53 protein-coding genes and 3 tRNA genes (2 of these 56 only partly in view) are annotated in these 55,110 nt (G+C 71.3%); 27 read left to right on the forward strand and 29 right to left on the reverse strand.

Translation table 11 applies throughout. The features are described from left to right. Positions 1–190, reverse strand: partial view of a LacI family DNA-binding transcriptional regulator gene (locus ACIQ8J_RS05010; protein ID WP_403264937.1) — the start only. 842 nt of this gene lie to the left of the window's left edge; only the first 190 of its 1,032 coding nucleotides appear in the window; its start codon is at positions 188–190; its stop codon lies off the left edge, out of view. Between the two features lie 233 nt (positions 191–423). Here ACIQ8J_RS05010 and ACIQ8J_RS05015 point away from each other — a divergent pair, with 233 nt between their 5' ends. From ACIQ8J_RS05015 to ACIQ8J_RS05040, 6 genes are read left to right on the forward strand one after another with little or no spacing between them, the layout of a single operon-like run. Beyond that, positions 424–1,761: an extracellular solute-binding protein gene (locus tag ACIQ8J_RS05015; protein ID WP_403264940.1), complete on the forward strand. Its 1,338-nt coding sequence runs from the start codon at positions 424–426 to the stop codon at positions 1,759–1,761. A 2-nt stretch (positions 1,762–1,763) separates the two neighbouring features. Next, positions 1,764–2,759, forward strand: coding sequence for a carbohydrate ABC transporter permease (locus ACIQ8J_RS05020; RefSeq protein WP_403264943.1), 996 nt, complete (start codon positions 1,764–1,766; stop codon positions 2,757–2,759). After that, positions 2,717–3,598 (forward strand): carbohydrate ABC transporter permease, encoded by an 882-nt coding sequence (locus tag ACIQ8J_RS05025; RefSeq protein WP_403265260.1) that lies wholly within the window; start codon positions 2,717–2,719, stop codon positions 3,596–3,598. Before ACIQ8J_RS05020 ends, ACIQ8J_RS05025 begins: the two co-directional genes overlap by 43 nt. A 39-nt stretch (positions 3,599–3,637) precedes the next feature. Beyond that, on the forward strand, positions 3,638–5,050 hold the full coding sequence (locus ACIQ8J_RS05030) for a GH1 family beta-glucosidase (RefSeq protein ID WP_403264946.1): 1,413 nt from the start codon (positions 3,638–3,640) through the stop codon (positions 5,048–5,050). A gap of 40 nt (positions 5,051–5,090) precedes the next feature. Next, positions 5,091–6,740: a bifunctional aspartate transaminase/aspartate 4-decarboxylase gene (locus tag ACIQ8J_RS05035; protein WP_403264949.1), complete on the forward strand. Its 1,650-nt coding sequence runs from the start codon at positions 5,091–5,093 to the stop codon at positions 6,738–6,740. Positions 6,741–6,792: 52 nt separating this feature from the next. Then, complete coding sequence (locus ACIQ8J_RS05040; RefSeq protein WP_403264952.1) at positions 6,793–7,560, forward strand: MerR family transcriptional regulator; 768 nt, start codon at positions 6,793–6,795, stop codon at positions 7,558–7,560. A 222-nt stretch (positions 7,561–7,782) separates the two neighbouring features. Here ACIQ8J_RS05040 and ACIQ8J_RS05045 read toward each other — a convergent pair whose 3' ends face one another. The 3 genes from ACIQ8J_RS05045 to ACIQ8J_RS05055 all read right to left on the reverse strand — a co-directional run bounded on the left by ACIQ8J_RS05045 (position 7,783) and on the right by ACIQ8J_RS05055 (position 11,748). Then, positions 7,783–9,276 (reverse strand): cellulose binding domain-containing protein, encoded by a 1,494-nt coding sequence (locus ACIQ8J_RS05045; RefSeq protein ID WP_403264954.1) that lies wholly within the window; start codon positions 9,274–9,276, stop codon positions 7,783–7,785. A gap of 406 nt (positions 9,277–9,682) precedes the next feature. Then, complete coding sequence (locus ACIQ8J_RS05050; RefSeq protein ID WP_403264956.1) at positions 9,683–11,062, reverse strand: sensor histidine kinase; 1,380 nt, start codon at positions 11,060–11,062, stop codon at positions 9,683–9,685. Then, a complete protein-coding gene (locus tag ACIQ8J_RS05055) occupies positions 11,059–11,748 on the reverse strand; it encodes a response regulator transcription factor (RefSeq protein WP_403264958.1) in 690 nt (229 codons plus the stop codon). Before ACIQ8J_RS05055 ends, ACIQ8J_RS05050 begins: the two co-directional genes overlap by 4 nt. A gap of 99 nt (positions 11,749–11,847) precedes the next feature. Here ACIQ8J_RS05055 and ACIQ8J_RS05060 point away from each other — a divergent pair, with 99 nt between their 5' ends. After that, entirely contained in the window at positions 11,848–12,405 is a 558-nt protein-coding gene (locus ACIQ8J_RS05060; protein ID WP_403264961.1) for a hypothetical protein, read from the forward strand. 9 nt (positions 12,406–12,414) lie between these two features. Here ACIQ8J_RS05060 and ACIQ8J_RS05065 read toward each other — a convergent pair whose 3' ends face one another. Continuing rightward, positions 12,415–13,272: a spermidine synthase gene (locus tag ACIQ8J_RS05065; RefSeq protein WP_403264963.1), complete on the reverse strand. Its 858-nt coding sequence runs from the start codon at positions 13,270–13,272 to the stop codon at positions 12,415–12,417. A gap of 60 nt (positions 13,273–13,332) precedes the next feature. Then, complete coding sequence (locus tag ACIQ8J_RS05070) at positions 13,333–13,812, reverse strand: hypothetical protein (protein ID WP_403264966.1); 480 nt, start codon at positions 13,810–13,812, stop codon at positions 13,333–13,335. A gap of 231 nt (positions 13,813–14,043) precedes the next feature. Between ACIQ8J_RS05070 and ACIQ8J_RS05075 the strand changes: the two genes are divergently transcribed. Further along, positions 14,044–15,468 carry a tetratricopeptide repeat protein gene (locus ACIQ8J_RS05075; RefSeq protein ID WP_403264969.1) on the forward strand — a complete coding sequence of 475 codons (1,425 nt, stop codon included), beginning with the start codon at positions 14,044–14,046 and terminating at the stop codon, positions 15,466–15,468. 105 nt (positions 15,469–15,573) lie between these two features. Here ACIQ8J_RS05075 and ACIQ8J_RS05080 read toward each other — a convergent pair whose 3' ends face one another. After that, positions 15,574–16,179: a histidine phosphatase family protein gene (locus ACIQ8J_RS05080; protein WP_403264972.1), complete on the reverse strand. Its 606-nt coding sequence runs from the start codon at positions 16,177–16,179 to the stop codon at positions 15,574–15,576. A gap of 204 nt (positions 16,180–16,383) precedes the next feature. Between ACIQ8J_RS05080 and ACIQ8J_RS05085 the strand changes: the two genes are divergently transcribed. From ACIQ8J_RS05085 to ACIQ8J_RS05100, 4 genes are read left to right on the forward strand one after another with little or no spacing between them, the layout of a single operon-like run. Continuing rightward, the gene (locus ACIQ8J_RS05085; protein WP_403264975.1) at positions 16,384–17,271 is read left to right on the forward strand and encodes a phosphatase PAP2 family protein; all 888 of its coding nucleotides are present in this window, start codon (positions 16,384–16,386) and stop codon (positions 17,269–17,271) included. Beyond that, the gene (locus tag ACIQ8J_RS05090; RefSeq protein ID WP_403264978.1) at positions 17,192–18,340 is read left to right on the forward strand and encodes a hypothetical protein; all 1,149 of its coding nucleotides are present in this window, start codon (positions 17,192–17,194) and stop codon (positions 18,338–18,340) included. The genes ACIQ8J_RS05085 and ACIQ8J_RS05090 overlap by 80 nt, the downstream gene beginning before the upstream one ends. A 28-nt stretch (positions 18,341–18,368) precedes the next feature. Continuing rightward, the gene (locus tag ACIQ8J_RS05095) at positions 18,369–19,955 is read left to right on the forward strand and encodes a hypothetical protein (RefSeq protein ID WP_403264981.1); all 1,587 of its coding nucleotides are present in this window, start codon (positions 18,369–18,371) and stop codon (positions 19,953–19,955) included. Beyond that, positions 19,952–21,283, forward strand: coding sequence for an AAA domain-containing protein (locus tag ACIQ8J_RS05100; protein ID WP_403264983.1), 1,332 nt, complete (start codon positions 19,952–19,954; stop codon positions 21,281–21,283). The genes ACIQ8J_RS05095 and ACIQ8J_RS05100 overlap by 4 nt, the downstream gene beginning before the upstream one ends. 589 nt (positions 21,284–21,872) lie before the next feature. Here ACIQ8J_RS05100 and ACIQ8J_RS05105 read toward each other — a convergent pair. Next, the gene (locus ACIQ8J_RS05105) at positions 21,873–22,667 is read right to left on the reverse strand and encodes a histone-like nucleoid-structuring protein Lsr2 (protein WP_403264986.1); all 795 of its coding nucleotides are present in this window, start codon (positions 22,665–22,667) and stop codon (positions 21,873–21,875) included. A gap of 825 nt (positions 22,668–23,492) precedes the next feature. Here ACIQ8J_RS05105 and ACIQ8J_RS05110 point away from each other — a divergent pair. Continuing rightward, positions 23,493–23,798 (forward strand): hypothetical protein, encoded by a 306-nt coding sequence (locus ACIQ8J_RS05110; RefSeq protein ID WP_403264989.1) that lies wholly within the window; start codon positions 23,493–23,495, stop codon positions 23,796–23,798. Positions 23,799–24,205: 407 nt separating this feature from the next. Here ACIQ8J_RS05110 and ACIQ8J_RS05115 read toward each other — a convergent pair whose 3' ends face one another. The 4 genes from ACIQ8J_RS05115 to ACIQ8J_RS05130 all read right to left on the reverse strand — a co-directional run bounded on the left by ACIQ8J_RS05115 (position 24,206) and on the right by ACIQ8J_RS05130 (position 26,405). Continuing rightward, positions 24,206–24,844, reverse strand: coding sequence for a hypothetical protein (locus ACIQ8J_RS05115; protein ID WP_403264992.1), 639 nt, complete (start codon positions 24,842–24,844; stop codon positions 24,206–24,208). 143 nt (positions 24,845–24,987) lie between these two features. Next, a complete protein-coding gene (locus ACIQ8J_RS05120; protein ID WP_403264995.1) occupies positions 24,988–25,791 on the reverse strand; it encodes a hypothetical protein in 804 nt (267 codons plus the stop codon). Positions 25,792–25,848: 57 nt separating this feature from the next. Continuing rightward, the gene (locus tag ACIQ8J_RS05125; protein ID WP_403264997.1) at positions 25,849–26,199 is read right to left on the reverse strand and encodes a recombinase family protein; all 351 of its coding nucleotides are present in this window, start codon (positions 26,197–26,199) and stop codon (positions 25,849–25,851) included. Positions 26,200–26,207: 8 nt separating this feature from the next. Continuing rightward, positions 26,208–26,405 (reverse strand): antitoxin, encoded by a 198-nt coding sequence (locus ACIQ8J_RS05130; RefSeq protein WP_403265000.1) that lies wholly within the window; start codon positions 26,403–26,405, stop codon positions 26,208–26,210. A 196-nt stretch (positions 26,406–26,601) separates the two neighbouring features. Between ACIQ8J_RS05130 and ACIQ8J_RS05135 the strand changes: the two genes are divergently transcribed. The 3 genes from ACIQ8J_RS05135 to ACIQ8J_RS05145 all read left to right on the forward strand — a co-directional run bounded on the left by ACIQ8J_RS05135 (position 26,602) and on the right by ACIQ8J_RS05145 (position 27,880). Next, a complete protein-coding gene (locus ACIQ8J_RS05135) occupies positions 26,602–26,952 on the forward strand; it encodes a hypothetical protein (protein ID WP_403265003.1) in 351 nt (116 codons plus the stop codon). Between the two features lie 168 nt (positions 26,953–27,120). After that, positions 27,121–27,816 carry a bifunctional DNA primase/polymerase gene (locus ACIQ8J_RS05140; protein WP_403265005.1) on the forward strand — a complete coding sequence of 232 codons (696 nt, stop codon included), beginning with the start codon at positions 27,121–27,123 and terminating at the stop codon, positions 27,814–27,816. Beyond that, positions 27,807–27,880: transfer RNA gene (locus ACIQ8J_RS05145), tRNA-Lys, on the forward strand. Before ACIQ8J_RS05140 ends, ACIQ8J_RS05145 begins: the two co-directional genes overlap by 10 nt. An 87-nt stretch (positions 27,881–27,967) precedes the next feature. Here ACIQ8J_RS05145 and ACIQ8J_RS05150 read toward each other — a convergent pair. Next, positions 27,968–29,239 carry a M6 family metalloprotease domain-containing protein gene (locus tag ACIQ8J_RS05150; protein ID WP_403265007.1) on the reverse strand — a complete coding sequence of 424 codons (1,272 nt, stop codon included), beginning with the start codon at positions 29,237–29,239 and terminating at the stop codon, positions 27,968–27,970. Positions 29,240–29,579: 340 nt separating this feature from the next. On the opposite strand from ACIQ8J_RS05150, the gene ACIQ8J_RS05155 reads away from it, so the two are divergent. Continuing rightward, complete coding sequence (locus tag ACIQ8J_RS05155; RefSeq protein WP_403265263.1) at positions 29,580–31,586, forward strand: putative bifunctional diguanylate cyclase/phosphodiesterase; 2,007 nt, start codon at positions 29,580–29,582, stop codon at positions 31,584–31,586. A gap of 67 nt (positions 31,587–31,653) precedes the next feature. Here the strand turns inward: ACIQ8J_RS05155 and ACIQ8J_RS05160 are convergent, their stop codons facing one another. Beyond that, entirely contained in the window at positions 31,654–33,363 is a 1,710-nt protein-coding gene (locus ACIQ8J_RS05160; protein WP_403265010.1) for a glycosyl hydrolase family 18 protein, read from the reverse strand. A 268-nt stretch (positions 33,364–33,631) separates the two neighbouring features. Here ACIQ8J_RS05160 and ACIQ8J_RS05165 point away from each other — a divergent pair, with 268 nt between their 5' ends. Next, complete coding sequence (locus tag ACIQ8J_RS05165) at positions 33,632–34,189, forward strand: NADPH-dependent FMN reductase (protein WP_403265012.1); 558 nt, start codon at positions 33,632–33,634, stop codon at positions 34,187–34,189. Between the two features lie 235 nt (positions 34,190–34,424). Here the strand turns inward: ACIQ8J_RS05165 and ACIQ8J_RS05170 are convergent, their stop codons facing one another. After that, positions 34,425–35,519: an LLM class flavin-dependent oxidoreductase gene (locus tag ACIQ8J_RS05170; RefSeq protein ID WP_403265015.1), complete on the reverse strand. Its 1,095-nt coding sequence runs from the start codon at positions 35,517–35,519 to the stop codon at positions 34,425–34,427. Positions 35,520–35,636: 117 nt separating this feature from the next. Here ACIQ8J_RS05170 and ACIQ8J_RS05175 point away from each other — a divergent pair, with 117 nt between their 5' ends. The 8 genes from ACIQ8J_RS05175 to ACIQ8J_RS05210 all read left to right on the forward strand — a co-directional run bounded on the left by ACIQ8J_RS05175 (position 35,637) and on the right by ACIQ8J_RS05210 (position 41,828). Then, positions 35,637–37,028, forward strand: a complete 1,392-nt coding sequence (locus tag ACIQ8J_RS05175; RefSeq protein WP_403265018.1) for an amidase — start codon at positions 35,637–35,639, stop codon at positions 37,026–37,028. A 61-nt stretch (positions 37,029–37,089) separates the two neighbouring features. After that, positions 37,090–37,974 (forward strand): ectoine/hydroxyectoine ABC transporter substrate-binding protein EhuB, encoded by an 885-nt coding sequence (gene ehuB, locus ACIQ8J_RS05180; protein WP_403265021.1) that lies wholly within the window; start codon positions 37,090–37,092, stop codon positions 37,972–37,974. Continuing rightward, the gene (gene ehuC / locus ACIQ8J_RS05185) at positions 37,971–38,723 is read left to right on the forward strand and encodes an ectoine/hydroxyectoine ABC transporter permease subunit EhuC (RefSeq protein ID WP_403265024.1); all 753 of its coding nucleotides are present in this window, start codon (positions 37,971–37,973) and stop codon (positions 38,721–38,723) included. The genes ehuB and ehuC overlap by 4 nt, the downstream gene beginning before the upstream one ends. Beyond that, positions 38,720–39,370: an ectoine/hydroxyectoine ABC transporter permease subunit EhuD gene (gene ehuD, locus ACIQ8J_RS05190; RefSeq protein WP_403265026.1), complete on the forward strand. Its 651-nt coding sequence runs from the start codon at positions 38,720–38,722 to the stop codon at positions 39,368–39,370. The genes ehuC and ehuD overlap by 4 nt, the downstream gene beginning before the upstream one ends. Beyond that, positions 39,360–40,139, forward strand: coding sequence for an amino acid ABC transporter ATP-binding protein (locus tag ACIQ8J_RS05195; protein WP_403265029.1), 780 nt, complete (start codon positions 39,360–39,362; stop codon positions 40,137–40,139). The genes ehuD and ACIQ8J_RS05195 overlap by 11 nt, the downstream gene beginning before the upstream one ends. A 210-nt stretch (positions 40,140–40,349) precedes the next feature. Then, the gene (locus ACIQ8J_RS05200; protein WP_403265032.1) at positions 40,350–41,108 is read left to right on the forward strand and encodes an IclR family transcriptional regulator; all 759 of its coding nucleotides are present in this window, start codon (positions 40,350–40,352) and stop codon (positions 41,106–41,108) included. A gap of 75 nt (positions 41,109–41,183) precedes the next feature. After that, positions 41,184–41,257: transfer RNA gene (locus tag ACIQ8J_RS05205), tRNA-Lys, on the forward strand. 109 nt (positions 41,258–41,366) lie between these two features. Next, positions 41,367–41,828, forward strand: a complete 462-nt coding sequence (locus ACIQ8J_RS05210) for a group II truncated hemoglobin (protein WP_403265034.1) — start codon at positions 41,367–41,369, stop codon at positions 41,826–41,828. A gap of 91 nt (positions 41,829–41,919) precedes the next feature. Here ACIQ8J_RS05210 and ACIQ8J_RS05215 read toward each other — a convergent pair whose 3' ends face one another. From ACIQ8J_RS05215 to ACIQ8J_RS05230, 4 genes are all read right to left on the reverse strand, one after another. Then, positions 41,920–42,825: an SGNH/GDSL hydrolase family protein gene (locus ACIQ8J_RS05215; protein WP_403265037.1), complete on the reverse strand. Its 906-nt coding sequence runs from the start codon at positions 42,823–42,825 to the stop codon at positions 41,920–41,922. A gap of 141 nt (positions 42,826–42,966) precedes the next feature. After that, positions 42,967–43,566: a lytic polysaccharide monooxygenase gene (locus ACIQ8J_RS05220; RefSeq protein ID WP_403265040.1), complete on the reverse strand. Its 600-nt coding sequence runs from the start codon at positions 43,564–43,566 to the stop codon at positions 42,967–42,969. A gap of 145 nt (positions 43,567–43,711) precedes the next feature. Next, on the reverse strand, positions 43,712–44,935 hold the full coding sequence (locus tag ACIQ8J_RS05225; protein ID WP_403265043.1) for an SPFH domain-containing protein: 1,224 nt from the start codon (positions 44,933–44,935) through the stop codon (positions 43,712–43,714). A gap of 17 nt (positions 44,936–44,952) precedes the next feature. Then, on the reverse strand, positions 44,953–46,278 hold the full coding sequence (locus ACIQ8J_RS05230) for a peptidoglycan-binding protein (RefSeq protein WP_403265045.1): 1,326 nt from the start codon (positions 46,276–46,278) through the stop codon (positions 44,953–44,955). Positions 46,279–46,471: 193 nt separating this feature from the next. Here ACIQ8J_RS05230 and ACIQ8J_RS05235 point away from each other — a divergent pair. Further along, positions 46,472–46,545 (forward strand) — tRNA-Lys (locus ACIQ8J_RS05235). A 64-nt stretch (positions 46,546–46,609) separates the two neighbouring features. Here the strand turns inward: ACIQ8J_RS05235 and ACIQ8J_RS05240 are convergent. The 10 genes from ACIQ8J_RS05240 to ACIQ8J_RS05285 all read right to left on the reverse strand — a co-directional run. Then, entirely contained in the window at positions 46,610–47,641 is a 1,032-nt protein-coding gene (locus tag ACIQ8J_RS05240) for a glycoside hydrolase family 6 protein (RefSeq protein ID WP_403265265.1), read from the reverse strand. 341 nt (positions 47,642–47,982) lie between these two features. Further along, complete coding sequence (locus ACIQ8J_RS05245; protein ID WP_403265048.1) at positions 47,983–48,666, reverse strand: class F sortase; 684 nt, start codon at positions 48,664–48,666, stop codon at positions 47,983–47,985. A 1-nt stretch (position 48,667) separates the two neighbouring features. Next, positions 48,668–49,237, reverse strand: a complete 570-nt coding sequence (locus ACIQ8J_RS05250; protein WP_403265051.1) for a hypothetical protein — start codon at positions 49,235–49,237, stop codon at positions 48,668–48,670. Between the two features lie 100 nt (positions 49,238–49,337). Continuing rightward, positions 49,338–50,117: an HAD-IIA family hydrolase gene (locus ACIQ8J_RS05255; protein WP_403265053.1), complete on the reverse strand. Its 780-nt coding sequence runs from the start codon at positions 50,115–50,117 to the stop codon at positions 49,338–49,340. A gap of 135 nt (positions 50,118–50,252) precedes the next feature. After that, on the reverse strand, positions 50,253–51,329 hold the full coding sequence (locus ACIQ8J_RS05260; RefSeq protein ID WP_403265056.1) for a 2-aminoethylphosphonate ABC transporter substrate-binding protein: 1,077 nt from the start codon (positions 51,327–51,329) through the stop codon (positions 50,253–50,255). 28 nt (positions 51,330–51,357) lie between these two features. Beyond that, the gene (locus tag ACIQ8J_RS05265) at positions 51,358–52,155 is read right to left on the reverse strand and encodes an ABC transporter permease (protein ID WP_403265059.1); all 798 of its coding nucleotides are present in this window, start codon (positions 52,153–52,155) and stop codon (positions 51,358–51,360) included. After that, positions 52,142–53,095, reverse strand: coding sequence for a 2-aminoethylphosphonate ABC transporter permease subunit (locus ACIQ8J_RS05270; protein WP_403265062.1), 954 nt, complete (start codon positions 53,093–53,095; stop codon positions 52,142–52,144). The genes ACIQ8J_RS05265 and ACIQ8J_RS05270 overlap by 14 nt, the downstream gene beginning before the upstream one ends. Beyond that, positions 53,088–54,140, reverse strand: coding sequence for an ABC transporter ATP-binding protein (locus ACIQ8J_RS05275; protein ID WP_403265268.1), 1,053 nt, complete (start codon positions 54,138–54,140; stop codon positions 53,088–53,090). The genes ACIQ8J_RS05270 and ACIQ8J_RS05275 overlap by 8 nt, the downstream gene beginning before the upstream one ends. 23 nt (positions 54,141–54,163) lie before the next feature. Continuing rightward, entirely contained in the window at positions 54,164–54,859 is a 696-nt protein-coding gene (locus ACIQ8J_RS05280) for an HAD family hydrolase (RefSeq protein WP_403265064.1), read from the reverse strand. 14 nt (positions 54,860–54,873) lie between these two features. Then, on the reverse strand, positions 54,874–55,110 hold the final stretch of the coding sequence (locus ACIQ8J_RS05285) for a TIGR03364 family FAD-dependent oxidoreductase (protein WP_403265067.1). The gene runs 900 nt beyond the window's last position; only the last 237 of its 1,137 coding nucleotides appear in the window; its start codon lies beyond the right edge, outside the window; the stop codon is at positions 54,874–54,876.

Genomic DNA, 55,110 nt, shown 5'->3' on the forward strand with positions numbered 1-55,110 from the left:
CCGCGCGGTTGGGTACGTAGCCGAGTTCGGCGACGGCCGCCTCCACCGCGGCGCGGGTCTCGTCGCTGACCCGCGGCGAACCGTTGATCACCCGGGACACGGTGCCCCGGCCGACCCCGGCCCTGGCCGCCACTTCCTCAAGGGTGGGCCGTCCCGCGCCCCGGCCCCGGACCGTGCGAACTGCCGCCATGTCTGCCTCCCCAACGCGCCAATCTCCGGTGAACGTAACAGCACGAGGTGATCGGAGAGCGCCAACAACTGTCATCGCGCGGTCCCTTGACACCCCGACAAGTAGCCGCAACCCTTCAACACATCACGGCTGGGAGCGCTCCCACACTAGAGGACCCCTACACCTTTCGCATACCTTCCGCCCGCGGCGACGCGCCTCAATCGGCTTGGCCCGGACGACAGTTGGAGGAAGCAATGCGCACGCGTACACACATCGGCAGACGACTGGCGGCCTTCGCGGCCGTGGCCGCGGTCGGCACCGGGCTGCTCGCCGGCTGTGCCCATGACGGCAAGGAGCAGGCGGGCGCGACGGCGGGAGGCGGCGAAGGCGGGGGCGGGGCGAAGACCACCCTCACCGTCGGTGTCTTCGGCGCCTTCGGTCTGAAGGAGGCCGGGCTCTACGACGCGTACACGAAGCTCCACCCGGACATCGAGATCAAGCAGACCTCGATCGAGCGGAACGAGAACTACTACTCGCAGCTGCTGACCCATCTCGGCTCCGGCAGCGGGCTCGCCGACATCCAGGCCGTCGAGGTCGACAACATCGCGGAGGTCACCGCGACCCAGGGCGCCAAGCTGGAGGACCTGTCCAAGGCGCCGGGCGTCGCCAAGGACGCCTTCCTGCCGTGGAAGTGGGCGCAGGCCACCACCAAGGACGACAAGACGGTCGGTCTCGGCACCGACATCGGGCCGCAGGGCATCTGCTACCGCAAGGACCTGTTCGCCAAGGCCTCTCTGCCCACCGACCGCGAGGCCGTGGGCAGGCTGTGGGCGGGCGACTGGAGCAAGTACCTGGAGGTCGGCAAGCGGTACAAGGCCAAGGCCCCGGCGGGCAGCGCCTTCGTGGACTCCGCCTCGGGGGTGCTGGCCTCGGTCACCGGGTCGAGCGCCACCCGGTTCTACGGCGCCGACGGCAAGGTCGTCTACAAGACCAACCCCGCCGTGAAGCAGGCCTGGGACACCGCGGCCGCGTTCGCGACCAACGGGCTGACCGCCAGGCTCCAGCAGTTCCAGCCGACCTGGGACCAGGGCTTCGCCAACGCCTCCTTCGCCACCGTCTCCTGCCCGGCGTGGATGCTCGGCTACATCCAGGACAAGGCGGGCGCCTCGGGCAAGGACCAGTGGGACGTGGCCGCCGCGCCCAAGCCCTCCAACTGGGGCGGCTCCTTCCTCGTCGTGCCGTCGGCCGGCCGGCACAAGGCCGAGGCGGCCAGGCTCGCGGCCTGGCTGACCGAGCCCGCCCAGCAGGCCGTCCTGTTCGAGAAGCGCGGCAGCTTCCCGAGCGCCAAGGCCGCGTACGCACTGCCCTCGGTCGCGGGCGCCCAGCACGCCTACTTCGGCAACGCGCCCATCGGCCAGATCTTCGCGAAGGCCGCCGAGGGCACCCCGGTCCAGATCCTCGGCCCGAAGGACCTGATCATCTCGCAGAACCTCGCGGACATCGGCATGCTCCAGGTCGACCAGAAGGGCAAGTCGCCGCAGCAGGGCTGGGACGCCGCGGTGAAGGCGATCGACAACGCGCTGGACCAGTGACGATGGCGAGCGACACCACGGCCGCCGTACCCTCCCCCGGTCCCGGGCAGGAGGGCACGGCCCCCGCCCGCGTCCGCGCCGAGGAGCGGCGCAGCCGCCGCTACCGGCGCGATGTGCACTGGAGTCCGTACGCGTTCATCGCGCCCTTCTTCGTGTTCTTCGCCGCCTTCGGCCTCTTCCCGCTGCTCTACACCGGCTGGGCCTCGCTGCACCAGGTCGAGCTGACCGCGCCGAACGACATGACGTGGGTGGGGCTGCGCAACTTCTCGCGGCTCCTGTCGGACGACTTCTTCTGGAACGCGCTGAAGAACACCTTCACCATCGGCCTCCTGTCCACCGTGCCGCAGCTGCTCATCGCGCTCGGCATCGCGCATCTGCTCAACTACAGGCTGCGCGGCTCGATGTTCTTCCGGGTCGCCGTGCTCACTCCGTACGCGACGAGTGTGGCGGCCGCGACGCTGGTGTTCGTGCTGCTCTTCGGGCGCGACTACGGGATGGTCAACTGGGCGCTGGGTCTGGTCGGTTTCGACCACATCGACTGGCAGAACGGCGGCTGGAGTTCACAGGTCGCCGTCTCCACCATCGTCATCTGGCGGTGGACCGGTTACAACGCGCTGATCTATCTGGCCGCCATGCAGGCGGTGCCCGCCGATCTGTACGAGTCGGCCGCGCTCGACGGGGCCTCGCGGTGGCAGCAGTTCCTCCATGTGACCGTCCCGTCGCTGCGGCCGACGATCCTGTTCACCGCGGTCGTCTCGACCATCGGCGCGACCCAGCTGTTCGGCGAGCCGCTCCTGTTCAACGGCGCCGCGGGGGCCACCGGCGGCTCGGACCACCAGTTCCAGACGCTGGGCCTCTACCTGTACGAGCAGGGCTGGGTGAATCTGCACCTGGGCCGGGCCTCGGCGATCGCCTGGGCGATGTTCCTGATCCTGCTCCTCATCGGCGCGGTGAACTGGTTCGTCTCCCGCACGTTGCGCAAGGGGATGACGAGTTGACCGCCCAGCGTGCCGGACGCCAGCTGCACGGCGGCCGCCTCACCTACGCCGTCCTGACCGTGTTCACCGCCGGATCGCTCTTCCCGCTGATCTGGACGGCGGTGGCCGCCTCCCGCACCAACACCCGCCTCGCGCAGACTCCCCCGCCGTTCTGGTTCGGCCAGAACCTGTTCAAGAACCTCCAGATCGCCTGGACCGACGCCAACATGGGCACGGCCCTGCTCAACACCACGATCGTGGCGGGCTCGATCGCCGCGGGCACGGTGTTCTTCTCCACGCTGGCGGGCTTCGCCTTCGCCAAGCTCCGCTTCCGCTTCAAGAACCTGCTGCTGCTCCTGGTGATCGGCACGATGATGGTGCCGCCGCAGCTCAGCGTCGTACCGCTGTACATGCTGGTCGCCAAGCTGTCCTGGACCGACCAGCTCCAGGCCGTCATCCTGCCCACCCTGGTCAGCGCGTTCGGGGTGTTCTTCATGCGGCAGTACCTGGTGGAGGCGCTGCCCACCGAGCTGGTCGAGGCGGCCCGGGTGGACGGGGCGGGCAGCTGGCGGGTGGTGTGGCACATCGTGTTCCCGGTCGCCCGGCCCGCGATGGCGGTGCTCGGGATGCTCACCTTCGTGATGGCCTGGAACGACTTCTTCTGGCCGATCATCGCGCTGACCCAGAACGGCAGCCCCACCGTCCAGGTGGCCCTCACCGGCCTCGGCCGCGGCTTCATCCCCGACCAGTCGGTCATCATGGCCGGCGCCCTGCTCGGCACGCTGCCGCTGCTGCTCGCGTTCGTCCTGTTCGGGCGGCAGATCGTGGGCGGCATCATGCAGGGCGCGGTCAAGGGCTGAGCCAAGTCCCCTTATTCATCCGCATGTTGGGAGTGTCGTATGTCCGACCGCTTTCCGCCCGGGTTCCTCTGGGGCGCCGCCACCTCCGCCTACCAGATCGAGGGGGCGGTGGGGGAGGACGGCCGCACGCCGTCGATCTGGGACACCTTCAGCCACACCCCGGGCAGAGTCGCCGACGGCGACACCGGTGACCTCGCGGTGGACCACTACCACCGCTGGCGCGAGGACGTCGCGCTGATGGCGGAGCTCGGCCTCACCTCGTACCGCTTCTCCGTCTCCTGGCCGCGGGTGCAGCCCACCGGGCGCGGGCCCGCCGTCCAGCTCGGCCTGGACTTCTACCGGCGCCTTGCCGACGAGCTCCTCGACCACGGGATCGCGCCCGCGCTCACCCTCTACCACTGGGACCTGCCGCAGGAACTGGAGGACGCCGGCGGCTGGCCGGAGCGGGACACCGCGTACCGCTTCGCGGAGTACGCGGCGCTGGTCGCCGGCGCGCTCGGCGACCGGGTGGAGCGGTGGATCACCCTCAACGAGCCCTGGTGCAGCGCCTTTCTGGGGTACGCGTCCGGGGTGCACGCACCCGGGCGGACCGACCCGGCGGCCGCGCTGCGCGCCGCCCACCACCTCAATCTGGCGCACGGGGAGGCGACCCTCGCGCTGCGCGGTGCGATGCCGGCCCGCAACCAGGTCGCGGTGAGCCTCAACTCCTCGGTGGTCAGGCCGCTTTCGCGGGATCCGGCGGATCTGGCGGCGGTGCGCAGGATCGACGACCTGGCCAACGGCGTCTTCCACGGGCCGATGCTGCACGGCGCCTACCCCCGGGACCTGTTCGCGGACACCGCCTCCGTGACCGACTGGTCGTTCGTGCACGACGGCGATCTGCGCGCGATCCACCAGCCGCTCGACGCGCTCGGCCTCAACTACTACACGACCGCCCTGGTGTCGGCGGCCGAGCCCGACCCGGCCGGACGGCGCGCGGACGGCCACGGCGCGAGCGCCCACTCGCCCTGGCCGGGCGCCGCTTCGGTCGCCTTCCACCAGCCGCCGGGCGAGCAGACCGCGATGGGCTGGACCATCGACCCGTCGGGCCTGTACGACCTGCTGCTCCGCTACACCCGCGAGGCGCCGGGGCTGCCGCTCCTGGTCACCGAGAACGGCGCGGCCTGCGACGACGAGCCCGGCCCCGACGGCACGGTGCACGACGCGGACCGCATCCGCTATCTGCACGGCCATCTCGCGATGGTGCGCCGGGCGATCGAGGCGGGCGCGGACGTGCGGGGCTACTACCTCTGGTCGCTGATGGACAACTTCGAGTGGTCGTACGGGTACGGCAAGCGGTTCGGCGCGGTGTACGTGGACTACGAGAGCCTGGCGCGCACCCCGAAGTCGAGCGCCCGCTGGTACGCGGCGCTGGCCCGCACGGGTGAACTGCCCGAGCCGCCCGGGGCCTGACGCCCTCCTGCGCGAGCGCCGGCGTACCTAATGATGTTCCGTGCCCAGGACCAGCTTCACCCGTGAGGAAATCCAGTCCTTCGCGCGGCTCTCGCCGTTCGAGCTGAAGGACAAGTTCATCGAGATCGCGCAGGCGGTCCAGGCTGACGAGCCCGGCCAGAAGGAGAAGTCGGCGCGGCAGATGCTGAACGCGGGCCGCGGCAACCCGAACTGGGTCGCCACCGGACCGCGCGAGGCGTTCCACGCGCTCGGCTACTTCGCGCTCTCGGAGTCCCGCCGGGTGTGGACCGCCGACGACCTCGGCGGCATGCCCGAGAAGCGGGGCGCGGCCGACCGCTTCGACTCGTACGTGCGCGGGCACCCGGACCTGCCCGGCATCGAACTGCTCCAGAGGTGCGTCGAGTACGCCGTCGAACGGTTCGGCTTCGACCGGGACGAGTTCGTGCACGAGCTGACGGACAGCTCGATCGGCGACAACTACCCGGTGCCCGACCGGATGCTGGTGCACGCCGAGCGGATCGTGCGCGGATACCTCGCCGACGAGCTGTTCGACCGGCGGCCCCCCGAGGGCACCCTGTCGCTGTTCGCCACCGAGGGCGGCACGGCGGCCATGTGCTACGTCTTCGACTCCCTGCTGAAGAACGGGATCCTGAGGAAGGGCGACCGGATCGCCCTGATGGTGCCGGTGTTCACCCCGTACGTCGAGATCCCCGAGCTCGACACCTACGAGTTCGACGTGGTGTACGTGGAGGCGAGCCTGTTCGCCGAGACCGGGGTGCGCGAGTGGCGCTATCCGACCGAGGAGGTGGCCAAGCTCGCCGACCCGTCGGTGAAGCTGGTGTGCCTCGTCAACCCGTCCAACCCGCCCTCGCTCGCGCTCAGCGACCGGGTCACGGACCAGATCAAGGACATCGTCGCCACGCGGAACCCGAACCTGCTGATCGTCACCGACGACGTGTACGGAACGTTCGTGGCGGGCTTCCGCTCGATCGCCGCCGAACTCCCCCGCAACACCCTGCTCGTCTACTCGTACTCCAAGCACTACGGCTGCACCGGCCACCGCCTCGGGCTGATCGGCCTGTACGACGACAACGTGATCGACGAGCTGATCGCCACGCTGCCCGCCGCCGAGCGGGAACGGCTGGACAAGCGGTACGGGACGCTGAGCCTGGAGCCCGCGAAGATCCGGTTCATCGACCGCATGGTCGCCGACTCGCGGCAGGTCGCCCTCAACCACACCGCCGGGCTCTCGCTGCCCCAGCAGGTGATGATGGTGCTGTTCTCGCTGTTCGACATGCTGGACGAGGGCCAGGCGTACAAGCAGCGCGTCCGCGCGATCGTCCGCCAGCGGCTCGGCCTCCTCCTGGAGGGCGCCCAGATGAAGATCGCCGACGATCCCCGGCGGGCGGCCTACTACATCGAGCTCGATCTGCTCGCGGAGGCCGAGCGCGTCCACGGCAAGGACTTCGCGGCGTTCCTGGAGAGGACCTACGAGCCCGTCGACCCGCTGTTCCGGCTCGCCGAGCAGACCAGTGTGGTGCTGCTCAACGGCGGCGGCTTCGAGGGCCCCCAGTGGTCGGTCCGGGTCTCGCTCGCCAACCTGGACGACCTCGACTACCTGAAGATCGGCCACCATCTGCGGGCGATCTTCAGCGACTACGCGCAGGAGTGGCAGGCGTCCCTGGGATGAAGGTGCGTGGAGGGCTTGAACCTCACGCCGCGTAAGGATGCAAGGTGGAGCCATGACGGAGACCACCTGGAAGGTGGGGCCGCTGGCCGAGGCCGGCGGGCTCACCGTCCGCACGCTGCACCACTGGGACACCATCGGACTGCTCTCCCCGTCCCGCCGCACCGCCGGGGGCCACCGGGAGTACACCGAGGACGACATCGGCCGGCTCTACCAGGTTCTTGCCCTGCGCGGCCTGGGCCTCGGCCTGGAGACCATCGCCGTGTGCCTGGACTCCGGGGTCGACCCGACCCGGGTCCTGCGCGACCACCGCGAGAGCGTCGAGGCGCACATCGCGGCACTCGCCACGCTGCGGGACAAACTCCTGCGCATCGAGGCGGAGGTGGCGGGCGGCCGGGCGCCGACCGCCTCGGCGGTCCTCGACGCGCTGCGCGCCACCGGCACCGCGGGCCCCGAGGCCGAACAGGCCCTGCGCCGCCACCTCGACGACGATCAGCTGCGGGACCGCGGCACCCGCAGCGCGGCGCTCGGCCCGGCCGCGCACTACCTGCTGGAGGTCGAGTGGCCCGAACTGTACCGGCGGGCCGGGCAGTTGAGGTCCTCGGGCACCCCGCCGACCGATCCGCGGGTACGCAGGCCGGCGACCCGGATGGACGAGCTGAGCGCGCTGTTCAGCGGCGGTGACCGGACGATCTCCACCGGCGTACGGGCCGCCTGGCGCGAGGACCCGGCGGCACTGTCCGGGGACCCTTCGGTCCGTCCCGGCCAGTGGGACGACCTGACGGACTACCTGGACGCGGCCCGCGAGGGAGCCACGCGATGAACAGGTACTCACTGCTGCCGCTCGCACTGATCGCCGTGCCGCTGATGTACCTGCTCGCGGTGTTCGGGTGATCGGGTGGGACGCGGTGCCGGGAGTGGCGGTCGCGGTGGGCGTCGTGGCCCTGACGGGCAGGCCGCGTACGCGCTGAGAGGCGCGCGCCCCGGCCGGACAGGGCAAGGCCTGACCCGGCCGGGATGCACGGCAGTTGGGGCCGGGAGTGGACTACTTGTAGGCGCCGAAGGCCTTCGTGAAGGCCAGCGGTTCCTGGACGATCGAGGAGCAGGTCGGGTCGGCGTAGTTCTTGGCGCCGCCCGAGCACTGCTGGTCGCGGGCGCCGGACCACATGGCGAGCCGGCCGAGGCCCTTGGACTGCGCGAAGTCCACCAGCTTGGTGGCGTCGGCGACGGTGAACGTCTCGGCGTTGACGTCGTTCACGCCGATCATCGGCGTGACGGCGACGGCCTTCCACGCGGCGGCGTCCGACAGACCCAGAACTCCCCTGATCTGAGCCTGAGTTGCGGTGGCGGCCTGGATGGCGTAGTCCCCCATGTCACCGCTGTAGGACGGCCCGTAGTCCATCGCCATGATGTCGACGGCGGACACCCTGACGCCATTCTTCCTGGCGTCGGCGACGAGGTCGACGCCGGGCTGGGTCAGCCCCTCCGGCATCACGGGCAGCGTGAAGGAGACGTCGAGCCCGGGGTGCGACTGCTGGAGCTTCGCGATGGCCTGCGCACGGCGGGTGTTGGCGGCGGTGTCGGGCAGGGCTGCGCCCTCGATGTCGAAGTCGACCTTGGTGAGCTGGTACGCGTCGATGACCTTGCCGTACGCGGCGGCCAGCTCGTCGGCGCTCTTGCACACCAGGCCCAGCTCCGAGCCGGAGGCGCCGCCGAAGGAGACCCGGACGTCGCCGCCCTTGGCGCGCAGCGCGCCGATCTGCGAGGCGACCTTGTCGCTCGCCAGGTCGGTGACCCCGCCCCACAGCGGGGTGCAGCTCCCGCCGGAGGTGACGAAGGCGAGGTTGAACTGCTTGACGCCGGTCTTGTCGGCCGTGCCCGTCAGGTCGTACGTCGGGTAGAGCGAGGTGTCCACGTACGGGGCGAAGGAGGCGCCGGTGGTGGTGCCGGAGCCGGACGACCGACTCGGGGTCGGTATGGCGGTCGCCGACTGCGACGGCGTCGCGGTGGGCTTGGCCGTCGGCCGGGTGGACGCCGACTGCGAGGGCTGCGGGGTGGGCTGTCCGGTGGGGCGGCCGCTGGGCTGCGGGGTGGCGCCGGTGTCGACGGAGCACTTCTCCTGGTTGATGAGACAGCCGGTCGGATCGCCCGCGCTGCCGCCGGCCGAGGTGACGAAGCCGACGGTCACCGACTTGCCCGCCGCGAGGCCGCCCTTGTCCCAGCTGGGCGGCTTCACCGTGACGTGCTGCCCCTTGACGGTCTGGTCGCCGTTCCAGAGCGAGGAGAGCGAGGTGCCGGCCGGCAGGTCGAACTCCAGCGTCCAGTCGGCGAGCGTCTTGCCGGTGTCGTTGGTGATGACGTACTGGCCGGTGTAGCCCCCGGTCCAGCTGCTGGTCTTGGTGTACGCCGCGCCGACCGAGGCGGCCTGCGCGGTGCCGGTGAGCGCGAAGGCCGCGCCGCCGACGACCGCCGCGGCGGCCACCCCGCCGATCACCTTGGTCTTGCCGCTCGCCCTGCGCCGGTGCGTACTGCTGCCCATGCCGTGCCTGCCTCTGCGTTGCTGGGGGGGTGCCCGGGTGCGATTTCCGGGTGCGGCAGCACGCTAGCGATGCGGAATCGGACAAATGCCCAGTTCAGGGCGGGGGTTGGGGATCTTAGGGCGGGCTTAAGGGTGGGATGGGGGGTGGTTAAGCCGGTGGGTTTCCCCTACCCGCCCCTTCCCGCTGTGACACTCTGCGGCTCCGCCGCGCGGCCTCCGGGGGAGTTCATCGGCTGCGGGCCGTGCGTGGCTGGTCGCGCAGTTCCCCGCGCCCCTGGCAGGGTGCATCCCTAGCCTGTCCGGCGCTTGAGGACGAGCGTCCTTCAGACGCGAACGGGGTCTGGGGCGGAGCCCCAGGGTCGTTCACCCCCGGAGGGTCTCGGGAAGGGGCGGGGTGGGGAAATGCTCAGGCGGAGGCACCCCGGCGGGCGCGGCCCCGGAGGCGGTGGCCTCGACGGGTGGGGGTGGCGCCGCCGAGGCCGATCCACAGGCGGACCTCCGTGCCGCCGAGGACGGAGTGGCCGATGCGGACGTCGCCGCCCGTCGACTCCGCGACCCGGCGCACGATGTCGAGGCCGAGCCCCGTAGAGCCGCCCCCGCTGCTCCCCCGCGCCATCGCCGCCCGCGGATCATCGATCCCCGGCCCCGCGTCGGAGACCAGGACGATCACCGCGTCCTCCCCGTTGTGGACGTCCACCGAGAAGGCCGTGCCCTCCGGGGTGTGCCGGAACACGTTGCCGAGCAGCGCGTCGAGTACGGCCACGAGATCGGGCCGGGCCACCGGGATGCGTACCGGCCGGTCCACGCCCGCGAGCCGCACCTCGCGCCCCTCGTCCTCGGCGAGCGCCGACCAGAAGGCCATCCGGTCGAGGATGACCTCGCAGGCGTCGCAGCCGGCTCCCGGCCCGGCCGGCTGCGTCTGGGGCTTGGCGTCCCGCGCGGTACGGATGATGGTGTCGACCTCGCGCTCCAGCTGCTCGACCGCGGCGCGGGTCTGCTCGGCCGCGGGCCCGTCCCCGAGCGAGGCCGCGTTCAGCCGAAGGACGGTCAGCGGCGTACGCAGCCGGTGCGAGAGGTCGGCCGCCAACTCCCGCTCGTTGGCGAGGAGTTGGACCACCTGGTCGGCCATCGAGTTGAAGGCGACGGCCGCCGAGCGCAGTTCCGTCGGCCCCTCCTCCGGGACCCGCGCCCCCAGCTTGCCCTCGCCCAGGTCCTGCGCCGCGCCCGCGAGCCGCTGGGCCGGCTGGACCATGCGCACCCCGAGCCGGTCGGCGACGGCCACGGACCCGATGATCAGGCCGATGCCGACGCCGGCGAGCACCAGCCAGGCCGTCGTCACCCCGTTGCCGACCTCGGCCTCCGGTACGAAGACCTCGACGATCGCGATCTGGCCGGAGCTCAGCGCGGTCGGCTGGAGCAGCGCGGAGCCGCCCGGCACATCCGTGATGGACGCCTTGATGATCTTCCGGGTGGCGTCGAGGTCCTTCTCCGCGGCCCGCCGCCTGCCGATCTCCACCGGCACGCTGCCGGACGCCGCCGGGTCCGCCGGGACGTGCAGGGCCATCCGGTCCTCGGCGCCGGACTGGGTGGAGGCGACGGCCCTCTCCAGGGCGTCGCGGTCGGTGGTGATGGACAGCGTGGGCCCGATCGCCGCGGCCTGCCGCTCGGCGTTGGAGAACGCCCGGTCGCGGGCCATCTCCTTGATGACCATGCCGAGCGGCACCGCGAAGGCGACCACGACCATCACCGTGACCGCGAGGCACACCTTGACCAGCGCCCACCTCACCGCGGGGGCTCCAGCTTCACGCCCACACCGCGCAGGGTGTGCAGATAGCGGGGCCGGGCCGCGGTCTCGCCCAACTTCCTGCGCAGCCACGACAGATGGACGTCGATGGTCTGGTCGTCGCCGTACGACTGCTGCCACACCTCGGCGAGCAGCTCCTTGCGCGGTACGACGACGCCGGGCCGCCCGGCGAGGAAGGCGAGCAGGTCGAACTCGCGCCGGGTCAGATCGAGCTGTACGCCGTCGAGCTCGGCCTGCCGCCGCAGCGGGTCGACGCGGAGCCCGCCGACCCGGAGCACCCGGGACGGCGGCTCGCCCCCGGCCGTGGCGCGCGCCCGGCGCAGCACGGCGGCCATCCGCGCGGAGAGGTGCTCCACCGAGAACGGCTTGGTGAGGTAGTCGTCCGCGCCGTCGTTGAGCAGCCGGACGATCTCCGTCTCGTCGTCCCGAGCGGTCGCGATGATCACCGGTACGTCGGTGATGCCGCGCAGCATCTTCAGCGCCTCGGACCCGTCCAGATCGGGCAGTCCGAGGTCCAGGACGACCACGTCGAAACGGAAATGGGCCACTTCGCGCAGCGCCTCCAGTGCCGTGCCGACGCTCCGTACGGTGTGCGAGGCCTCGGTGAGGTGGCGGATGAGGGCGGAGCGGACAAACTGGTCGTCCTCGACCACGAGCACACTTGCCATGGCCCGCACCGTACGCCATCCGGAGGATCCGGGTCCCCCGCGGGAGTGGGGACGGCCGGGACGGGACACGGCTGGGGCGCGTGGTGCAGTATGGCCCCGATGCACAGAGGACTCGTACACGGATTGGCGTGGTCGCTCGCCACGGGCGCGGCGGTCACGCTCTCCTGGTGGGGTGTCCACACGGTGCTGGCGGGGACCGTCTACGACCCGCCCCGCGCCCTGCCGATCAGCGGCGAAGCGCACACCGCGCAGAGCAACCGGCCCCTGTCGTCCTCGACCCAGCGGCCCAGGGAGGCCTCGCCCTCCCCGACGGCCTCCGCCGCGCAGAAGCCGTCGAAGGGGCCCGAGGACGGGAAGCCGTCGGGCAGCCGCCCGCCGTCGTCCGGCGCCAAGTCGCCCACACCGCCCGCCTCTTCGGGCAATCCGGCCAATTCCGGCAGCGTGCAGGGCTACAACGTCTCGGGCGGCCGGGTGGTCTTCGACCTGGGCGACACCTCGGCCCAACTGGTCTCGGCGACACCCGCGTCGGGCTGGCAGATGGAGCGCTGGATCCAGACCGAGTGGATCCGGGTCACCTTCACGCGCGGCAGCGAGACCGTCTCGGTCTTCTGCACCTGGAACGGCCACCCGCCCATGGTGGAGATCAACAACACCTGACCGGGCGGCTCACCGGAAGGCCGAGGCCGGCGGCGCCGGCGACGGCTTCGCGCCGGCATCGTTCACCGCCGCCGCACCGCCCGTGAAGTCGGCGAGCTCCCGCCCGTGCTGGACGCGGCCGGGGTGCGGGTCGCCCGCGATCCGCCGGGTCAGCTCGGCGACCGGTAGCGGCACGGCCGAGCCGACCAGGACCGCGTTCCCGAACCGCTTGCCGCGCAGCACCGTCGGATCGGCGGCGAGCGCCAGCTCGGGAAAGATCCCGGCGGCGGTCGCGATCTGGCCCCGCAGATGCGCGAGCGGCGGCCCGTCGGCGAGGTTCGCGGCGTACGTCCCGCCCGGCTTCAGCACCCGTCGTACGTCCGCGAGGAACTCGGTGCTGGTCAGATGGGCCGGGGTGCGCGCCCCGCTGAACACATCCGCGATGATCAGGTCGGCCCAGTCGTCCGGAAGCTTGGCGAGCCCGGCGCGGGCGTCCCCGGCGCGGACCCTGATCCGCGCCCCCGGGTCGAGCGGCAGCTCCCGGCGTACGAGCTGGACCAGGGCGGCGTCGAGCTCGACGATCTGCTGGGTGGAGCGGGGGCGGGTGGCCGCGATGTAGCGGGCCAGGGTGAAGGCGCCGCCGCCGAGGTGCAGGACGTTCAGGGCCTGGCCGGGCGGTGCGGCGAGGTCGATGACGTGGCCGAGGCGCCGCTGGTACTCGAAGGTCAGCCGCTGCGGGGCGTCGAGGTCGACGTGGGACTGGGGCGCGCCGTCCAGCAGCAGGGTCCACCCGCCGGTCCGGTCCCGGTCGGGTATGAGTTCCGCCAGACCGCCGTCCACGGGCTCGACCACCGGCTCGGGCCCGCGCCGCCTGCTGCTTTTCGCCATCCGGCCATTATCGACCGTGCCGACAGGTGCCGCCTTCCCGAGCCGTGGGAGCCGACATCCTCAGCGCGCCTCGGCCTCGCGAATGCCGTCGGCGGCTTCGATCATCCGGGCCGCCTCACCGAGGGCTTCGCGGAGCAGGCCCGGGTCGGTGACCTCGGTGGCGTCCGGCGGGAGGAGCCAGCCCGAGCCGGTGACGGGGGGCGCGGCGGGCAGGCCCGTGATGCGCAGACCGCGGCCGTCGGTCTCCGTACACGCGCTGCCCGGCACGTCCCAGGCCGCGGCGGTGCCCGACGGCACCAGGAAGCCGAGGGTGTCGCAGGTCCCGTCGTGCAGGACCGGGCCGACGGCGGCCGGGGCGGCGCCCCGCCGGATGATGTCGACGGCTTCCAGGCCCTGCCGGGCGGGCACGGTCACCAGATCGCAGGGTTCCTCGGCGCCGCACGGGCGGGCGGCCGGATGGGCGCTCGCCTGTGGTGAATGCGGATGCCGGGCGGTCGTCGTCTGCGTACCGGAGCCAGTGATGTCGATGTCGGTGTCCACGCAGTCCTCCAACAAGGCAAGCCCTCCGCGTCTCTGCGGTGTCTGGTGCTCTCCGCATGGTTCAACGCCCCTACGCGTCAAGGGGAACGGCGGCACGCCGCCGCAAAGGATGGCATTTCATGGCGGATCATGGATGAGATATCCGGTTTGTAGGCAAACGGCGTGTGAACCCGCCGACACAGCAGGTACGTTCTTGCTCCGCATCACCCCGCCAGAGAGAGCTGTCGAGCCATGGCGCCGTCATCTGATCCCCAGGCAGATCCCCGGGCGAACGCGGAAGAACCGCAGGAGCGGCGCCCCCTCACACGGGAACCCAACACGGCGTTCCGGCAGTTGAGAGGCGCGCGCTCGCCGGGCGAGTTCGCGGCCGCGGTCCGCCGGGCCGCGCGCGAGATCGGCGAGCAGGTCGCCTGCGACGCCCGCTACATCGGACGCGTGGAGAACGGCGAGATCCGCTGCCCCAACTACGCCTACGAAAGGGTCTTCCGGCACATGTTCCCGGGCCTGACCCTGGCCGACCTGGGATTCTCGGCGAGGGAGACGGTACGGGGCCGCGGCTCGCGCATCGTTGCGGGCGGGCCCCCGATCCACCTCCTGCCCCATCCCGGCCATCCGTACCACCGACCGTTCGACCACCACAACCACCAGAACCACGAGGAGAGCGACGTGCTGCGTCGCGCATTCATGACGGGGTCCACCGCCACGGTGGCGACCGTCTCGCTGGGCCTCGGCCCGGCACCCGTGCATCCCGCCCGGCACGTCGGCGAGGCCGAGGTGAGCGCCGTCGAGGAGGCGGTGCGCAGGATCAGGCTGCTGGACGACCGGCACGGCGCGGACGGGCTCTACCAGCGGGCCGCGCAGCCCCTGCGCACCGCGTACGCCCTGCTCGACGCGGGCACGGCCCGGCGCTCGACACATGATCGGCTGCACGCGGGCGCGGGTGAACTGGCCATCTCCGTCGGCTGGTTGGCGCACGACTCGGGCCGCTTCGAGGAGGCGCGCTCGCACTACGCGGAGGCGCTGGCCACGGCCCGGCTCGCGGGCGATCCGGGCCTTGAGGCGCACGCGTTCTGCAACATGTCGTTCCTGGCCCGGGACATGGGCCGGCCGCGCGAGGCGATGCGGGCCGCGCAGGCGGGCGAGCGCGCGGCCCGCCGGCTGGCCTCGCCCCGGCTGCTGTCCCTGCTCGCGCTGCGCGAGGCCGGCGGCTGGGCCGGGCTCGGCGACCGCTCGGCGTGCGAGGAGTCGCTCGCGCGGGCGCACTCCCAGTTCGCGCGGGGCACCACGCAGGCCGATCCGGAGTGGATGAGCTTCTTCGTGGAGGCCGAGCTGGAGATGCTCCAGGCGCAGTGCTGGTCGGCGCTCGGCGAGTGGTCGCGGGCGGCCCGGCACGCCCACCGCGCGGCCGCCGTGCAGGACCCCCACTTCGCGCGGAACCTGGCGCTGTACCGGGCCGAGCTCGCCGACGACCTGGCGCGGGCGGGCGCCCCCGCCGAGTCCGCGGCCGTCGGCCACCAGGTCCTGGACCTCCTGAACCAGGTCCAGTCGTCCCGCATCCAGGCCATGCTCGCCGACACGTCCCGCACCCTGACCCCGCACCGGGCGTGCCCGGAGGTGGCGGGCTTCCTGGAACGGCGGGCGGCGGTGGCGGTGTAGACGGACTCCCCGGCCCGCGGGGTCCCGACCCTGGCAGGAAGAATCCCAGCCCCTCCGGCGATTGAGAGGAGCGGGGGTCCGGGGGCGGAGCCCCGGGGGCGGGTGTTACGCCTCCAAGTGCCCCGTGTCGTTCCAGCGCTCCAGCGCCGGATCCCCGTACGCCCAGCCGAGGACCGACAGCGACGTCGGGTCCAGGCGGATGCGGGCGGCGAAGGAGATGTCCTCGCCCAGCCAGCGGGCGGCGATGGACCGCAGGATGTGCCCGTGGGCGAAGACCAGCACGTCGCGCCCGGCGGAACGCGCCCAGTCGACCACCTCGTCCGCCCGCGCCGAGACCTGCGCGAGGGTCTCCCCGTCCGGCACCCCGTCGCGCCAGATGAACCAGCCGGGCCGGACGGCCTGGATCTCGGCCGGGGTCATGCCCTCGTAGCCGCCGTAGTCGTACTCCATCAGCGCGTCCCACGGCTCGGCCCGGTCGCCGAACCCGGCGAGCTCGCACGTCTCGGCGGCCCGCACGAGCGGGCTGGTGCGGACCTCGACGCCGGGCAGCCCGTCCCAGGGCGCCCGGTGCAGCCGCTCGCCGAGCAGCTTCGCGCCGCGCCGGCCCTCGTCGAGCAGCGGGATGTCGGTCCGGCCCGTGTGCTTGCCCACGAGCGACCACTGGGTCTGCCCGTGCCGGGCCAGCAGAATGCGCGGTGCGGCGGCTGCCATGGGTGTTCTCTCCCGATCGCGTACGAAATGTTCGTGACCATCATCGCGTACCGCTCAAGGCAACCTAGATCCTGATCTCAGCGTCTGACCGGAACGCCGGGGTGCTGCGTGAACGCCATCACTTACACCGTACGGTTGAACGCACGTCAAAGACCCAGAGGCCCCCTGAGGGCAGTCCGAGGACCAGTTGGGGGAACCTTCCGGATGCAGCCGCCGCAGCAAACCACGCGACCGCGCTGGTGGACCGAACTCCCGCTCATCGCGCTCCTGTACGCGGTCTACTCCCTCGGACGGCTGATCGTACGCGGTGGCGAGGGGCGGGCCGTCGACCACGGCCTGGCCATCCTGCACATCGAGCAGACCCTCCACATCAACCTGGAGCAGCCGCTCAACCGGCTCTTCACCCGCACCCCGGCGATCGGCATACCCGCCGACTTCGTGTACGCCTCCCTGCACTACGTCGTCACCCCGGCCGTCCTGATCTGGCTGTTCCGCCGCCGCCCCGGGCAGTACCGGGCGGCCCGCGGCTGGCTGATGACCTCCACGATGCTCGGCCTGATCGGCTTCACGTTCCTGCCGACCTGCCCGCCCCGGCTGCTCGCCGCAGCGCACGGCTTCACCGACACGATGGCCCAGTACAGCTCGTACGGCTGGTGGGGCGGGCAGGCGAGCGCGCCGCGCGGTCTGGGCTCGATGACCAACCAGTTCGCCGCGATGCCCAGCCTGCACGTGGGGTGGGCGCTGTGGTGCGCAGTGATGCTGTGGCGCTTCGGCGGCAGCCGAATAGCCAAGATCGCCGCCGTCGCCTACCCGCTGACCATCACCTTCGTGGTGATGGGCACGGCCAACCACTACCTGCTCGACGCGCTCGCGGGCGTCTGCGTGATGGGTGCGGGCCTGCTGCTCTCGAAGCCCCTGATGCGGCTGGCGGAACGCGTGCGGACCCGCTTCGCGCCCGCCTCTTCCGCCACGCGCGCCCCGATTGTCAGTGGTGGATGCGAGACTTCCCCGGGTGAGCGCATCCCTGGACAGCGGGCCTCCTCCGCCACCCCCGCGGACGCCGACGACAACACTCCGTCGCCGGCTCGCTGAGCTGCGCGGCCCGGCCGCCTTGCCCCGCCCGCTGGACGCCCGCGCGCTCGCGGCCCTCGCCGCGAACCCGGGCTGCCGCAGACGCGCCCTGCTCGACGGCGCCGGAGTGGACAAGGGCGCGCTCGCCGAGGCGATCGGCTCGCCGTCGGCGGCGTTCGGCCAGTCCCAGTTCGCGTTCATGCGGGGCAACGCCTTCGAGGCGAAGGTGAAGGGCGACGGCGGCACCGAGCTGCTGCGCCTGCTGCACGAGTGGATGGGCGCGGGCTCCGAGCCGCCGCAGGGCGTGCTCGCCCCCGATCTCGCGGCGGCCGGTCCCGAGGGCCGTGCGGCCCGCACCGCACTCGCCCTGCGTCAGGCCACGGCGGCCGGCGCCTGGGCCTTCCTCGACCATCCGATGCTGGCCCTGGAGGTGGCGGGCTCCCCCGCCTATCTGGAGCCGGACGCGGTGGTGGTGCACCCCGACGGCCGCTGGACGGTCGTCGAGATCAAGTCCTTCCCCATGATCGACGCGGCGGCCGACGCGTCGAAGGTGGGCGCGGCCGCCCGCCAGTCGGCCGTCTACGTCCTGGCCCTCGAACGGGTCGCCGCCGTCACCGAGGGGGCCTCGGTCCACCACTCGGTGCTGCTGGTCTGCCCCAAGGACTTCGCCAACCTGCCGACCGCCGCCGTGATCGACGTACGCAGGCAACTGTCGGTCACCCGGCGCCAGTTGACCCGCCTCGCCCGGATCGAGGACATCGCGGACGCCCTTGCGCCGGGCACCACCTTCGACCTCGACGGCCAGTCCGGCGAGTCGCTGGCGGCCGCGGTCGAGGCGGTTCCCGCGGTGTACGCGCCGGAGTGCCTGGCCGCCTGCGAGCTGGCCTTCCACTGCCGCGAGCGGGCGCGGGCCGAGGGCGCGGTGACGGCGCTCGGCCGGAGTCTGCGCGGCGAGCTCGGCGGTCTGACGACGATCGGCGAGGTCCTGTCGGCGGCCCGCGGCACCTCGGGCGACCCCGAGGATCCGACGGTGGCCGCGGTGCGCCGCGCGGCGGCCCTGCGCACGGAGGCGCTCGCATGCCCGTCCTGACCGAGCGGGCCGCCAAGGAGGGCGCGCCGTGTCACTGATCTCCACGCTGGCCCGCCTGGAGGCCGTCGAGTCCGGCCGCGCCCAGCCGCTGACCACCGTCCGCCACCGCCACCTCTCCGACCGCCCCCTGGTCTTCGTGCCGCTCACCACCGCGGGCGAGGCGGGCGCCCCGCTCGGCGCCCTGGTCGGCACCGACCGCGCGGCCCCGACGCTCCTGGTGGTGCCCCAGCCCCGCGACCGCGACCTGCGCTTCGCCTTCCTGGCCGACCTGGCCGACGCCGTACTGCCGTATCTCGACGCGTACGCCGGCGACATCGAGCTGGTCGACCGCAGCGGTACCGATCCCGAGACGGGCACGAGGACGAAGGTCGAGGCCGAACTGTGCGCGGACGCACCGCAGTTGATCGTCCCCGGCCGGGCCGGCCTCGACTTCGTACGGCTCCTCGGCCGCTCGATGCGGTTCCGCCGCACCGCCGAGCAGGACCCCGACGCGCCCCATCCGGCGCCGCCCCGCGTCCCGCTGCTCGGCCGCTGGTTCACGCACTACGGCGAGCGCGCCCGCACCCCGGGGGCCGCGCTGCTGCTGGCCGCCACCGATCTCCTGAACCGGCACTGGGCGACCGGCCAGTCCAGCCTGGAGGACCAGCACCTGGGCGCGCTGCTCGCCTGGATCGACCCGCCCGCCGGTGAATCCGGCGCGCAGGCCGCGCTCCGCGCCGAGCTGGGCCGGGGCGCGGACGGGCAGTTGCTGTGCCCGCCGGCCGGTCCGGCCACCGACCCCGCCTTCGACAACCGCCTGCTCGCCCCCGCCGTGGAGCGCTACGACCGGGCCCGCCAGGCGCTCCACGCGGCCGAGGACGGCCTGGCGGCGGACGAGTGGCTGGGGCAGCTGACCGCCGCGGAGCGGGAGATCCGCCGTCTGCTCGCCGAGCAGCTGATGCCCACCTGGTCGGCGGTGTGGCGCGCCCTGGACCTGCTGCGGGCGCTCCCCGAGGGCGAGCGGGCGGCGGCGCGCTGGACCGGCGACCGCTGGTCGTTCACCGGCCACCGGGACCGGATCACCGCGGGCGAGCCGCCGCAGCCGCGCCGCGACGACGCGGTGACCGCCGCCACCAAGCTGTCGCGGCGCGAGCGCGCGCAGGCCGAGCTCGAAGCGGGCGAGGCGCTGGACGACCCGCTGGTGATGGCGGGCCGCAGGCTCGCGGGCGAGGCCTTCGCGGGCGAGGTGGCCGAGGTCGTGGAGGCGTGGTCGGAGTCCAAGCGCCCCAGCCCCCGCCCGCTCGTCACCCTGCGCACCGACGACGCCCCGCACCTCGCCGGGGGCGCGAAGGTTTTTCGCACCCTGGACGGCAAACCGCAGAAGGCCGAGTTCGTGGCGTACGAGTCCGAGGGCCTGGTGGTCCTGCGCCTCCTGGACAAGATGGGCCGCGGCAGGGACCCGGCGCCCGGTTCCGTCCCCGAGAAGGGCGACCGGCTCTGCTGGACGCTGTTCGAGCACGAGCAGCGCGGCGCCCCGAAGCTGCCCGACCCGGAGGCCACGCCGTGGACGCACGGCGGCCCGCCGGGCGGAGCCGCCGAACAGCCCGATCCGCTCACCCCCGAGGACATCCTGTGACCGCCTTCGACCCGGGCGCGGCCGCGGCCGGGGCCACCGACGCGATCCTCGCCGACACGCTGCACGGCTCGGCCCGCGGCGTCGTCGTGGACTCGCCGCCCGGCGCGGGCAAGTCCACCCTCGTGGTGCGGGCGGCGCTCGAACTGGCCGCGGCCGGGCGCCCGTTGATGGTGGTCGCCCAGACCAACTCCCAGGTGGACGACCTGGTGGTACGCCTCGCCGAGCAGGCCCCCGACCTGCCGCTCGGCCGCCTGCACAGCAGCGACGCGGACCCGTACGACAAGGCGCTCGACGATCTCGACACCGTACGGAAGTCGTCGAAGGCGGGCGATCTGGCGGGCCTGGACGTGGTGATCTCGACCGCCGCGAAGTGGGCACACGTGAAGGACGTCGAGCCGTGGCGGCACGCGATCGTGGACGAGGCGTACCAGATGCGGTCCGACGCGCTGCTCGCCGTCGCCGGGCTCTTCGAGCGGGCGCTGTTCGTGGGCGACCCGGGCCAGCTCGACCCGTTCGCGATCGCGGACGCCGAGCAGTGGGCGGGCCTGTCGTACGACCCGTCGGCGAGCGCCGTCTCGACGCTGCTCGCGCACAACCCGGAGCTGCCCCAGCACCGCCTGCCGGTCTCGTGGCGGCTTCCCGCGTCGGCGGCGCCGCTCGTGTCGGACGCGTTCTATCCGTTCACCCCGTTCCGCAGCGGCACGGACCACGGCGACCGGCGGCTCGCCTTCGGCGTCCCGGGCGACGGCTCGGCGCCGGACCGGGCGCTCGACGAGGCCGCCGAGTCGGGCTGGGCCCTGCTCGAACTGCCCGCCCGGCACACCCCGCGCACCGACCCGGAGGCGGTCCGCGCCGTCGCCGGGGTCGTACGCCGTCTCCTGGACCGGGGCGGCGCCGCGACCAGCGAGCGCTCGCCGGAGCCGGTGCCGCTCACCGCCGCCCGGATCGCGGTCGGCACCGCGCACCGCGACCAGGCCGCCGCGGTCCGCGCGGCGCTCGCGGAGCTTGGCGTGAGCGGCGTCGCCGTCGACACCGCGAACCGGCTCCAGGGAAGGGAGTTCGACGTGACGGTCGTCCTGCACCCGCTCTCCGGCCGCCCGGACGCGACCGCCTTCCACCTGGAGACGGGCCGCCTCTGCGTCCTCGCCTCACGCCACCGGCACGCGTGCATCGTGGTCTGCCGGGCGGGCGTCGCCGACCTGCTGGACGACCACCCGTCGACGGATCCGGTCCAGCTGGGCGTGACCGTGAAGTTCCCGGACGGCTGGGAGGCGATGTTTACCACATGGGAGCACTGGTCCAACCACCGCGTGAGCTGGCGCCCCTGACGGGTGATGGTGTCCAGCACCGTCCGCACCCTGGCCATCAGGCCGGCACTGGCCAGGCAGTCAACCAGCGCACCCATCAAGATCGTCTACCCGACAACACGAATATTGGCGATGCGCCATAGACCGGTCGCCTCGGGCCGCCCCACCGTCCTCGTAGGGGCAGGGAACGGCCCTGCAATCGAGGAAGGGAACCATGGCACGCGAGGAACTGACCCGCCTTACGGGCAACGTCGGCGGACCTAACTGTGACGACGACGAGTTCACCACGTGCTGAGCGGCCCGGAGGGCCGTGCCTTTCCCGCGCCCCGTACCAGCGATCAACGCACTCCACAGGAGCACGGGACGGGCGTTGCCACGGGACGACACCTTGACCGTGCCCCCGATCGCGGCCGACCACATCGACAGTGCGGCCACATAGATGCCGAGTGCGTCAGTATCGACATACGGTGCGATCTTGCGAACCGCGCGACCGATCGGACCGTACAGAACGGGGGTGCTCATGCTGCCTCTATCTCAAAGAGTGTCAGTTGCTCGGCCATTGGCCGGGAGGGCCGGGCGCACTCAGCGCCCGGCACGGTGGGGGCGGCGTTCAGGCCGCAGTCGCTTTCCCCTGTGGCGCGTCCCGATGGGTCAGCTCAAAGGCATGCCTCACGTGGAGCGGGATGCGTCCGCGATCCGGAACCGTGTATCCATTGGCCCGCGCCCACTGGCGAACAGCCCGGTTCCTCTCGCGCTCGCTCATGCCCGAACCGGTGACCTTGGCAGGCTCCGGAAGCGGGTCACCACCTACGAACGACCCCGCCAACACGGCCGACTTGAAGCGGCCAGGCTCACGCACGTCGAAGCACGGGATGCCGCGCTTCGACGCATCGCGCAACCTGGTGGCGTTGTTCTCGCCGCGCTCACCGAGTACGAAGAGCACAGTCGTGCTGTCCGCACGTCCCACTACCTCGTAGCCAGCGTTCCTCAACGCGTCCCGTGCCGACTGATAGCCGTAGCCGGGCACTTCACCAGCCAGCATCACGGACCGCACAGGTTCAGGCTCCGCCGCTTCCTCGCTCACTTCCTCCGCACCGTGCTCGAACTCGACAACGGGCGACGGCTCGACGACTGCCACGGGCTCAGGTTCAGCCGCGACAGGGGCAGGCTCAGCAACCACCACAGACTCCGCCTTGGCCTCAGCCTCCGACTCGACAGCATCCGGCACACCAGTGCCCAGAGCATCTACCAAATACCTGGCGAACGTGGCCCGGTGGTCCACGCATAGATCCCACGCGCGGTGCCCCAGGGTCAGCGTCGCCGTCGCTTCCACCTCGCTCTGATCCTTGGCCAAATGCGCGTCGCAGTAGCTGTACTCAACAGGTACAAGAACGGTCTTACGCATGGCACGGATTCCTTTGATTCAAGTCGGGAAGGTGAAGTCATCTCGCGGCCAGAGCATCGCTCTGACTGCCATCCGCATTCGCTGGTGCGATGCAAGATCAACCCTGCCCCCATCGAATCAATAAATGTTAACGTACAGATGACTGAATCATTACTCTCGTGAATGCGAAGGCGGGGGTAACGGCTTAGATGATTCAAATAGGACCCATCGGGGGTGCCTTCCTCCGATCGTGTACGGGTATGAACTTTCCAGGGAGTCAACTGACGGCCGCACCAGCATCGCTGGCACTTCGCGTGGAGGTGGACCCTCAAAGCTTTTCAGGGGGGCTCCTGGAGCTTTGGAGACGTAAAAAGCGAAGGCAAGCCACCTCAGAGTGACCTCGATCTCGCTTTGGGGGCTCGGCGTTACGGTTTGGCGTAGATAACAGGTATATATTTAATACAGGACGTCATATATACACTCCTGTAGAGCCTTCCTGCGAGGACCCCCTTCTCCAGTCGATTTAAGAACTCCTAGCGGAACGGCTTCAGGTGTCGCCAGCAGATCAGCGCGCAGGGTAGTTCAGCGCCGAATAGCCCCTGTTGCCTCGGGCTCGCAGCGCGGCCACACGGGTGGTCTGCTCGGAGCACCTACGCCCGCCGTTCGGCCTCGCGACACCTTGACCGCGCAGGGAACTTGGGTCGATCGTCGGGTCGACGCCCATGCTCGCTGATCAGACGATCCGGCGTGCCGACGACCGGATATAGGACATTGGCGCATTACCCTCTGGTCACCTTATGACTTGGCGGATCGCGTAAGGCGTCCGCTTCAACATTCGGAGAAGACATGCGCAAGTCTCGCAAGACCGCTATCGCGGCCGTCCTCCTCAGCGCCATCGGCTTCCTCGGCACCGGCACCGCCTACGCCCACGGAGACGAACACCAGCACGACGGCAAAGAGACCAAGACGCTCGTCGTCAACCAGAGCAACACATGCAGCACGGTCGAAGAGAACGCCGACGTACAGGGCCAGTCCGGGTACCAGAACGGCCTGGAGGGCAACCGGTCCTACGGCAAGGGCTCGCCCGGCACGCAGAACACCAACGTCGGCTCAAGCCAGGGCTGCGACAACACCGTCATCTTCGGTAAGTAGTTCACCGGGGCCGGCGCCGATCCGTCACAATGGGCCACTCCCATGTTGACCAGTCGTACGAAGAGGCCCCTCACGGCTGTGAGGGGCCTCTCGACGCATGACAGGGTCAGTGGGCACAGGGTCAGTGGGCCTTGATGAATGAATGAATTACGTGAAGTGGATCACCCTCGCTGTTCAGGCATGACACTTGGTCTGGAATCACAACTACGTTATTTGTGCCGGGTTCTCTATATGCCCATGGGTGCAACAGAAAGGCCCCCTACAGTCAAATGGGGCCTTCAGGGAACAGTTATGAGTGAGGCCCTGGACTATGACGCCCAGGGCCTACTCAACTCTTCTCACTTCGCTCTTACAGCTTCAAACTTCCTTCTTTCCTCTTAGTCCCCGGTGCAGCGGGGACTAAGAGGTCATGCAGCCCGCCGCCGCACACAGTCCATCAGCTCCCACGGAGACGCGTCACCGAACGGGTCGCTCGCGTCCGGGCACTCGGCGCCGGAGTGCACAGGACAGGGCGCGTCGTCACCCTCTGCGCTGGCCGGCTGGGGGTCCAGGGGCTTTTCCTTCAACTCAGAGTGAGCGGCAGCCTTGAAGTCGCCCATCTCGTTCTTCGGGGTCCTGGGCTTGCTGGGCTTCGTGTCGGCCACGGTCACCACGTCACCCACAGTGGAATCGTCCAGGCTCGGATAGCGGCCTTCCAGCGCCACTGGATGCGACAGGCGCAAGCGTGCGGCCCGGCCGTTCGTCCCTTGCTGAGTGAAGAACCCGAGGGCGGTCAGAGTGTCCCGCGTCTGTTTCCCCGGAAGATCCTTCGTGTTGTATCCCAGCCCCTCAGAGATCTTCATATCTCCGATGTATGTCATGCCGTCCCGGCCGTTCACGTGCCGGAGCTGTACCAGCGCCCACAGAAGGTGCTCCCGCTGGAACTTTGGCGCCTGTTCTGCTATCAGTCCACCAGGGCCGAACTCATCTATCAAAGCTCGCGACCAAGCCTCTTTCACGTCATAGGTTGCCTTCAGGAAACGGCGTGGATGGACCGTGTGGCTCATCAAATACTCTCCAGTACTTTCCAGTTCGGTCGACGGAAAGGGGCCCCAGAAAATGTCTGGGGCCCCATCTCGGCAATACGCTCTGCCACTCAGGCAGGATGGCTACGGCTCAGGGTCGAAGTCGTCCCTGAGCTTCTCCTGCTTCAGCTCCTCCAAGTCGGTGAGCTGCTGGTCTGGTTCGTCGAGCATATTGCAGAAAGCTGCGTAAGCACCGCGCTCGTACTCTTCCCCATCACTGAGCGCCCAATTTCCATACAAGGCGCCACTTGCCCGTGCTTGTAGGTCCGTCGGGGTTTGGAGAGGAACGATTCCTCTACGGCTCGATAAATCTCACTTTGAGGCCACGACGTGGAGTACCGGCAAGCGTCACCGTTGGACCATGAAGCACAGCAGAAATACTTGTGCTTCTTGACCTCTCCCGTGCGCAGCTTCGCCGGAGAGCTGTTTTCGTACATCTTCATGCCGCAGGGGCAGTGGAGGACTCCCGTCATCGGCGACGCATTCGGCTTGATCCCTGCTCTGTACCTACCGAGGGCGGCGACGGCTATCTGTAGCTTGTCGAACTCCTCATCCGTCAGGATCGGATCAGCCCATCGGACAGGCAGGCCATCCCTGAGCAGCGGCTCACCCCTGTGCATGGCAACGCCCTTGAGAGTGGCCTTCTTCAGCATCTTGCCGAGGGTGGATGTGCTCCACTTGGTGCCCTTGACGTGCGTCTTGACGCCCACCTTCTTGTCGTCGGAGTTGATGCTCCGCTGGTAGTCCTGGGAGGTCAGGACTCCGCGCGGGCAGCCGCACACCGGTGTCTCGCTGCCCTGCTCGACGCAGACCGCGACGTGCCGGGGGCGAGAGTTCCATTCAGTGCAGAGCTGTCCCATGGACCACCCGTGCTCCGCGACTCGTTCGTAGGCTTCCCGGATGAGGGGGCCCGTCACGGGGTCGATCACGAGCTTGAACCTCTGCTTGCCGTGGTGATCCACGACGGCGGGCCGATAGCCGAAGGGTCACGTGCCGCCGCCCCACAGGCTTGCGTCTCGGTAGTACTGCGTCTGGTTACGCCGCTTCTTCACGATGGCTTCGCGGTACTCCTGAGCCTGGGTCGCCTTGATGTAGGCGATCATCCGGCCCGTGGGCGTGTGGATATCCAGGCTCGGGTCATCGAGACAGACGATCTCTTTAGCGCCCTTGTGGCAGCGCTCCGCGAACCTGTCCCAGTGGTGTTGGTCCCGGGTGATCCGGTCCAGTGACGTCACCATGATCGCGTCCCACTCGTGCCACAGCGGGTCCTTCATCCACCGGCCCAGCTTCGGCCGGTCGGTGAGCTGGCGGCCGTGACGCTCCCGGCCGCTCGACACTCCGCGCGCTACTGCGGCGGAGTGTCGTCCCCCTGCCCGCGCTCGGGCCCCAACTGCTCCTTGAGCTTGTCCTGGGCAGCGTCGACCTGGCCGCTGTACTTGCCCTGGGTCTTCTCGTCCACGAAGTCACCGGCCTTGTCGATGCCCTGACCGGCCTGCTCCTCGTGCCCCTTCAGCAATCCCTTGAGCTTGTCCATGACAGACATCGTGGACCTCCTCGCCAAGACGTTCCGGACCACTCCAGGATCGCGGTTCATGACGCGCTCTGCATCCGCAGGGAGGGTCCCCGCCGGAAAGGCGGCCGAGGCGGGGCCGGGGCTGCGGCCCCCTTGCGCGGGGCGGGGAGAATGGACGGTGGTCCGGGCGTCCGGACCGTGAGCGTCTTTTGCTGGGAGGACAGACATGCCGGAGCACGAGCGGAATGAGGAGAAGAGGCAGCGGCTGAGGCCCGCGCCGCTTCTCTTCGAGCCTTCCGAGGCCACCGCCGACCCGGAGCACTTCTTCGACCTGGAGTCCGTCGAGGACCCCGGCGCGCTGCTCTCCCGCGCCACCGAACTCGCCCTCGCCTTCCGAGCCGCGGCCGACCGGGCGGTCGAGTTCCAGGCGGTCGCGGCCGCCCAGCTCGCCGACCCCCGCCGCTTCGACCGCCTGACCCCCGCCGACGTGGCCGCTCGGGCCGAGTGGACCGAGGACTACGCGAAGAAGATGATCGAGTTCGGCCGCGACCTCCTGCGCGGCGCGGACACCCCCTAGGAGCCCGGGACCCGGGCGGCTTGGGACGCAGGCTCCGAGGGGCGCGTCACGTCGCGCCACGCGCCCCCGGCATATACCGGAGGGCAAGATACGCCCTCCCCGCCCGCCCTGTCCGGGTTTCCGCCAAGACAGCGAAACGGAACGTGGCCGCCCGGTAGACGTAGAGACATGAGCAGCGGCAGCGTTTGGCAGCAGGCGAGCGACGGCGCCCGCACGGCACGGCACCTCGGTGGCGCGGACGGCGGCGACGACGCGTTCGACATCTTCCGGGTCCTGCGCGACAAGGGACACCATCAGGTCGGCGAGGTCTCGGCCGAGGGGGCCGCCTGGCTGTCGTCCGCGGTGAGCCATCCGCGCAGCACGCTCGCCCTCTGGGAGGGGCGGCCGACCGCCCCCGGCGTGCTGCCCTGCGGCTCGGTCTTCGACGTCGTCAACGTCCCGTCGATGTTCGGCCGCCGCATCCTCGACCGCCTGTGGTCCGAGGGTCCCGGCTCCGGCCCGGTCGCCGTGCACCGCGGCCGGATGCTCCTGTTCGCCGCCCCGGGCACCGCGCAGCGCCTGCCCTCGCTCCTGGAGTGGGAGGAGTGGCGCGGCGCCGACGTCCCGGTCCCGCCCCTGCTCTGCCACGGCGCCGGCGACGCGGTCACCGTCCCCGCCCTGGCCCGCCCGGAGCACGAGAGCCCCGGCGCGGCCCGCTGGCTGGTCGCCCCCGACACCCGCCGCCCCTGGCTCCCGGGGCCCGACGTCCTGCTCTGGGCCTGCGTCCGGGCGGCGAAGAACGAGCCCGCGGACCCTCCCCGGATATCGATTTTTCCTCCCGCCGATCAGGGTGCTAGTGTCTACGACGTCAGCAGGCGCCGCTAGCTCAGTTGGTTAGAGCAGCTGACTCTTAATCAGCGGGTCCGGGGTTCGAGTCCCTGGCGGCGCACAGACGGAAGAAGCCCCTCGCGCAAGCGGGGGGTTTCTTCGTGTTCCGGGAAGGAGCCAGGCCGGCACCGGCCGGTGGGGCAACCCGTCAGTGGGAGATCTTGATCGTCCAGGCGCCCGACTTCGTCCGCCCCTCGGCCTCGATCTTGATGCCCTCGCCGGGCACGGTGAACGTCTCGCCCAGCTCCACCGGCGCGTCCGCGAGCGGCGGGTACACCGACTTCTCCCAGCACGCCCCCGTGTCCGGGTGCGCGTCGAGCACCTCGATCGGGCCGGTGCCCGACGCCGAGCCGCTGCGGACCCGGTAGACCAGGACGCCCTCCTTGCAGCTCGCGCGGTCGAGGCCCGCCGAGACCCGTACCTCGATCGCGATCGCACTGTCCTCGCCGGTGCGCATCACCGCGAGGCGCTTGCCCCCGCTGCCCGCCTTCGCGGCGGAGGCGGACAGCGGTTCCAGGGTGAACCGGCTGGTCCCGTCGCCCGTCACGCAGACGACCTCCTGCCGGTCCAGCCAGCCCAGCTTCCACTTCTGCCAGCCGAACAGGTCCGGCGCCGAGCCGAACTGACTGCCCATCACATCCCAGTCGCCGACGTAGGTGTCCCAGTCGCCGGCCTTCCCGTCCTGCGGCCGGTGGTAGAGGTCGGGCAGGTCGAAGACGTGCCCGGTCTCGTGGGCGAGCACGTTGCGGTCCGGCGGATGGTGCTCGAAGACCGTCACCACCCGCTTGATGTCGCGCCCGTCCGCGCGCACCGGCCGGTCGAAGTTGACGACCTTCGTGGCGTCCGAGTCGACGCCGGGCGCGTCCGGGTCGGCGACGAGATAGACGATGTCGTACTTCGAGAAGTCCGTCGTCGGACCGGCCGCGCGGATCGCGTCCCGGAGGTAGCGGGTGCGCTGGTCGGGGTCCCAGTCGCGCTCTATGCGGTACGAGGTCGACGCGGACGGCATGCGCACCCAGTGCTGCTGCGGCTCCGCGTTCAGCCGGAACTTCCCGTACGAGGCCTGGTCGAAGAAGCGGCTGGTGGCGGGGAAGTAGTCGGCGGCCAGGTCCTTCGGCTCGGTGCCCGGCCGGGAGTCCGGGAAGGACAGGAAGATCATCACCGCGTTGAGGGTGCGGACCGGGCGCGGATAGGAGGAGTTCCAGGTGTCGACGCCGAGCGAGTGGTGGGCGGTGGTGCGCCGCAGGGCGCACGGCATCGCCGAGTCGGACGCCACGGCGGGACCCGACACCAGCGACATGGCGGCGAGCGACAGGAGGGAGGTGAGCGCCGCCGCGGCACTGCGCAGCCGGACAGGCTCCACTCCCCCGGGTGTCTGCTCACGCTGCACGTCGACCTCCGGAGGCGGAATGCGGGACATCCCACCCACTTTGTGCAGGTTTATCCGAATATGCCTTGTTCAGCTGCCCCAGATGAGTGAGGGGCCCGACACCCCGGCGACTTACAGAAAGTCACGACCGGTCACCGAGGGCGCGAGCCCGGCCACACCCGCGCAGAAACGATCGGCCAACGATCGGTACGAGGCTCCGGGTGCTCTTGATCACGACGGCGGAGCTGGATCGCCCCTCGCGCCAGCCTCTATGATCGGCACACTTTCCTGCGTGGTTGCAGCCTTGAAGCGGCTGTCGGCCACCCCGGCCGAAGACCCGGCCACCTCCGAACTACCTCTGCACAACTCGATTGCACTGCGGGAGCGAGCGGTGAGCGGAACCTCCGAAGGACCGGGTCCAGCGCCCAGGACCGCCCGGCCGCCCGTCACGGAGCGTCACATCGACCGGGCCACGGGCGCCCTGGCCGAGCGCCCTGCGGAACGCGCCGAAACCCCCCCGCCGGAGCGCCCTCCGGAACAGACCGGGCCCGCGCAGCCCTCCCCCGCCCAGCAGCGCACGAGCTCCCTCGCCGAACGGGCCGCCGAACTGCTCGCCGAGCGCCGGGCCCAGCAGGCCGAGTGCGGCGAGCGGTACGCCGTCGGGCGCGGCAGCGCCGAACTGCGGGACTACCAGGCCGCGTTCAACGCCGCCCACCTCGCGATGGCGCTGGTCGACCACGAGGGCACCGTCGTCGCCGCCAACACGGCGCTCGCCGACCTCCTCGGCACCGACCAGGCAGCCCTGCACCAGCAGGACGCGGCCGACCTCGTCGATCTGGCCGCCGACAACCGCACCTGGCACGCCTACCGCGAAGTGCTGCGCGGCGCCCGCACCCGGTTCCGCTGCACCCGCCGCCTCAAACATCCCGACGGGCACTCGCTCTGGGCCGAGGTCACCGTCGCCCCCGTGCCCGGCGGCTCCGGCGTACTGCTCTCGATCGCGGACATCAGCGACCGCCGCGAGCTCCAGGCCCGCCTGCGCCACCTCCAGATGCACGACCCGGTGACCCGGCTGCCCAACCGCACGCTGTTCTTCGAGCGGCTGAACACCGCGCTGGAGACATCGGCGTACGGCCACGGCGGCACCGGCCGGATCGGGATCTGCTACCTCGACCTCGACGGCTTCAAGGCGGTCAACGACACGCTCGGCCACCGGGTCGGCGACCGGCTGCTCAGCGCGGTCGCGGCCCGGCTCACCGAGTGCGCCGACCAGTCCGGGTACACGCGCAGCGGCGGGCATCTGGTGGCGCGGCTGGGCGGCGACGAATTCGCCGTCCTGGTCGAGGACTCCACGGGTACGGAGCAGCTCGCCGAGCTGGCCCGTTCCGTACTGGAGGCCCTTCAGCAGCCGTTCGACCTGGCGGGCCAGCGGCTCTCGGTCTCGGCGTCGATCGGGGTGGTGGAGCGGGCCAGCGCCGGCACCACCGCGACCGGTCTGATGCAGGCCGCCGACACCACGCTGTACTGGGCGAAGGCCGACGGCAAGGCCCGCTGGACGCTCTTCGACCCGGAGCGCAACGCCCACCGGATGACCCGGCAGGCGCTGTCCTCCTCGCTGCGCCCCGCCGTGGACCGCGGCGAGTTCACCCTGGAGTACCAGCCGCTCGTGGGGATGGCCGACGGGGTGGTGCACGGGGTGGAGGCGCTGGTGCGGTGGAATCACCCACAGTTCGGGACACTTCCGCCGAATCGGTTCATCGGAATTGCTGAAGAAGACGGCTCGGTGGTCCAGCTCGGCCGCTGGGTGCTGCGCACCGCGTGCCGGCAGGCCCGCCGCTGGCAGATCGAGCACCCGGACGTGCCGCCGGTCTTCGTGAGCGTGAACGTGGCGGTGCGCCAGGTCTGGGACTCCGACCTGGTGGCGGACATCGCGGAGATCCTCGCGGAGACCCAACTCCCGCCCCAGCTGCTCCAGTTGGAGCTGACCGAGTCCGCGGTGATGGGCTCGGCGGGCCGCCCGCTCCAGGCCCTCCAGGCGCTGTCCGACATGGGCGTGCACATCGCGATCGACGACTTCGGCACCGGCTACTCCAACCTCGCCTACCTGAGCCGGCTGCCCGTCTCCGTCCTCAAGCTGGACGGGGCGTTCGTGCGCGGCTTCCAGTACGACGAGGGCGGCGCCCACCCCAATCCGGCCGACGAGACGATTGTCGAGGCGCTGGTCCAGCTCGCCCACCGGCTCGGCCTCACCGTCACCGCCGAATGCGTGGAGACCGCCGAACAGGCCGCCCGGCTCGGCCGGATCGGCTGCGACACCGGCCAGGGCTGGCTCTACTCCCGCGCGGTCCCGCCGGACCGGATCGCCAAGATGATCGCGCTGAGCCCGCAGAAGGTGTGAGGCACGGGTACGGGAACGGCCGCCCCTCGGTGACGAGGGGCGGCCGTCGCTGTGAGCGCAGGGAAGGTCAGCAGGCGCCGAGGTCCTGCCAGACGCCCCAGTCGCCGGTGGTGCCGGGCTGCTCGCCCTGCGTCCACCACTTGGCCTTCCAGGTGTGGCCGCCGTACGAGACCTGCGTACCGCCGACGTACGCGGCCGCCTTGTCCCACGCCGTCGCGGTACAGCCGCCGGGCACGGTGGGCGTCGGGGTCGGGCTGCCGGTGGCCGTCGGGGTCGGCGTCGGGGAGTTCGTCGCGGTCGGCGTCGGGTCCGGGGAGGAGGAGGGGGAGGAGCCGACCGCGTCCACGATGTAGTTGAGCAGCGTGGTGTTGTCGTCCAGGCCGAGAAGGCTGTACATCATCGCGCCGGCCAGTCCGCGCTGGTGCGCGTAGTCGGCGCGGGCCTGGACGGACTGCTTGTCGAGGCCGGTGAAGAACTCGCCGTCCTTGTAGAAGTACGAGGCCCTGGCGTCCGCGTCCCAGAACGTCGTCGCCGGGTTGTCGACGATGCCGCCGAGCTCCTTGTAGAGCGCGGTGCCGGCGACCTGGCTGGTGGGCCGGGCGTTGGAGGGGCCGGTCGCGGTCTGGGCGAGGCCGTTGGCCGCACCCGCGGGGACGCCCTTCCAGCCGCGGTAGTAGAACTCGTACCCCAGCGTGATCTTGTTGGCGGGGAAACCGCCCGCGATGCCGTACGCGGAGTTGCCGTCGATCCAGGAGTCGATCGCGTTGGAGATCGAGTACTTCTGGGTGCCGGGCTTGATCACGTCGGTGGGGTCGCCTGCGGGCGAGACCAGCGGGGACTGGTGGTACGTCGGGCCGGTCGCGTTCCAGGCGCCGTGCATGTCGTACGTCATGATGTTGGCGTAGTCGAGGTACGGGCCGATCTTGTCCGTCTCGATGTTCTTGATCTTGTCCTGGCCGGCCGGGAGCGCCGCCGTCAGGAGGTAGTGCCTGCCGCCGTGCGCGGCTCCGTACGCGTCGAGCTGCGAGCGGAACTCGGCGAGCAGCGCGGTGTAGTTGGCCTTGTCCTCGGCACCGTAGTGGTTGCCGAGGTGGCCGTCGGGCGAGCCCGGGTACTCCCAGTCGATGTCGACGCCGTCGAAGATCCCGGCCGCCGTGCCGTCGCCGCCGTACCCGCCGCCGGCCGGGAGGTTGCCGGCGATGTACTGGTTGATGCAGGACGAGACGAACTTCTTGCGGCTGGCGTCGGTGAGGGCCACGTCGTGGAAGTACTTGGAGTACGTCCAGCCGCCGATCGAAATGTTGATCTTCAGCTTGGGGTACTTCGCCTTCAGCTCCTTGAACTGGTTGAAGACGCCCACGATCGGCTGGTTCCAGGTGTCGGCGGTGCCGTTGACGCTGTCGGCGGCCGAGAACGACTTCTGGTAGTCGGCGAACGAATCGCCCGCCCCGTCACCGGCGTTGGGGTTGTTGTCGTCGCCCGCCGCTTTGTTCGCCTCGAAGCAGGTGAGGTTGGTGGGGTCGATGTTGCCGAACGAGTAGTTGAGGACGTCCAGTTTGCCCGCGATGCCCCGGGTGTCGAGGTGCTTGGGGTAGAAGGCGTTCCCGTACACGCTCCACTGGTCGTAGTACGCGATCTTCACGCCGCCCGTCGACGGGGCGGCGGCGCTCTGGGCGGTCGCCGCCGACGCGGTGCCGAGGCCTGCGAAGGCGGCCAGGGCGCCGGCGGCGAGCACGGCGGTGCTCAGGGCGGCAACAAGGGGTCTGCGGGGGTGCAAGACGACCTCCGGGGGCTGGGCGCGGGGGGTGCGCGTAGGGGCGGTTGGGGAAGTGATAGCGATCGAATCCCGGCCACGTCAATGGTCTGAACCAAATTGAGGACTAGACCAATTCGGCGGGGAAACCCCTAGTCAGGGCCCGAGTTGAGGTGTTCTGGGCTGCCCGTACCCAGTCATGGCGGGCGGTGTGCGGCCAGGAGAGGTCGGCGGACACGGCTGGACCAGTCCGGTCGGGTGACCCAGGTTTTACCGACGTAACATCGGCGCCATGACCCGTATCCCCACCCTCGCCCTGATCAGCGGCAGCCTGCGCGGCGCCTCCACCAATTCGGCCGTTGTCCGCACGATTGCGGACGTGGCGGACAGCGGCGTCAGGACGGTGACCTACGAAGGGCTGGGCGCGCTCCCGCACTTCAACCCGGACGACGACCAGGACCCGCTGCCCGCCGAGGTCGGACGTCTGCGCACCCTGATCGCCGAGGCGGACGCGCTGCTGATCTGCACCCCGGAGTACGCGGGCAGCCTGCCGGGCTCCTTCAAGAACCTGCTCGACTGGACGGTCGGCGGCATCGAGATCTCCGACAAGCCGGTCGGCTGGATCAACGCCTCGGTCGCCGCCACCGGAGCCGCCGGGGCGCACGCCGCACTGCGGACCGTGCTCGGCTACACGGGCGCGCGCGTCATCGACGCGGCGGCCGTCCATGTCCCGGTGCCGCGCGACGCCATCGACTCGGCGGGCCTGATCGCCGACCTGACGCTGCGGAAGACTCTGACCGGGGTGGTCACCACCCTGCTGAAAGCCGAACCCGCCTCGCTCAACCGCTAGTTGAGCATCAGCGCCACCAAGGGGCGCGGGGAACTGCGCGACAAGCCACGGACGACCCGCACCCGACCACACGACCCGCGGGAGCGAAAACCCATCAACCCAGGGCGAGTTGGGACGAAGCGCTTCCGCGCCGGCCTGGTCGGCCGCGGGCCGCCGAGGGCTGGTCGCGCAGTTCCCCGCACCCCTAGGGGGTTAGCCCTGACCCCTGAGCCGACAGGGGGGTGGCCCCGACCCCCTACGAGGCGAGGCTCGGCAGAGCGTACGCGTCGGCGATCAACTCGTACGAGCGCAACCGGGCCTCCGGGCCGTGTGCGTTGGCCGTGATCATCAGCTCGTCCGCGCCGGTCCGCTTCTGCAGGTCGTCCAGACCGGCGCGTACCGCGTCCGAGGTGCCGGAGATGACGTTGCCGAGCCAGCTGTCCACGAACTCCCGCTCCAGCGCGCTGAATTGGTACGCCTCGGCCTCTTCCGGCGTCGGCACGAGACCGGGGCGGCCGGTGCGCAGCCGGACCATCGACAGCGCGTTGGTCAGCGTCTGGCGCCTGGCCTCCTTCTCGTCGTCGGCGGCGAGTGCGGAGACACCGATCAGGGCGTAGGGCTCGGCCAGCGCCTCGGAGGGGCGGAACGAGTCGCGGTACAGGTCGAGGGCGGGGACGGTGTTGGCCGCCGAGAAGTGGTGCGCGAAGGCGAACGGAAGGCCGAGCGTGCCGGCCAGGCGGGCGCTGAAGCCGGAGGAGCCGAGCAGCCAGATCGGCGGCCGGGCGGCCGGGCCCTGCACGGGTCCGGGCACCGCGTGGATGCGGGCGTACGGATGCCCGTCGGGGAAGTCGTCGTCGAGGAAGCGCGTCAACTCGGCGAGTTGCTGCGGGAAGTCGTCGGCACCCTCGTTCAGCCGGTCGGTGCGGCGCAGGGCCGCGGCCGTCGCGCCGTCCGTGCCGGGGGCCCGGCCGAGTCCGAGGTCGACGCGGCCCGGGGCCAGCGCCTCCAGGGTGCCGAACTGCTCGGCGATCACCAGCGGCGCGTGGTTGGGCAGCATCACCCCGCCCGAGCCGAGCCGGATGCGCTCGGTGTGGGCGGCGAGGTGGGCGAGGATCACGGCGGGCGAGGACGAGGCGACGCCGGGCATGGAGTGGTGCTCGGCCACCCAGTGCCGGTGGAAGCCGCGCCGCTCGGCGAGGCGCGAGATCTCCACGCTGGTCTTCAGAGCGCGGTGCGCGGTGTAACCACTGCCGACCGTGACCAGGTCGAGTACCGACAGGGGTACGGGCGCGGTACCGACCGCCGCCCCTCGAATCGCATCCACGTCCACGGCTCCGGTCCTCCAGTTCATGACGTACACATTGCCCTTCCGGGTCACCCAAACAGGAGGCAGTCTCCGTTTATTCCCGGCGGTACCGGTGCCGACCCCGCCACGTGGCGGGGCGCGAAGATGGGTACGACATCGTTCATGACTGAGCCGAGCGAACTCACCGATCTGACGGCACGTCAACTCCTGGCCGGTTACCGGGCGGGCACCTGCTCGCCGGTCGAGGCGACCCGGGCGGTACTGGACCGGATCGGGGCGATCCAGCCCCGCCTCAACGCGTTCGTACGGGTCGACGCGGAACCGGCCCTGGCCCAGGCCCGCGCCTCCGAGCGGCGGTGGCGGGCCGGGGAGCCGGTCGGGCTGCTCGACGGGGTGCCGGTGTCGGTGAAGGACCTGGTCCTCCAGGCCGGCGGACCGACCCGGTTCGGCTCCAACTCGACGTCGGACGACGGCAATTGGACCGAGGACGCCCCGGCGGTGGCCCGGCTGCGCGAGCACGGCGCGGTGCTGATCGGCAAGACGACGACCCCGGAGTTCGGCTGGAAGGGCATCACGGACTCCCCGCTCACCGGCATCACCCGCAACCCGCACGACCCCGCGCGCACCGCGGGCGGCTCCAGCGGGGGCAGCGCGGCGGCGGTGGCGGCCGGGGCGGGGCCGCTGTCCATCGGCACGGACGGCGGCGGCTCGATCCGCATCCCGGCGTCGTTCTGCGGGGTCTTCGGCCTCAAGCCGACGTACGGCCGGGTGCCCCTGTACCCGGCGAGCGCGTTCGGCACCCTGTCGCACGTGGGCCCCATCACCCGGGACGCGGCCGACGCGGCGCTGCTGCTCGACGTCATCAGCGGCGCCGACTGGCGCGACCCCACCGCGCTCGAACCCCCGGCCCACTCGTACGCGGCGGCCCTGGCCGAGGACGCGGCGGCGGGCGTCAAGGGCCTGCGCATCGCGTACTCGCCCTCCTTCGGCGGGCAGGTGGCGGTGCGTCCCGAGGTGGCGGCGGCGGTACGGGCCGCGGTGACCCGGCTCGCCGGTCTTGGCGCGTACGTGGAGGAGGCGGACCCGGACTTCGCGGACCCGGTGGAAACGTTCCACACCCTGTGGCAGGCGGGGGCGGCCGGCCGGGTGCGCCCGATGTCGCCGAGGCAGCGGGAGGTGCTCGACCCGGGGCTGCGGGACATGGCGGCGCGGGGCGACGGGCTCTCCGCCCTGGACCTCCTCGCCGCGCAGGCGGCCGCGCTGGAGCTGGGGCGGCGGATGGCCCGCTTCCATCTGACGTACGACGTGCTGGTGACGCCGACGCTGCCGATCACGGCGTTCGAGGCGGGCCGGGAGGTCCCGCCCGGCTCGCCCCTCCACCGCTGGTCGGGCTGGACCCCCTTCACCTACCCCTTCAACCTGACCCGCCAGCCTGCGGCGACGGTCCCGGCGGGGACGGACCGGGACGGCCTGCCGGTGGGGGTGCAGCTGGTCGCGGCGCGGGGCGGGGAGGGGCTGCTGCTGAGGACGGCGACGGCGCTGCACTCGGCCTGACCCCGGGGGGCTCCGCCAAGTCGGGGGCATGGGGAACGTGCGGGTGGGTAGCCGCGCCGCCATGGCCCGAGCTACCTCACGACCGAGACCCCCCGTACCCCGGCGGACCCTGCTCACCGGCACCGCCGCGGCCGCCCTCGCGCTGACCGGCGCCGCCGCCTGCTCACGGGTGCCCCGGGGCGACGCCCTCGCCCGCCTCACGTCGCGCGGCACCGTACGCCTCGGCATCGCGGGCGAAGTCCCGTACGGCTATGTGAACGACCAGGGCGAGTTCACCGGCGAGGCCCCCGAACTCGCCAAGGTGATCTTCAAGCGGCTCGGCATCGACCGCGTACAGCCGGTGGCCACCGACTTCTCCTCGCTGATCCCCGGGCTCAACTCCCAGCAGTTCGACGTCGTCTCGGCCGGGATGTACATCAACAGGGACCGCTGCGCGCAGGTCCTGTTCGCGGACCCCGAGTACCAGATGCTGGACGCGTTCATCGTCCGCAGGGGCAACCCGAAGGGGCTGCACACGTACGAGGACGTGGTCCGCGCCAAGGCCCGGTTCGCGACCGGCACCGGCTACGCCGAGATCGGCTACGCCAGGGCCGCGGGCTACCCCGAGCAGGACATCGTCATCCTCCAGGACCAGGTGGCGGGCCTGAACGCCGTGGAGTCCGGCCGCGTGGACGTCTTCGCGGGCACCGCGCTCACCGTGCGGGAAGTGGTGAAGAAGAGCTCGAAGGCCGAGGCCACCGAGCCGTTCGCGGCCGTCGTCGGCGGAAAGAAGAAGATCGACGGCGGCGGCTTCGCCTTCCGCCCCACCGACGCCGCCCTGCGCGACGCCTTCAACACCGAGATCCACCGCATGAAGCAGAGCGGCGAACTGTTCCGGATCCTGCGGCCCTTCGGCTTCACGCAGGCCGAGATGACCACCCTGACCGCCGAGGAGCTGTGCCGATGACGGCGGGACTGTGGCAGCACTGGGTGCTGCCGGGAATCTGGATCACGGTCCAACTGACCCTCTACAGCGCCGCGTTGGCCGCCGCGGTCGCCTTCGGCGTCGGCCTCGCCCGCACCCACCGCTCCCGCCCGGTCCGCTTCCTCGCGGCCGCGTACACGGAGATCTTCCGCGGGACCTCGGCCCTGGTCCTGATGTTCTGGCTGTTCTTCGTGCTGCCGCCGCTCGCGGGCTGGCAGCTGGTCCCGATGTGGGCGGCGGTGCTCGCGCTCGGCCTCTCGTACGGGGCGTACGGCGCGGAAGTCGTGCGCGGCGCGCTGAACGCCGTGGCCCCCGCCCAGCGCGAGGCCGGCATCGCGCTGAGCTTCACGCCCTGGCAGCGGACGCGCCTCGTGCTGCTGCCGCAGGCGGTGCCGGAGATGATCCCGCCGTTCTGCAACCTGCTGGTGGAGCTGCTGAAGGGGACCGCCCTGGTCTCGCTGCTCGGAGTGGGCGACGTGTCCTTCGCGGCGTACCTGGTGCGGCTCGCGACCCAGGACAGCGCGCAGATCTACACGATCACCCTCGTCATCTACTTCGTGCTCGCCTTCGGCATCACCCGCGCGATGAAGGCACTCGAACGCCGCACCAAGGCGAACCTGGGCGTGTCGGCCCCATACGGCTTTTCCCCGGGGGACAACCCCCGGGCCCCCGGCCGGAAGAACAGGACCGCCGAGGCCGGCGGCACGACAGCGCGAGGTGACCTCCGATGACCTGGGACTGGTCCGCCGTCTGGGACTTCATGCCGCGCTTCTGGGACGGCGTGCTCACCACGCTCCAGGTCCTGGCGCTCGGCTCCCTCATCTCCTTCAGCCTGGGCCTGGTGTGGGCGCTGGCCTTCCGGGCGCCGACCCGCTTCGTGCGCTGGCCGGTCAGCCTGATCACGGAGTTCATCCGCACCACGCCCCTTCTGGTGCAGCTGTTCTTCCTGTTCTTCGTGCTGCCGGAGTGGGGGGTGAAGTTCTCCGCCCTGACCACCGGCGTCCTCGCCATCGGCCTGCACTACTCGACGTACACCGCACAGGTCTACCGGGCCGGCATCGACGCCGTGCCCAAGGGCCAGTGGGAGGCGGCGACCGCGCTGAGCCTGCCCGCGCACCGCACCTGGCTCGCGGTGATCCTGCCGCAGGCCGTCCGCCGCATCGCGCCCGCGCTCGGCAACTACGTCATCTCCATGCTGAAGGACACTCCGCTGCTCGCCGGGATCAGCGTCCTGGAGATGCTCCAGCAGGCACGCCTGGCGGGGGCGAGCACCTTTCAGTACACCGAGCCGCTGACCGTCGTCGGCGTCGCCTTCATCCTCATCGCCTATCCGGCTTCGCTGTTCGTACGAGCCCTGGAGCGCCGCCTTGTCCGCTGAAACCCAGACCGAGACGCCCGTGAAGAAGACCGGCGCCGAGCTGATCCGCTTCGAGAACGTCACCAAGCGCTTCGGCGACAACACCGTCCTGGACGACCTCTGCTTCAGCGCCCGCCAGGGCCGGCACGTCACCCTGATCGGCCCCTCCGGCTCCGGCAAGACCACGATCCTGCGGCTGCTCATGACGCTTGAGCGGCCGGACTCGGGGATCATCCAGGTAAACGGGACCCGGCTGTACCCGGCCGGTGAGAAGGAGCGCAGCCGGGCCCGGAAGAAGATCGGGATGGTCTTCCAGCAGTTCAACCTGTTCCCCAACATGAGCGTGCTGCGCAACATCACCGAGGCGCCGGTCCGCGTGCTCGGGCTCTCGCCCGACGAGGCCGAGCAGCGGGCGCGCGAGCTGCTCGACCTGGTGGGCCTGGGCGACAAGCGCGACGCGAAGCCCTCGCGGCTGTCCGGCGGGCAGCAGCAGCGGGTCGCGATCGCACGGGCCCTCGCGATGCGCCCGCAGGTGCTGCTCCTGGACGAGGTGACCTCCGCGCTCGACCCGGAGCTGGTCGCCGGGGTGCTCGACCTCCTGCGCGACATCGCCCGTACGACCGACATCACGATGCTCTGCGTCACGCACGAGATGAGCTTCGCTCGGGACATCTCGGACGAGGTGATGATGTTCGACGCGGGCAAGGTCATCGAGTCCGGCCCGCCGGAGAAAATCTTCGGGGACCCGGAGCACGAACGTACGCGCGAGTTCCTCGGCGCGATCGCCTGAGCACGCGCCGTGCGCGACGCTGACCTCACGTTCCAGCCATCCATGCGCCCTCGATCATGACTCTGGCATATGCCACGGTGGCGCGTCCCAGCGTAGAGCGCTGGGACGTGCCACGAAGTTGTCAACACCCCCACCCAAAACGGGACTTGGCAGCTATCGTGGAACGGCAGACCTGCCACCTTCGCAGTCTCGACCTGCTAGGGGGAAACCGTGGCGCTGAAGCCAGAGCCGACCGCGCCGTTCCATTCGGTGCACTACGTCCTCCGTGTGCTGGAGGCGATCTCCAGGCACGGCGGGGGCGTGACCGATGTCCAGATCGCCCGTGAAACCGGTCTTCCCGCGCCCCATCTGGCCTCGATGCTCCTCATGCTGCGGCGCGAGGGGTACGTCGAGCAGGTGGCGGACGGCGCCTATGCGATCGGCGACTCGATGGTCCTGCTCGGCTCCGGCGCCGCCCGCCAGCAGGCCCTGGAGACCAAGCTCCAGTCCACTCTGATGTCGCTGCGCGACTCGGTGGGCGCGGCGGTCTACATCAGCCGGTACATCGACGGCGAGGTCAAGATCACCCAGTACGCGGACGGGCCGCGCGCGCCGAAGGTGAACGAGTGGGTCGACTTCAAGTCCGCGGCGCACGCGAGCGCGGTCGGCAAGTGCCTGCTGACCCAGCTGGACCAGAACGGCCGCCGGGACCACCTGTCCCGCCACAAGATCGCCCGGCTCACCTCGCGGACGATCACCAACGAGCGGGTGCTGTTCTCCAAGCTCGACAGCCAGCCGGCCACGGTGCCGGTCCTGGACCTCCAGGAGTACGCGGTCGGCACGGTCTGCGCGGCCGTACCGCTGACCGCGGGCTCGGCCGTCGGCTGCCTGGCCCTGTCACTGCCGATCGAACACGCCCACCGGCTGCGCGCGGCGGCCGACACCCTGAACCGCCGGGCCGCCCCGGTGGTCCTCTCCCTGGCCATCTGACCGCCCGGCGCCCGCCCGGTCCCGGGGTGGTCAGGAGCACCCCGCCGGACCAGGTAGTATTTTCTCTGTCAGCAGGCGCCGCTAGCTCAGTTGGTTAGAGCAGCTGACTCTTAATCAGCGGGTCCGGGGTTCGAGTCCCTGGCGGCGCACAGACGGAGAAAGCCCCTCGCGAAAGCGCGGGGCTTTTTCGTATGCCCCGGGGCTCGCCCCGTGTGAGGCTGGGAGGTGATGGCCGCCCCCGTGTCCCGGAGGTACCCCATGACCAAGACCCCGTACGAATGGATGGGCGGGCAGACCGCCCTGGACCGCCTGACCGAGGTGTTCTACCGGCAGGTGCACAAGGACCCCGTCCTCGCCGAGGTCTTCGCCGACGCGGGCCCCGACCACCCCCGCCATGTGGCGATCTGGCTGGCCGAGGTGTTCGGCGGCCCCGCCGAGTACAGCGCGCACCACGGCGGGCACGCCCATATGGCGACCCGGCACCTGGGCCGGGGCATCACCGAGGAGCAGCGCCGCCGCTGGATCAGCCTGCTGATGGACGCGGCGGACGAAGCGGGGCTGCCGCGGGACCCCGAGTTCCGCGCGGTGTTCGCGTACTACATCGAGTGGGGCACCAGGATGGCGCTCCTGTACTCGGGCCCGAACCCGCCCACCCCGTCCGCCGACGCCCCCATGCCGAAGTGGGGCTGGAACCAGACTCCGCCGTGGGAGACCGGCTGAAGGATCGTCGTCCAGACCCACCGCGGATCCCGGTGATCGCGGCGGCGCGGATGCCGCGGGGGCCGGCTTGCGCGGCCCCCGCACTCCGGGGCTAACTCTCCAACTCGGCCAGCACGGTTGCGGCCTGGTGGTCGGCGCCGAGGCGGTTCGGGTGGAACGGGACGGCGAGGCCCGGCGGGTCGCTGGACACCGGGGCGAGGCCCTCCACCCACCTCTTCCCCGACGGCTGGCAGATGTCGTGCCCGACGCTCCCCCGGTACGTGTCGACGAACCCGGCCCCGCTCTCCGCGGCGGCGGTGGCGAGCATGGCGTTCAGCTCCCTCAGGCGGGCGCCGATCCAGGTCAGGTCCTGGTCGAAAATCGGCACCATCGGATAGCAGCCGCGGTCGGCGGCGACGCCCGCCAGATAGTCGACCACCAGCACCGTGGCCTTCGGCGAGCGCTGCCGGATGCCCGCGATCACGCCGGTGATCCTGGACTTGACGGCGGCGATCCGCTGCGACATCAGATCCTTGCCGCCGGGGCTCCTGAACTTGGTCCGGCACGGGGTGCCCAGCGGGGCCGGCAGCATGTTGAGGCAGCTCAGAACGGCCGTCCCGAGCCCCGCGTCATTGCCGCCGATGCCGACGGTGACCAGATCGGTGGTGCGGGTGAGCCGGTCGAACTGGGCCGGGTTCACCCCGTCCGCGAACAGCGGTACGCCGGCGACGTTCTGCGGGGCGGTCATCTCGGCGGTGGTGGCGCCGCCGCACGTCGCGTCCCGGAACACGGGCACGTGGAGCCGTGCGGCGACCTGCTTCGGGTAGTTCCAGCTGCTCTGGGCGCAACCGGTGGGGGCGTAGGTGTCGTCGATGCCGAGGACGGTGGCGTCGGCGGACCAGGAGTCGCCGAGGGCGACGTACTCGTGGAAGCGGGGGTCGGCGGTGGCGGGGGCGGCCGGGGTGACGAGGAGGGCGCAGGCGGCGGCGAGGGCGGTGAGCGGGAGGCGGCGTTTCACGCGCCCATCCACGCATCTCGGGGCGGGGTGGCGGGGGACGCTTGCCGAAGATTCACCCTGCCGCGCCCGCGAAATCCCCCACCCCACCCCTTCCATCCGAGGAGCGGGGGTCCGGTTCGGAAAGGGCGGGGCGGGGAGGTCTCAGAGCTGCACGTCCGAGCAGGCGTAGAACGCGTTGCCCGTGTCCGCGATCGTCCATACGGCGAGGATGATGTGGCGCCCGGTCCGCCCCGTGGGGATGGTTCCCTGCTGGGAGAGGGTGTCCGGCGGCTGCTGGCCGCCGTACGGCACGGTCAGGAACGGCTGGGTGTCGAGTGCGGCCCGGGTGAGCGGCTGGGCCGGGTCCCAGCCCTGCCGGGTGAGGTAGTAGCGGAAGTCGGTCGTCGCGTGGCGGGCGGTGAACTGCCAGCGGAACGTGTAGGTCTGACCATCCGTCAGCTGCGTGGTGGGCCAGCCGGTGCCACCGCGCGGGTCGTCGAGCTGGGCGAACCGGTCGTTGCCGCCCGCGCAGATCGTCCCGTCGGCGGGCCCGGCATCCGGGAAGCCCTTGGGGCCCTCGACGGACTGCGGCTCCCACTGGATGTCACCGCAGTCGGTGACCGTGCCGTCGGCGCAGAGCTTCTGCCGGCTGACCGGCTGGTCGGTGTAGCCGTGGCTGCTCGCGCTGCCGGTCGCGAGCACGGACGCGCCGGCGACGGCGAGCCCGACCACAACGGCACCGAGCCGCTGCTTCTTTCGCATGCTGAGACTCCTGAGAACGTGGGGGAGTTCCGGTGATGGAGCTGCACGCGTGCGGTATTTCACGTTCCGGTCTAGACCAACTCCCAGAGTATTGACGGGAGTTGGGCATGTCCAGACCGGCAGGTGGCCGGAGCCGGATCCGGCCTCAGGCGCCCTCCCCCGAGCCGCGTCCCGTGTAGAAGGCGACCGTCAGGTCCTTCACCAGGGCCTTGCGCTCGTAGTCGTCCAGCTCCACCAGCCCCCGCGAGGTCAGCCGGTGCACGGTGTCCTCCACCGCGTCCACCACCGAGGTCAGCACCGAGTCCCGGTGCCTGGCGTCGATCGCCGCGATCCGCCCTCTGCGCATCGCCGCCGCCACCTCGGGCGCGTACTCGATCCGGGTCGGCTGCGCCGAGTACACCTCGATGCCGACCGGCTCCGCCTCCGACTTCAGCATCCGGGTCAGCGCGTCGCCGACCGCCTCGGCGTTCCTGAGGGTGGGCGCGTCCTCGTGGAAGGAGTCGGCGGGCAGCTGCGAGAGCACCCGGGCCATCGCCGCCTCCACCTGCTCGCGCAGATACCGCTCGTGGTCGGCGACGGCGAGCACGGCCCGCGCGGTGTCACTGATCCGCCACACCACCAGGACCACCACCCGCAGCGCCGTGCCGTGGGCGTCGACCGCGTCCAGCGGCTCGCTGCGCCAGTGCCGCAGCCGCACATCGACCGGGCGGCGCAGCAGCAGCGGGCTCATCCACACGAGCCCGGTGCTCCGCACGCTGCCGCGGTACTCCCCGAACAGCGAGAGCACCCAGGCGTGACCGACCCGGCCGCGTCCGAGCCCGCCGAACGCGAGCACCGCCGCGCTCACCCCGAGCACGAGCAGCGCCCACTGCTCGCCGCGCATTCCCCGGTACGGATACGGGCGCAGCCGCAGCGCCGTGGTGACGGGCTCGGACAGGAGGCCGGTCCACCAGATCACCAGCGCGCACCCGACGAGCGCCAGCAGCCCGGCGGCGACGGCCGCCCGGCCGGGCAGCACCTGGCCCGGCCGTTCCACGATCCGCGGGTCGCCGGGGGTGGCGGGCCGGGCCGGGGCCACGACGACGGGCCGCGGCCCCGCCTGGTGAGGGGGCCTGGGCTGTGCAGGCCCGGAGCGGAGGGCCACCGGGCCCGCGGCGACGACCGGGCCGGGCCCGGTGCCGGCGCGGAACAGCAGGTGGACCGGGATCTCGGCGGTGTTCCCGCTGCGGATCACGGCCACTCTGCGGCCGCTGTCCGCGTTCGCGAAGGCCGCGCCGCGAGGCGGTCCGGCGTCCACGGACGCGAGGACCGGCCCGGGGGGCGACTCGGCGCCGTCGGGGGCGGGCGGGGTCGGGGTGGGGGTCTGCATGCTCGTCTGTCCTTCCATCATGCGAAGAGCCGCCGCCAGGTCTCGGGCCCGGGGTAGCCGTCGGCGGCGGCGCCGCTCCAGCCCTGGGCCCGCTGGAACGCCTCGACGTTGCGCCGGTCCTCCTCGCCCCACCACGCCCCGGGACCCAAGGTGTAGTACGTCCCGAATCCCTTCGCCACGAGCTGCCGGCCGAGCTGGGTGACGTAGTCGCTGTCCTGGCCGGTCCGGAAGTAGCTCCTGCCGGGGTAGGCGGGCGGAGCCTGCACACTGACCGGGGCCGGGACCGGACGCACGGCCGGACCCGGTGAGGCGGGGGCGATGTTCTTGCCGACGCCCTGCACCAGCAGCGCCCAGGTCTTCGCCCCGGGAATCCCGTCCGCGTCCGCCCCGGTCCAGCCCTGGGCCTCCTGGAAGGCGCGGGTCGCCTTCTCGTCGGCCGAGCCCCAGCGGGGTCCCGGGCCCTGCGTGTAGAAGCGGCCGCCGCCGCGCTGGATCAGCATCTGCCCGAGCTGGGTGACGTGGGCGTTGTTGGCGCCGGGCCCGAACTTCCCCGTGCCGGGGAACGCCTCGCCGGTGCCGGGCTCCGCGCCGCTGCTGCCGGTGGCCAGCGCCTTGTACCGGTAGGGCACGTAACGGCCGGAGTTCTTCCAGTACGCGTACGGGGTGGCCTGCTTGCGGGTGCCGGGCGGGGTCTGCTCGTAGGCGGTGTAGTAGTTGTGCGTGTGGTCGGTCCAGCCGCCGAAGAGCACCACGTGGGAGCCCTTGGTCGGGTTGCTCGGATTGTGGAAGAGCAGCATGTCGCCGGGCTGCAGCTCCTCCTTCGTGGTGCGCACCCCGAACTCCGCGAGGCTCCCGGTCCACTCGTTGGTGCCGAGGTCCCATGCCATGGACACATAACCGGAGCAGTCCTGCCGGTACCCGTCCGTCCAGTACTCCTCCATGTCGTACGGGACCGAGGCCGCCACCCACTTCTTGGCGCGGTTGATGATCTCGGCCCGGGTGAGCGGCCGCAGCTTCTGCTGCCCGGACGCGGGACTGCCGGGCGCGCCGTGCAGTCCGCTCCGGCCGCCCTGCTCGGTGAGCGGCCCGGGGTCGGCGGCCGTGGTCGCGCCCGAGTCCCTGGGCGGTGGGGACTCGGCGGCCGCGGCCACCGATCCGCCGCCGAGCACCAGTCCGGCCGCGGTGGCCGCCACCAGGGCGCGGCGGGCGCCGCCGTTCGCGGCGGGGTGCCCGCCGTCGCGCACCGGAAGCCGTCGCAGCCGCCGCCAGTCCAGGCAGCCGGCGCAGCCGCACTCCCCGGTGGGCTCGTAGTTCTCGAACACCGGACCTGCTGTGCTGGTCATGGGCTTCCCCTCCCGATCGTCCCGCTCGCGGAGACTCCGAAGGTCATGTCCGTGCTGCTGCACGGACCACGCTGTCCTAATTGTCATAACGAGTCGTATATTGACCGATTGATGCGAATGAAACGAACATCTGACAGCGTGGCGCTGGTCAAAACCACCCTGGAGAGTCCGGTAAAGTTCTCCGAGTCAGCAGGCGCCGCTAGCTCAGTTGGTTAGAGCAGCTGACTCTTAATCAGCGGGTCCGGGGTTCGAGTCCCTGGCGGCGCACGCACCACCGAGGCCCCCTCGCCCAGCGCGAGGGGGCCTCGGTCGTTCCCGCGAGCGGGCGAAGTCAGCCCGAATTGCCCGCCAGCTCCAGCGCGTACTCCGGCCACCACTCCCCCGCCTTCGGGCCGCCCTTGCACGGGCCGTCCGACTCACCGGGCCGCTTCGCCCAGATGTACGCGTCGACCGGGCCGCCCCCGGTGTTCGTCGTCGGGCGTTCGCCCAGCGCCCGGCCCGGCGGGTTGCACCAGTTCTCCCTCGGGTCGCCCCCCGTGTAGGGGCCGTTGCCGTTGCGGCTCGTGTCGATCACGAAGTGCTTGCCGCCGACCTGCGCCGACAGCCGCGTCCCGAAGTCCCGGCTCGCCCGCGTCGTCTGGAAGTTGGACACGTTGACCGCGAATCCGTCGGCGCTCTCGATGCCCGCCCGCCGCAGCGGGTCGCCGAGGGTGTCCGGGGACCGCCACCCCGCGTTGCCCGCGTCCACGTACACCTTCACCGACGGCTGCCGCTTGAGCCGCTGGACGGCCGCCCGCAAGAGCGCGTACCGCTCCTCGTGGAACGCCTGCGGGGTGCAGCCGTCGAGCAGGTGCAGGACGGCGTCCGGTTCCAGGACGACCACGGCGCGGCGCACGCCGATGCCCTGGGCCACCTGGTCGACCCAGGCGCGATAGGCGGCTCCGTCGGCGGCCCCGCCCCGGGAGAACTGGCCGCAGTCGCGGTGCGGGATGTTGTAGACGACGAGCAGCGCGGTGCGGTCGGCCTTCGCGGCGGCCTGGGTGTAGCCCCGTACGGTCGCCTCGGGATCGTCCTCGCCGATCCACTCGCCCATCGGCTGCTCGGCGATCTTCCTGATGAGCGCCGCCTTCTCGCCGTCGCCCGACCGCTTGTACGCGGCCAGTTGCCGTGCCGCGCTGGTGTCCGGGTCGACCCAGAACGGGCCGGCGGACTGCGGCTGCCGGGGCGGCCCGGAAGGGGTGGGGCTCGCGCTCACCGTGGCCGCGAGCTGCTCGACCGGCCCGCCGCATCCCGCGGCCAGCAGGGCGGCGGCCACGACCAGCGCACCGGCCCGCACCCCGCGTGACACCCAACTCCCGCACATCTCCGCTTCCTTGACCTCGATCGGTGAACCGGGACCGCCGCCCCGCCAGGTGCGAGGCGCCTTCGACTCGGCCGGCGCGCAGGGCGACTTGGCGGTAACGACACCTAGGCCGGGGCCGCTCACCGGTTCTACAGTGGTGCCGTCGGCAGCCCCTGCCCCGGTCGCCCCATGACCTCCGGACCCAACGGAACCTCCCGCACACGTGCCGGGCTTCTCCCGCAGCCCGTGCACCCGCGGTCGAGGACCGGCCCGGCCGGCGGCTCCGGGGGGAGCGGGCCGTCGGCCGGGCCAGGTACCGGCCGACGGCCGCCGCTCCGGACCCGCCCGCCCGCGCGCCGCGGTCAGGACTTCGCCGGCTTCGAAGGGGCCGGTTCCCTCGCGTCGGTCAGATAGGCCGAGACGACCACGTTCGCGGTGTACGCCTTGGTGGTGCGGTCGTACGTCCCGCCGCAGGTGATCAGGCGGAGCTCGGCCCGCCCAGGCTGCCGGGGCCCGTACGCCCTGGTGGCGTCGAAGTGGTCCCGGGCGAGGACCTGGACGTCGTCGACGGTGAACTCGGCGACCGAGCCGTCGGTGCCGGTCACCGTGATCCCCGCGCCGGGGCGGACCGCGCTCAGCCCGTAGAACACGGCGGGCTTGCTCTCGGTGTCCACGTGCCCGACCAGGAGGGCGGCGCCCGCCGCGCCCGGCCGGGTGCCGCCGCCGAACCAGCCGACCGTGCCGGACCGGGCGTACGGCGGCGGATCGATCGCGCCGTCGGAGTCCAGAGGGCGCGGCACGACCGGCGCGGCGACGCCTATGGAGGGGATCTCGACGCGCTGCGGCGCCGCGCCCCTCAGCGGAGTGTGCGCGGGCGGCAGCGGCGCGCCGAGCGGCCGGCCCACGGCCGCGATGTCGCCGGTGATGGGCGCCGAGCTGCCGCCGGAGCCGCTGGTGACGCCCCGGCCCCACAGGCACAGGCCGAGCAGCAGCACGGCCCAGGCCAGACCGGTCATCAACCGCCCGCCGCCGCGTGCCGAGGACATCTCAGCCGCCGCCGCGCCGGCGCCGCACGCTGCGTCCCGCGACGGCGACCGCCGCCACGGCCGCAAGCACGAGGCCGATCACCGCGTGCTTGGTGCCGGGGCCCTCTTCCCGCGCCCCGCTCGACGCGAGGGCGGCCGTGCCGCCGCCGCCCGCGTGCACAGGACGCGACGGGGTGCGGTGGTCGTGGTCACGACCTTGATCGTGGCCGTGTTCACTGCCGTGGACGACGGTGAGCCGGCCGCTCGACTTGCCGGAGCTGTCCTTGCAGTTGACCCAGATGTCGTAGTCGCGGTCCTGCGCGTCCGAGCGGATCCGGGCCTGCGCGAACAGGCCGCCGTCGTGCTCGGGCGTGAAGCGGGCCTCGGACACGAAGGCGTCCGAGGTGCCGACCGCCTCGCGGCCGCTGCACACGCTCACCCGCAGGTCCACCTCCGCGCCGGGGGCCGTGATGCTCGGGGTCACCCGCACCGATCCGTGCGGCTCGGACTCGGCCACCGCGGGGGACGCGGGCAACACGGTCAGGGCGGCGGCCGCCACGGCCGCACAGAGTGTGTTGGAACGGATGCGCATCGTGAACCTCCTGCAACCGAGATTCACGTGACACAGCGCATTCCGCATCCCGAGGGCGTGGCGGCTCCGCCGTACGGTCTAGGGCGGGTCCCGGACCGTCCTAGATCAGCTTCACCAGGTCCGCGATCGAGTCGACGATCTTGGACGGGCGGAAGGGGTGCTTCTCCACGTCCTCGGGGCGGGTGAGACCGGTCAGGACCAGGAACGTCTGCATGCCGGCCTCCAGGCCCGCGAGCACGTCCGTGTCCATCCGGTCGCCGATCATGGCGCTGGTCTCGGAGTGCGCGCCGATCGCGTTGAGGCCGGTGCGCATCATCAGCGGGTTGGGCTTGCCCGCGAAGTACGGCTGCTTGCCGGTCGCCTTGGTGATCAGCGCGGCGACCGCGCCGGTGGCGGGCAGCGGGCCCTCCTGGCTCGGCCCGGTCTCGTCCGGGTTGGTGCAGATGAACCGGGCCCCGGCGTTGATGAGCCGGATCGCCTTGGTGAGCGCCTCGAAGCTGTACGTACGGGTCTCTCCGAGGACCACGTAGTCCGGCTCGTGGTCGGTCAGGACGTACCCGATGTCGTGCAGCGCGGTGGTCAGGCCCGCCTCGCCGATGACGTACGCGGTCCCGCCCGGCCGCTGGTCGTCGAGGAACTTGGCGGTGGCGAGCGCGGAGGTCCAGATGTTGTCGACCGGCACGTCGAGACCCATGCGCAGCAGGCGGGCGTGCAGATCGCGCGGGGTGTAGATCGAGTTGTTGGTGAGGACGAGGAAGGGGCGGCCCGACTCCCTGAGCGTCTTGAGGAAGGCGTCCGCACCGGGGATGGGGGTGCCCTCGTGAATGAGGACACCGTCCATGTCGGTGAGCCAGGATTCGATCGGCTTGCGCTCTGCCATGGGTGCGGACTCTCCTGGGTTCAACGGTGAGCTGGGGACGCCGGGGCACCGCGCTGTGCACGTCCGACGCCCCCAGCCTAGCCAGGAAACGGTGATCCTGACCCGTCCGGACCCGGCGGCCCCGGGCCGTCGCCGTCAGCTGCCCGTGGCCGTCTTCCACGCGTCGACGTACGTCGGCAGGTTCTTGGCGATGTCCATCCAGTCCGGCTGGAAGATGTCGATGCCCTGCATCAGTTTGCCGAGCGCGACCGCGTTGGCGTCGGTGGCCTTGATGTCGGTGCGCGCCGAGAAGCCGCCGCCGATCTCGCTGACCTGCCTCTGCGCCTGCTCGCTCAGCATGTAGTCGAGGAGCTTCTTGCCGTTCGCGCTGTGCGGCGCGTTGCTGACCAGGCCGGCCGCGTACGGCAGTCCGAAGGAGGAGGGCCTGGTGCCGCTCGCGGTGCCGGGGAACCAGATGCCGAGGTTGGGCATGGTCTTGGCCTGGGCGTAGTTCATCTGCACATCGCCGTTGGCGGCGAGGAGTTCGCCCTTGTCGACCTTGGGCGCCAGCTTGCCGGTGGAGGCGGACGGGCCGACGTTGTTCGCCTGGAGCTTGCGCAGGTACTCCATCGCGGCCTCCTTGCCGCCGAAGTCGTGCATGGCCTTGATGACCACCGCGGTGCCGTCGCCCGCGACGCCCGGCGTGGAGTACTGGATCTTGTTCTTGTACTTGGCGTCGAGCAGGTCCTCCCAGTTCTTGGGGGCCTCCTTCAGGTCCTTCTTGTTGTAGATGAACCCGAAGTAGTTGTTGACGACCGAAGTCCACGTGCCGTCGGGCGACTTGTCGCCGCCGCCGACCTTGTCCGCGCCGGCCGGGACGTACTTCTGGAGCAGCCCCTTGCTCTCGGCCTGCTGGATGAACGGCGGCAGGGTGACCAGGAGGTCGGCCTGGGTGTTGGGCTTCTCGCGGGTGGCGCGCTGCACCATCTCGCCGGAGCCGCCCTCGACGTACTTGACCTTGATGCCGGTCTTCGCCTCGAAGTCCTTGAAGACCTGGTCGTACCAGCCGTCGCCCTTCTCGCCCTTGAGGCCGTCGGCGCTGTAGACGGTGACGGTCTTGTCTCCGGAGCCGGCGGAGGAGTCGCCGCCGCAGGCGGAGAGGGTGGCGGCCAGGACGAGACTGCCGGTGACGGCGGCGACCGGCTTGAGTGCCGTGAAGGTGTTTCTGTGCATGGCGTTTCGAACTCCTGAGGTGCTCGGGTCAGCGGAAGGAGGCTTTGGTACGGATGCGGGAGACGGCGAGCAGGACGAGGAGCGTCGTGCCCATGAGCACCACGGCGACGGCGGCGCCGCTGAACAGGGAGCCGCGGTCGGTGGCCGCGAAGATCTGCACCGGCAGCGGCGTCCAGTCGGGCGGGTAGAGCATCATCGTGGCGCTCAACTCGCCCATGGACAGGGCGAAGCAGAGCCCGGCGGCCGCGGTCAGGGACGGCAGCAGCAGCGGCAGTTTCACCCGCCACAGGACGTACCCGGGCGAGGCGCCGAGCGAGGCCGCGGCCTGCTCGTACATCGGGTCGAGACGAAGGATGGCGGCCGAAACCGACTGGTAGGCGAACGCCATGACAAGAACGGTGTGCGCCAGGATCACGATCCAGCGCGTCCCGTTGAGCAGCACCGGCGGCTTGGAGAACGCGACGAGGACCGCGAGGCCGACGACCACCGACGGTACGGCGACCGGCAGCACGAACAGCGCGTCCATGAACCGCCTGCCGCCCTTCTTCAGCGCGGCTGCCGCCAGCGCCGCCCACGATCCCACCGTCAGCGCGAGGACGCTGGCGGTGAGGGCGGTGACGAGGCTGGTGGTGAGCGCCTGGAGGGAGTCGCCGGTGGTCGCCGCGCCGTAGTGGCCGGTGGTGAACCCGGAGGGGAAGGCGCCCGACCAGCTGGTCGCGAACGACGCGGCCAGGATGACCAGCAGCGGCAGCGCGAAGACCGGCAGGAACAGGGCGAAGAAGACGGTCCAGGTGGCCCAGCGGCCGCCCCGGCTATGCACCAACACGACGGCTCACCACCCGGTAGAGGCCGTAGAGGCCAACGGAAATAGCGATGTTGACGACGGCGACGACACACGCGGCCGGGTAGTCGGACTCCAGGATCGCCTTGCTGTAGACGAGCATCGGCAGCGTGGTGACCCCCTTGGCGCCGGTGAACAGCACGATCCCGAACTCGTTCAGGCACATCACGAGCACGAGCGAGCCCCCCGCCGCGAGCGCGGGCAGCGCCTCGGGCAGGATCACCCGCCGTACGATCCGGGCGGGCCGCGCACCGAGCGAGGACGCCACCTCCAGCTGGGCGGTGTCCAGTTGGGAGAACGCGGCGAGCAGCGGGCGCATCACGAACGGCGTGAAGTACGTGATCTCCGCGAGCAGCACGCCCCAGGGCGTGGTCAGGAACTGGAAGGGCCCGCTGTGCGCGCCGGTCACGTCCGTCCACAGCCCGTTGGCCATGCCGACCGTGCCGTAGATGAACAGCAGGGCGAGCGTGATCAGGAACGACGGGAAGGACAGGAACACGTCGATGAACTTGGCGACGGCCTTCCCGCCGGGGAACGGCACGAACGCGATGACCAGCGCGAGCACGAACCCGAGCACGAGACACCCGACGGTCGCCCCGACCGCCAGCCACACGGTGGTCCCGAGCGCGTCCCGGAACGCGGCCGAGGCGAACACGTCGGAGTACGGCTGGAAGGCGGTTCCTCCGGAGTCCGGGGAGACGGACTGCTTGACGACGAGGAGGAGGGGATAGAGGAAGAAGAGGGCGAGGACGACAACGGGCGGCAACACCCAGACAGCAGAGGGCAGTTGCCACCGTCCTCGCTGTGGGCAATCGTCCCGCAGGGCGTTGGGGGCCCCTCCCTGGCCGTTGAGGCCTTGGGGGAGGGTGGGCACAGCCCCCAGTGCCGGGTCACCGGCCAGTTCCGGCCGCCCCGAGCTACCCATTGCTCACCCCTGCGGCCAGCAGCACCGCATCCCCCGGCGCGAAATGCAGGGTGACCTCGTCACCCAGCGCCGGCGTCTCCCGCAGCTCCCGCAGGTCCGCCTTGACGCGGTGCCCGGCCACATCGACGTACAGCCGGTGCGTGGACCCCCGCCACTGCACCTCCGCGATCCGCCCCTGCAGCGCGTTGGGCCCCGCCCCCAGTCCCACCAGGTGCGGCCGCACGCACAGCGTGGCCATCGCCCCCCAAGCGGCCTCGTCGGTGGCGACCGAGAGCTCCGTGTCCCCGAACAGCACCGACCCCGACCCCACCCGCACCGGAAGGAGGTTCGCGTTGCCGACGAACGACGCGGTGAACTCCGTACGCGGCCGCCGGTACAGGTCCTGCGGGGTCCCGCAGTCCTGGAGGCGGGCCTTGTCCATGACCGCGATGCGGTCCGCCAGGGTGAGCGCCTCGACCTGGTCGTGGGTGACGTACAGGATGGAGACGTCCGGCAACTCCCGGTGCAGCCGGGCGAGTTCGGTGAGCATGCCGGAGCGGAGCTGCGCGTCGAGCGCGGAGAGCGGCTCGTCGAGGAGGAGGACTCCGGGGCGGATGGCGAGCGCGCGGGCGATGGCGACGCGCTGCTGCTGACCGCCGGAGAGTTCGCGCGGGTAGCGCTTGGCGTAGGTGTCCATGCCGGTCATGGCGAGGGCCTCGGCGACCCGGCCGGGGATCTGCCCCTTGGGGACCTTCTGCGCCTTCAGGCCGAACGCGACGTTGTCCTCGACCCGCATGTGCGGGAAGAGCGCGTACTGCTGGACGACCATGCCGATGCCGCGCCGGTACGGCGGCAGCCCCGTCACATCGCGGTCGCCGATGAACACCCGCCCCCGGACGGGCTGGACGAACCCGGCGACGGCACGCAGCGCGGTGGTCTTGCCGGATCCGGAGGGGCCGAGCAGCGCCATGACCTCGCCGGGTTCGACGGTGAGGTCGAGCGAGTCGAGGACGGCGTTGCCGTGGTAGGCGACGGTGACGCCGTCGAAGCGGATGCCGCTGCGCAGGGCTCCCGGCGGGGCGCCGCCGGTCACTTCTCCATCTCCAACTCCGCTATCAGGTCCGGGAGTTCGGCGATCGAGCGGAGGACGCGGGTGGCGCCCGCCCCGGTGAGGGCAGCCTCGTCGTGGGCGCCGGTCAGCACGCCCGCGACGATGCCCGCGCCGGACCGTACGCCGCTGAGCATGTCGTACGAGGTGTCACCGGCCACCGCGACGTCCCGCACCCCGTCGACGGCTCCCGTCCGCAGGAAGGCGCTGAGCACCATGTCGGGGTACGGGCGGCCGCGGCCCCCCGCGTCGGCCGGGCACAGGGTGAGCCCGACGAGGTCCCGCCAGCCGAGGGCGTCGAGGATCGCGTCCTGGGTGACGCGGGCGAAGCCGGTGGTCAGGACGACGGTGCGGCCTTCGCTCTGGAGACGCTCAACTGCCGTGCGGGCGCCGGGAATCGGGGCGATGAGCCCGCCGTCGACCAGCTCGCCGTACGCCTCCTCGAAGGCCGCGTTGGCGCTCTGCGCCTTCGTCTCGTCGCCGAAGAGGTGGCGGAAGACGGAGATCTTGGACTCGCCCATGGTGGCGCGGACGTAGTCGAGCATGGTGGCGTGCTCGGCGGAGCCGGGCTCGACGCCGAGGCGTCCGGCCGCGCTCGCGAAGGCCCGCTCCACGAGCCCGCCGTCGGCGACGGTGGTGCCCGCCATGTCGAGTACGACCAGGTTGTACGCGTTCATTGTCGTCAACTCCCTTACCAGCCCAGCTCGTTCGCGGTCTGCTCGGCGATGGCCGGGGAGCAGGTCATGCCGCGGCCGCCCGGTCCGGTCACCAGCCACACCCCGTCCCGCACCTGCTGGCGGTGCACGACGCGCGAGGTGTCGGTGCACTGCGCGTACACCCCGGCCCAGCGGCGCTGGATCCTGGGGAGCGGCCGGCCGAGGAAGGATTCGACGACCCGGACGAGGTGCTCGTACGGCTCCTCCAGGAC

It is taken from the genome of Streptomyces sp. NPDC094147 (assembly GCF_044764265.1).
GTDB lineage: Bacteria > Actinomycetota > Actinomycetes > Streptomycetales > Streptomycetaceae > Streptomyces.

Excerpts from the sequence above, each read along its gene's own strand:
- ACIQ8J_RS05170 (WP_403265015.1), bottom strand. The coding sequence starts at position 35,519 with ATGAACTGGAGGACCGGAGCCGTGGACGTGGATGCGATTCGAGGGGCG.
- ACIQ8J_RS05075 (WP_403264969.1), top strand. The coding sequence starts at position 14,044 with ATGGCGCCGTCATCTGATCCCCAGGCAGATCCCCGGGCGAACGCGGAA.
- ACIQ8J_RS05055 (WP_403264958.1), bottom strand. The coding sequence starts at position 11,748 with ATGGCAAGTGTGCTCGTGGTCGAGGACGACCAGTTTGTCCGCTCCGCC.
- ACIQ8J_RS05245 (WP_403265048.1), bottom strand. The coding sequence starts at position 48,666 with ATGTCCTCGGCACGCGGCGGCGGGCGGTTGATGACCGGTCTGGCCTGG.
- ACIQ8J_RS05175 (WP_403265018.1), top strand. The coding sequence starts at position 35,637 with ATGACTGAGCCGAGCGAACTCACCGATCTGACGGCACGTCAACTCCTG.
- ACIQ8J_RS05140 (WP_403265005.1), top strand. The coding sequence starts at position 27,121 with ATGAGCAGCGGCAGCGTTTGGCAGCAGGCGAGCGACGGCGCCCGCACG.
- ACIQ8J_RS05130 (WP_403265000.1), bottom strand. The coding sequence starts at position 26,405 with ATGTCTGTCATGGACAAGCTCAAGGGATTGCTGAAGGGGCACGAGGAG.
- ACIQ8J_RS05135 (WP_403265003.1), top strand. The coding sequence starts at position 26,602 with ATGCCGGAGCACGAGCGGAATGAGGAGAAGAGGCAGCGGCTGAGGCCC.
- ACIQ8J_RS05115 (WP_403264992.1), bottom strand. The coding sequence starts at position 24,844 with ATGAGCCACACGGTCCATCCACGCCGTTTCCTGAAGGCAACCTATGAC.
- ACIQ8J_RS05250 (WP_403265051.1), bottom strand. The coding sequence starts at position 49,237 with ATGCGCATCCGTTCCAACACACTCTGTGCGGCCGTGGCGGCCGCCGCC.
- ACIQ8J_RS05255 (WP_403265053.1), bottom strand. The coding sequence starts at position 50,117 with ATGGCAGAGCGCAAGCCGATCGAATCCTGGCTCACCGACATGGACGGT.
- ACIQ8J_RS05105 (WP_403264986.1), bottom strand. The coding sequence starts at position 22,667 with ATGCGTAAGACCGTTCTTGTACCTGTTGAGTACAGCTACTGCGACGCG.
- ehuB (WP_403265021.1), top strand. The coding sequence starts at position 37,090 with ATGGCCCGAGCTACCTCACGACCGAGACCCCCCGTACCCCGGCGGACC.
- ACIQ8J_RS05150 (WP_403265007.1), bottom strand. The coding sequence starts at position 29,239 with ATGTCCCGCATTCCGCCTCCGGAGGTCGACGTGCAGCGTGAGCAGACA.
- ACIQ8J_RS05040 (WP_403264952.1), top strand. The coding sequence starts at position 6,793 with ATGACGGAGACCACCTGGAAGGTGGGGCCGCTGGCCGAGGCCGGCGGG.
- ehuC (WP_403265024.1), top strand. The coding sequence starts at position 37,971 with ATGACGGCGGGACTGTGGCAGCACTGGGTGCTGCCGGGAATCTGGATC.
- ACIQ8J_RS05110 (WP_403264989.1), top strand. The coding sequence starts at position 23,493 with ATGCGCAAGTCTCGCAAGACCGCTATCGCGGCCGTCCTCCTCAGCGCC.
- ACIQ8J_RS05260 (WP_403265056.1), bottom strand. The coding sequence starts at position 51,329 with ATGCACAGAAACACCTTCACGGCACTCAAGCCGGTCGCCGCCGTCACC.
- ACIQ8J_RS05270 (WP_403265062.1), bottom strand. The coding sequence starts at position 53,095 with ATGGGTAGCTCGGGGCGGCCGGAACTGGCCGGTGACCCGGCACTGGGG.
- ACIQ8J_RS05210 (WP_403265034.1), top strand. The coding sequence starts at position 41,367 with ATGACCAAGACCCCGTACGAATGGATGGGCGGGCAGACCGCCCTGGAC.
- ACIQ8J_RS05240 (WP_403265265.1), bottom strand. The coding sequence starts at position 47,641 with ATGTGCGGGAGTTGGGTGTCACGCGGGGTGCGGGCCGGTGCGCTGGTC.
- ACIQ8J_RS05045 (WP_403264954.1), bottom strand. The coding sequence starts at position 9,276 with ATGGGCAGCAGTACGCACCGGCGCAGGGCGAGCGGCAAGACCAAGGTG.
- ACIQ8J_RS05065 (WP_403264963.1), bottom strand. The coding sequence starts at position 13,272 with ATGGCGAAAAGCAGCAGGCGGCGCGGGCCCGAGCCGGTGGTCGAGCCC.
- ACIQ8J_RS05015 (WP_403264940.1), top strand. The coding sequence starts at position 424 with ATGCGCACGCGTACACACATCGGCAGACGACTGGCGGCCTTCGCGGCC.
- ACIQ8J_RS05060 (WP_403264961.1), top strand. The coding sequence starts at position 11,848 with ATGCACAGAGGACTCGTACACGGATTGGCGTGGTCGCTCGCCACGGGC.
- ACIQ8J_RS05220 (WP_403265040.1), bottom strand. The coding sequence starts at position 43,566 with ATGCGAAAGAAGCAGCGGCTCGGTGCCGTTGTGGTCGGGCTCGCCGTC.
- ACIQ8J_RS05165 (WP_403265012.1), top strand. The coding sequence starts at position 33,632 with ATGACCCGTATCCCCACCCTCGCCCTGATCAGCGGCAGCCTGCGCGGC.
- ACIQ8J_RS05080 (WP_403264972.1), bottom strand. The coding sequence starts at position 16,179 with ATGGCAGCCGCCGCACCGCGCATTCTGCTGGCCCGGCACGGGCAGACC.
- ehuD (WP_403265026.1), top strand. The coding sequence starts at position 38,720 with ATGACCTGGGACTGGTCCGCCGTCTGGGACTTCATGCCGCGCTTCTGG.
- ACIQ8J_RS05230 (WP_403265045.1), bottom strand. The coding sequence starts at position 46,278 with ATGACCAGCACAGCAGGTCCGGTGTTCGAGAACTACGAGCCCACCGGG.
- ACIQ8J_RS05085 (WP_403264975.1), top strand. The coding sequence starts at position 16,384 with ATGCAGCCGCCGCAGCAAACCACGCGACCGCGCTGGTGGACCGAACTC.
- ACIQ8J_RS05280 (WP_403265064.1), bottom strand. The coding sequence starts at position 54,859 with ATGAACGCGTACAACCTGGTCGTACTCGACATGGCGGGCACCACCGTC.
- ACIQ8J_RS05020 (WP_403264943.1), top strand. The coding sequence starts at position 1,764 with ATGGCGAGCGACACCACGGCCGCCGTACCCTCCCCCGGTCCCGGGCAG.
- ACIQ8J_RS05225 (WP_403265043.1), bottom strand. The coding sequence starts at position 44,935 with ATGCAGACCCCCACCCCGACCCCGCCCGCCCCCGACGGCGCCGAGTCG.
- ACIQ8J_RS05030 (WP_403264946.1), top strand. The coding sequence starts at position 3,638 with ATGTCCGACCGCTTTCCGCCCGGGTTCCTCTGGGGCGCCGCCACCTCC.